Source organism: Labrys sp. (in: a-proteobacteria) (genome assembly GCF_047605565.1).
GTDB classification, from domain to species: Bacteria; Pseudomonadota; Alphaproteobacteria; order Rhizobiales; family Labraceae; genus Labrys; species Labrys neptuniae.
Genome location: NZ_JASGFM010000014.1, coordinates 1 through 55,196 on the forward strand (window position 1 = coordinate 1; position 55,196 = coordinate 55,196).

The window sequence follows — 55,196 nt, forward strand, 5'->3', positions numbered from 1 at the left end:
TATCTGCTGGCCAAGGCACGCAGCGGCTACCGCATGGGCCATGACCGCCTTCTCGACCACATGATGCTCGACGGCCTGGAGGACGCCTATGAAGGCGGCCGCCCGATGGGCGATTTCGGCGAGGCGACGGCTGAGGCCTATCAGTTCAGCCGCGACGACCAGGACGCCTATGCCGTGGAGACCCTGACCCGCGCCCGCAAGGCGATCGAAACCGGTGCTTTCGCCGCCGAGATCGCACCGGTGGAGGTGCCGGGCAAAGGCGGATCCAGGTTGATTGCCGACGACGAGAACCCGCTCAAGGTTTCACCCGACAAGATCCCGCAGCTCAGGCCGGCCTTCCGCAAGGACGGCACCATCACCGCCGCCAGTTCCTCGGCCAATGCCGATGGCGCGGCCGCACTCGTCCTCACCCGCCGCTCCATTGCCGAGCGCGACGGCCTGCCCGTGCTCGCCGAGATCAAGGGCCATGCCACCCACAGCCAGGATCCGGCCTGGTTCACCACGGCGCCGATCCCGGCCATGCGAAAACTGCTCGAACGTACCGGCTGGCGCGTCGGCGATGTCGACCTGTTCGAAATCAACGAGGCCTTCGCCGCAGTCGCGATGGCGGCCCGCCACGACCTCGACATCCCGGCCGACCGTCTCAACATCCATGGCGGGGCCTGCGCTCTCGGCCATCCCATCGGTGCCACCGGGGCGCGCCTCATCGTTACCCTGCTGCACGCTTTGGCCCGCAACGACCTCAAGCGCGGCGTCGCCTCGCTGTGCATCGGCGGCGGCGAGGCAACCGCCATCGCGATCGAGAGAGTCGGATAAGCGGAGGCGGCTTGATGTTACTGCAGTGTCGACCTCCTGGTCGACATCGCCAAAAACCCCATTCAGGATGAAGAGTATGGCGACCGGGAGGTCGCCACTCCGCACTTTCCCCAGCTCTCAGAACAGTCGCGAGCCGTTCGGGGCACCGCGTTCGGGTGTCGCCAGCACGACAGCACCATCGGCGCCGGGAAAGCCCAGCGTCAGCACCTGCGACATGAACTTGCCGATCTGGCGCGGCGGGAAATTGACCACAGCCATCACCTGGCGCCCGACCAGCTCATTGGCCCTGTAGAGCACGGTGAGTTGAGCGGACGACGCCTTGATGCCGATCTCGTCGCCGAAGTCGATGCGCATGCGATAGGCCGGCTTGCGGGCCCCTTCCAGGGGCACCGCCTCCAGCACCGTGCCGATGCGAATATCGACCTTGAGGAAATCGTCGAAGCCGATCTCCGCCGCCGGCTGCCCGTTGCTGTTACTCACACCGCCTCCGCATCGTCTCGATCATCCCTGCCTCGCCGGCGCGACTCGGCGAAATCGTGAAAACGCTCGCGCAGCCTTTCGCGCATGCGGGCACGGCGCTCATGAGAACGTTCGGCGATGCGGCGGAACGGCGCGAAGATCTGGCAAAGATCGTCGGCCCGCTCCATCCAGCGTTCGCCCGAGCGAAGCTGCCGGTCGACTTCCTTCATCGTCGTGGCCAGGCCTTCGTCCTCGTCCTTCAGCCAGACCTTGACGATGCGAGCCCAAGCCAGCGCCAGTCCCTGCGCCCGCACGGCTCCCATCGGGCCATCGGCGTCGATATCGGCGGCCGTCAGCATCCATTGCATCGAATTGGTGACGACACGGTTCCAGGCCGCCATGGCGAGCGGATCGAGCGCGAAGGCCCTGGAAATATTGGCGATGGCAGTCTTGTGCGGCGAGAGCACGTCGATACGGCGCATCAGAATGTCGAACAGCCTCTCACGGGCCGGCTCTTCGGCCATGCCCGCATCGATGCCATCGAGCACCTTCTGGTCGACCTGGCGCGAATAGGCAGCGAGGATGGCCCCCTTGGAGGGGTAGAGGCCGCGCAATTGCGACAGAGACAGTCCCGCCTTGTCGGCAATGTCGGCCAGGCCGATCTCGCCCCAGGGATTGTCGGCGCATAGCGACAGCAAGGCCTCTACAGCGGCCTGACGCGGATCGACGGCATTATCGGCTTTCGGCTTGGCAACCATGGCTCGAACCTCGTTTTTCGGTGTGCCCCGTCCGATAAAGATAGGCCGATTGCGAACCGGATCAATGCGGCGCGTTGGCCGCAGGAGTTCGGTGTTGCCGTCTGGGGGACATGTCTTCAGACCTGGCTCTCGACATAAGAGGCCTTCGTGATCTGGAGACCAGCCCTCAGGACGCGAGTTCGCCCGCGCGCCGGCGAGCGGCCTCCACTGCCCGCTTCATCAATGCCGTCAGGCCGTTTTCAGCCATCAGCACTTCGAGCGCCGCCGCAGTGGTGCCGCCCGGGCTGGTGACGTTCTGCCGCAGCGTGGCGGCCTGCAGGTCGGACTGGTGCAGCAATTCGCCGGAACCCGCCACGGTGGCGCGCGCCAGCCGCATGGCGAGATCGGCCGGAAGGCCCGCCGCCGCTCCGGCCTCCGCCATGGCTTCGACGAGATGGAAGACATAGGCCGGCCCCGAGCCGGAAACCGCCGTCACCGCATCGATGTGGCTTTCATCCGCCACCCACTCCACGGCGCCGGTCGCCCGCAGCAAGGCGTCGGCCGCCCGTTCCTGATCGGCGGTCACGAAGGCATTCGGCACGGCAGCGGTGATACCGCGGCCGACGGCAGCCGGCGTGTTCGGCATGGCGCGCACGATGGCCGTGCCTGCCGGCAGCAATGCCGCGATGCTGGCAATGGTCTTGCCTGCCATGATGGAGACGGCCAGCGTATCCGATCCGAACAGGGGCGCGACCGAACCCATGGCGACGTCCATCATTTGCGGCTTGATCGCCAGGAGCACCACCGCCGGCGTGCCGAAGGACGCCAGCATCGGGTTGACCGCGACACCTTTTACGGTGAGGTCTCCGGCAATCTCCGGCGGCAAATGCGGATCGATCACCCCCACCTGGGCCGGATCTAGGCCGAGCTTCAGCCATCCTTCCAGCATGGCCCCGCCCATCTTGCCGGCGCCCAGCAGCAGCAGCTTGCCGCCAATGTCCAATGCTTCAGCCATGCGAAGAACTCCTGCAAATAAGAAGCCGGCTTCGGCAGCCGCCTATTTCGCAGCTGCAATGGGTCACCGGAAAAGGTTCGTCCTTGCGAGCGCAGCGAATCAATCCAGGAATGTCCGTGTAGACCCTATGAGGGCCGGATTGCTTCGCTGCGCTCGCAAGGACGCGGAAAGCCCCCGAATACTAGAGCAAAGCGCGTTTACACGTAACCGCTGCTTTTCTCTAACTCATTGTTTCGACGCGTCTTTGCGATTCTTGGTGATTCCAGGAAATCACAAAACGCTCTAGGCTTCGCCCACGGTTTCGAAAAGCACCGCTTCGAGCGCCTCCTTGGGGGTCTTGCCGGCCCAGATCACGAATTGGAAGGCCTGGAAATAACGTTCGCAGGTTTCCACCGCGATCTCGATCAGGGCTTCGCATTGGCGCGGCGTGGCCTCGGCGCCGCCGGCCAGGAACAGGGCATGGCGATACATGATGACCTGGTCGGCATTCCAGACGTCGAAATGGCCGACCCACAGCTGTTCGTTGACGAGCGCAATCGTCTGCAGGAGATCGGCGTGGCGGCGCTTGGGAATTTTGGCGTCGAAGGAGCAGGCCAGATGCAGCGACTCGATATCGTCCATCCAGGTGAAGGAGACGGCATAGTCGCAGCCATGCCCCTTCACGACGATGGAGATCTCGTCTTCGCCGAGTCTGTCGAAGGCCCAGTCATGAAGACTCGCCAGATGTTCGACGAGATCAACCGGATGACCGGCCCGCTCGCTCTGGAGCTCGATTACCGACATTGCAACTCCCGGCGCCTCCGAGGAGGCGCATTGGCGCTGCGAATACCGATCGATACGCAGCCTGTGTGGGGAGAGTTCAGGCATTCGGGCTGAATCGGCAAGGATTCGTTCCCGCCGTCCACAAGGAGGCCTCTCATTCTTCGCCGGTCTTATTGTCGCACGGCGAGACAATCTTGCGCTTAACGCGCGGCAAGCTTGGCTTCGAGTTCGGCGATACGGGCCGCCAGGCGTTCGTTTTCGTCGCGAGCCTTGATCGCCATCTCGCGCACGGCATCGAACTCATCGCGTCGAACATAGTCGAGATCGCGCATGATGCGTTCGGCCTGGCTGCGCACGACACTGTCGACTTCCCGGCGCACGCCCTGCGCGACGCCGGCGGCGTCGGTCATCAATTTGGCGAACTCGTCATAGATACGGCCGGATTGCTGTGGCATCACGAAACTCCTTTGCGGCGTCGATAGCACGGGCCAGACCTCGATAAAAGTGCGGCCCCGCTAGGGCGTGTCGTCAGTTATGGTTTCGAGCGAGATGAGGTCAAAATCGCTCCCGTCTAGCCCGAAACCATAACTGACGACACGCCCTAGAAGCTTCTGCCTTGACGCTGTCACCTCTAGTCACCAAAAGGCACCCATGCCTGAGCAATATTTCATCGTCCCCGCTTTCGATCCGGTGCTGATCCATATCGGCCCGCTCGCCATACGCTGGTATGCGCTGGCCTATATTTTCGGCCTGCTCGGCGGCTGGTGGTATGGACGCCGCCTGATCGGCAACGCCAGGCTCTGGCTCGTACAGCCCGGCACCAAACTGCAATTCGACGACCTCCTGATCTGGGTCACGCTCGGCGTGGTGATCGGCGGACGGCTCGGCATGCTGCTCTACGAACCCGATTACTATCTCGCCAATCCGATCGAGATCCTCAAGGTCTGGGAAGGCGGCATGGCCTTCCATGGCGGTTTCCTGGGGGCGGCACTTGCAGTGATCCTGTTTGCCTGGCTCAACAAGATCCCGGTCCTGTCCTATCTCGACATCGCCTCCTGCGTGGCGCCGATCGGCCTGTTTCTCGGCCGCATCGCCAATTTCATCAATGACGAACTATGGGGGCGCCCGGCCTGGGGGTCGTCCTGGGGCATGATCTCACCATCGAGCCCGTTCTCGATATTTCCGCAGGGTCCGACGCCGCGCTATCCGAGCCAGTTGATCGAGGCTGCCCTGGAGGGCCTCGCGCTGTTCGTGCTGTTTGCCATCATGACGCGCTTCGGTGCCTTGAAACGGCCGGGCCTGATCGCCGGCCTGTTCGGCATCGGCTACGCCGCTGCCCGCTCCTTCAGCGAACTCTACCGCGAGCCGGACGGCTGGTGGATCCAGGACGTGCTGACGGTCGGACAAGCCTATTCGCTGCCGATGGTCCTGGTCGGCCTTGGCCTGGTGGTGTATGCCCTGATGCACCGTCCCGAGGCGCCCAAGGCCTCCGACGCACCGAAATCGGCATGAGCGAAACCCCGCTCGCCCGCGAGATCAAGGACCTGATCCGCCAGGAAGGGCCGATCGACGTGGCGCGCTACATGACGCTCGCGCTCGGCCATCCCCGTCACGGCTACTACATCACGCGCGATCCGCTCGGTGCCGCCGGGGATTTCACCACCGCTCCCGAGATCAGCCAGATGTTCGGCGAGATCATCGGCCTGTGGGCGGCCCATCGCTGGATGATCCTCGGCTCGCCCGCCCGGATCAACCTGCTCGAACTCGGGCCCGGACGCGGCACGCTGATGGCGGACGCCTTGCGGGCGATCGGCAAGGTCGTGCCCACCTTCGCCGAGGCCATCGCACTCCATCTGGTCGAGACGAGTCCCGTCCTGCGCGAAGCCCAGGCCAAGACCTTGGAGAACAGCCTCGGGGGACGCCGCCCGACCTGGCACGACGACATCGCCAGCCTGCCGGAGGGGCCATCGATCATCATCGCCAACGAATTCTTCGATGCCCTGCCCGTGCACCAGTTGGTGCATCAGGGCGGGCGCTGGCATGAAAGATTGGTCGGCCTGGTCGATGACGAACTCGCCTTCGGGCTCGCCCCGGAGCCCGTACCGGCCAATCAGGCACCTCCCCTTTCCGATGGCGCGCTCGACGGCACCATCGTCGAATATCCGGAAGCCGGTTCACAGGTGATGGCGGCCCTCTCTGCGCGCCTTGGCCGCTTCGGCGGCGCCGCCCTGATCATCGATTACGGGCATCTCGAATTCGGCGTCGGCGACACGCTGCAGGCCATGGCCGGCCATGCCTTCGTCGATCCGCTGACCCGTCCCGGCGAGGCCGACCTCACCACCCATGTCTGCTTCGAGACGCTGGCCCGCATCGCCGCCGACCGGCATCTGGCGATCGACATCCTCACCACGCAGGCCCATTTTCTCAACGAACTCGGTATCCGCCCGATGGCTGCCAATCTCAGCCGCCATGCCACGCCGGAACAGGCAGAAGCGATCGCCAAGGCGCTCGAACGCCTGACCGACGACGCCCCGCGCGCCATGGGTTCGCTGTTCAAGGTGCTGGCCGTCTCGGCGCCGGGAACCGAGCGCAGCTGAGAAAGGCATGGTTCTTGCCATCACCGAGGCAGGCCCGGGTGATGGCAAGCTAGCGAGAGCTTCGCAATTTTCGCTCAGCTCCTCGAGGCCTCACACCTTGCAGCGGCAGCTCTTGCGATGCTTCTTCGCCTTGTAGTGATGGCGATGGGCCTTGTGGCGGGGACGGTAGGCCCGCTCGGTCTGGATGATCACCGGCGCTGCGACCGGGCGGATATGCAAGCTGCCGATGCCGGCCGACGCGTTGAGGCCGGTCTGCCCCTGCACCGAGATCGGCTGCAGCGTCACGCCGCCATTGCCGCCACCGAGCAGGACATTGGCCCCGACGCCGACCGCCGCGCTGGCCTCGGCCGACACGCCGGCATAGTTGCCGCCCAGGGGCGCGTGACGGTTGGACGGCTCGAAGACCGCCCAGACCATACGCCCGCCGAAGGTGAAGCCGACATCCACGCCGACCTTGGTGATGGTGCCGTCATAGAGTTCGCTGTAGCCGTTGAAGCCGGAGAACCGGCAGGACACCGGCTTGCGCGATCCCAGCACCACGCCGATGCCACCGCCGATGTCGCAGGTAAGCGTTCCCGTCCTGACGGCCGCCTCGGCCGAACCGGCCGCCGCAGGCGCCAGCAGGGCCGCCAAAGCAAATGCGGACAAGGTTTTCGTGATCTTCATGGGGCACCTATTCAACAAATCTTCTCCGGCCGCGGCCGGATGCCAGGGCACTTTGAACCAACGGCTTGAAAACGCAACGGTTCCCGCCGCGAAATCGCCGGTATCAGAATCCTGACTGGCCCGGCTTCCCGCCGGGCGCCGGTTTGACATCCCTCCACTTCCTCCCGATCCTGCCGCCATGACCGATTCGCCCGCCATCGCGCTCCAGCACGCCGCCCTCGACCTGCCCGGCATCCGCCACGGCTTCTTCACGCGCCAGGGAGGCGTGTCGGACGGCATCTATGCCTCGCTCAACGGTGGATCAGGCTCGGACGACGTTCCCGATCACGTCCGCGAGAACCGGGGCCGCATGGCCGACAGCCTCGGCGTGCCGCGCGATCGCTTCATCACCTGCTACCAGGTGCATTCCCCCAACGTCGTCACCGTCACCGCGCCCTGGACCCGCGAGCACGCGCCCAAGGTCGACGCCATGGTGACGCGCGAGCGCAACCTCGCCTTGGCTGTCGCCACCGCCGATTGCGGCCCCGTCCTGTTCGCAGACGCCAAGGCCGGCGTGATCGGCGCGGCTCATGCCGGCTGGAAGGGCGCCTTCACCGGTGTGCTCGAAACCACGCTCGACGCCATGGTCGGCCTCGGCGCCACACGCGGCAACATCGTCGCGGTGCTCGGTCCCATGATCTCGCGGGCGGCCTACGAGGTCGGGCCGGAGTTCAAGGCCCGATTCCTGGAGGCTGCTGCCGACAATGCCCGCTTCTTCGGCCCGAGCCCCAATGCGGGGCATGCCATGTTCGATCTGCCGGCCTATATCACCATGCGTCTCACCGCGGCCGGCATCGGCCACTTCGAGGACATGGCGCTGTGCACCTATCAGGACGAAGAGCGCTTCTTCTCCTACCGGCGGGTGACCCATCGCAAGGAGCCAGACTATGGCCGCCTGCTGCATGCGATCGCGCTGGCAGATCACTAGAGCAAAGCGCGTTCAGGCGTGAACGTTTGTTTGCTCTAACTCTTTGGTTTGACGCGTCTTTGCGATTCCTGGTGAATCGACCAAATCGCAAAACGCATCGGGAACGAGGTTCGAGGCAGGACCTGCCATGTTACATTTTTCGACCGATGAGTTCGCCACGCGCCTGAAGCGCCTGCAGGCGGAGATGGCCACGCAAAAACTCGATGCCATGCTGCTCTTTGCCCAGGAGAGCATGTACTGGCTGACCGGCTACGATACCTTCGGCTTCTGCTTCTTCCAGTCCCTGCTGGTGCGCGCCGACGGCACGATGGCGCTGCTCACACGCACGGCGGATCTGCGCCAGGCCCAGCACACCTCCAACCTCACCGACATCCGCATCTGGACCGATCGCAGGGATGCGACACCGGCCCAGCAACTCCTCGCCATGGTCCGCGATCTCGGCGTGACGGGCGGCCGCATCGGCGTGGAATTCGATTCCTACGGCCTCACCCATGCCAATGGCCGCAAGCTCGAGGCGGCTTTTGCCGGCGATTTCGAGCTGGTCGACGCTTCCGATGTCGTCGCCCATCTCAGGGCGGTCAAGTCGGCGGCAGAAATCGCCTATGTGCGCGAGGCCGCGCGCCTCTCGGACGCGGCCGATGCAGCCGGCATCGCCGCCGTGTTTCCCGGCGCCGACGAGGGCGACATCCTCGCGGCCCAGCACAATGCCATCTTCTCGGCCGGCGGCGACTATCCCGCCAACGAATTCATCATCGGCTCGGGGCGCGACGCCCTGCTCTGCCGTTACAAGAGCGGCCGCCGCAAGCTCGCCGAACGCGACCAGATCACGCTGGAATTCGCCGGCGTCTATCGCCACTACCACGCGGCGCTGATGCGCACGATCACGATTGGGGACGTCTCCCCCCGTCACAGCGAACTCTATACCGCCGCCCATGAGGCCCTTCTCGCCTGCGAGGCCGAGATCCGGCCAGGACGCACGGCCGGCGATGTCTTCGCCGCCCATGCCCGGGTGATGGATTCGCACGGGCTGGAGGAGCACCGGCTCGCCGCCTGCGGCTATTCGCTCGGCGCCAAGTTCACGCCGTCCTGGATGGACCGGCCGATGTTCTACGAGGGCAATGACTGGGTGTTGGAAGCGGGCATGGTGATGTTCGCCCACATGATCCTGATGGACTCCGACAGCGGCACCGCCATGTGCCTGGGGCGGACCAGCCTGACCACTGAGAACGGCAGCGAAGTGCTGAACGGGGCCGACGCCGGATTGCAGATGCGTTGACCCGGCTGGGCATCGGAACAGCGGCAAATCATCCCAATCTGCACGCATTCCAGCCATGCAAGTGTGAACTCCTTGTGACGCCCCCATTGTATGCGGGCCGGTCAGTTGCTAAGAGCCGGGTGCATTTTTCTCAAAGCGGGAGCCGGCTTCATGGCGGCAGGTGACAGGGGCCACGGTTCGGGCGAGATCAAGCTCGTCGCCGGCAATTCGAATCGTGCACTGGCCGAATCGATTGCGACCTATCTGAAGACCCCCCTGACGAAGTGCTCGGTGCGGCGGTTCGCGGACATGGAGATCTTCGTCGAGATCCAGGAAAATGTCCGCGGCGCGGATGTCTTCGTGATCCAGTCGACCTCCTTTCCCACCAACGACCATCTGATGGAGCTGTTGATCATCACCGATGCCCTGCGCCGCTCCTCGGCCCGGCGCATCACGGCGGTGATCCCCTATTTCGGCTATGCAAGGCAGGATCGCCGCGCTTCCGGCCGCACGCCGATCTCGGCCAAGCTGGTCGCCAACCTGATCACCCATGCCGGTGCCGACCGTGTGCTGACCCTCGACCTGCATGCCGGGCAGATCCAGGGCTTCTTCGACATTCCCACCGACAACCTGTTTGCCGCTCCGGTGATGGAGCGCGACATCAAGGCCCGCATGGAGCTCGACAAGCTCATGGTGGTCTCGCCCGACGTCGGCGGCGTGGTGCGCGCCCGTGCCCTCGCCAAGCGCATCGATGCGCCCCTGGCCATCGTCGACAAGCGCCGCGAGCGCGCCGGCGAGAGCGAGGTCATGAACGTGATCGGCGACGTCAAGGGCCGTACCTGCATCCTGATCGACGACATCATCGATTCCGGCGGCACGCTGGTGAATGCTGCCGAAGCCCTCTTGGAGCGCGGCGCCAAGGACGTGCTGGCCTATATCACCCACGGCGTGCTCTCAGGCGGCGCAGTGGCCCGTATCGCCTCCTCCAAGCTGCGCGAACTGGTAATCACGGACTCGATCATGCCGACCGAGGCGGTACGCGTGGCCCAGAACATCCGCGTCATCTCGATCGCGCCGCTGATCGGCGAGGCCATCGGCCGCACTGCCTCCGAAGAGAGTGTCTCCAGCCTGTTCAACTGAGCCAGCCCGTTCTCATCAGTTCGAATTGCCATCACGAAACCGCCGCGCGAATATGCCCATTCGCACGGCGGTTTCGTTTTGCCTGGCCCGACATGGCGTCACATCCTGCCCTGTCACACGCGGCCAGGTTGTGCACGGCTTATCCCCATAATTCAATCAGACCTTCATCCCATCAGTCTTCGCAATGCACAGGACATAAAGCGCGGTCGGTTATGGCGAATATTGCGTCGCATCCCGGCCACCCGCAATTTTCAGACGATCACTATACCCTTCGACATACTATCCCCCTGCACGCGGACCGAGCAGCTCTACCCTTCCTTTCCCCGTCGAAAATCGCGGGTTGCCGTAGCGAATGCGAAGGCCTTTACTGCCGGCCTTCAACCAATAGCCGGAACAACTGGCTTCAGAGGGGACATCAGGATGACAGCAGCCTTGAAAACGCGCTTGTTCGGCGCCCTGCTCGCCGTAGGCTTGCTCAGCGGCACGGCCTTGTCGGCTTCCGCCGAAACCGTGTTGAACAAAGGCCTGGGCGGCGAACCTCAATCGCTCGATCCCATCCACACCACCACCAATATCGAGCAGTTCATCATCGACGACCTCTACGAAGGTCTCACTGCCTATGACGGCGCCGGCAAGGTGGGTCCCGCCGTCGCCGAAAGCTGGACGGTTTCGCCGGACGGGCTGGTCTACACCTTCAAATTGAGGCCCAGCGCCAAGTGGTCCAACGGCGACCCGGTCACGGCCGAGGATTTCGTCTACAGCTTCCGGCGCAATCTCGATCCCAAGGAAGCCGCCGAATATGCCAGCCTGTCCTATCCGATCAAGAACGCACAGGCGATAAACACCGGCAAGGCAGCGATCGATACGCTCGGCGTCAAGGCCATCGATGCCGGTACGCTGGAAATCACCCTCGAAAGCCCCGTCCCCTTCTTCCCCGAACTCCTTGCTCATCAAAGCGTGGTGCCGGTGAACAAGGCCAATGTCGAGAAATATGGCCGCGATTTCGCCAAGGCGGGCAAGCTTGTGTCGAACGGCGCCTATACGGTCACCGAGCAGATACCCGGCGATCACCTCACCTTCGTCAAGAACCCCAATTACTGGGGCGCGGCAAATGTGAAGATCGATCGCGTCGTCGCCTATCCAAGCGAGGACCAGGCCGCCATCCAGCGCCGCTTCCTGGCCGGGGAACTCGACCTCGCCTATCAGTTCCAGGCCGATCAGCGCAAATTCCTGCAGGAGAAGGTCGGCGACGAGGTTCACGTCTCGCCATCGACGTCGAGCGAATATTACGCCTTCGACACTCGCAAGCCGCCCTTCGACGACATCCGGGTCCGACGGGCCTTCGCCATGGCGATCGACCGCGACTTCCTGGCCAATGACGTGCTGAACGGCGTCTATCAGCCGCTCTATAGCTGGATCCCGGAGGGTATCGCCAACTACACGCCTGCCAAGGCCGACTTCGCCGACACGCCTCAGCTCGACCGCGAGGACAAGGCCAAGGAACTCTTGAAGGAAGCGGGCTACGGCCCGGGTGGCAAGCCGCTCAAGGTCGAGATCCGCTACAACACCAACGAGAACTGGAAGAAGGTCGCCACCGCGATCGCCGATATGTGGAAGGGCCTCGGCGCCGAGGTCACCATGCTCAATTCCGATCTCAAGTCGCACTATTCCTATCTGCAGCAAGGCAATAGTTTCGACGTCACGCGGGCAGGCTGGGTCGCCGACTATGCCGATCCCGAGAATTTCCTGACCCTGGGTGTCTCCACCAACAAGGTCTTCAACTACGGCCACTACAACAATCCCGAATTCGATGCCTTGATGGCCAAATCCTTCACCGAGCGGGACGTCGCCAAGCGCATGCAGATCCTGCATGACGCCGAAGCCATGCTGCTGCGTGATGCCTCGGTAACGCCCCTGCTGGTCTATAACGACCCCTGGCTGGTTTCCAAGAAGGTCAAGGGCTGGCACGACAACCTCGCCAACCACCACGGCACGCGTTTCCTCACCAAGGAATGAGCTGCTGCGTGTGTGATGGCAGGAGGCCATCCTCCTGTCTCTCATCCGCGGCTGGAGAAGCGTGCCTGCCTCGCAGATGACGGGCCTGAACGCTTCGCAGACAGCCAATCCGAGGCGATGTCATGCTTTCATTCGTGCTGAAGCGTCTGGCGAGCGCGATTCCGACCCTGTTCGTGATCGTCACGCTTTCTTTTTTCCTGATGCGCCAGGTACCGGGCGGGCCCTTCAATCTCGCCCGGCCGCTGCCGCCGCAGATCATGGACAACTTGAACCGCGTCTATCATCTCGATGACCCTGTATGGAAACAGTATCTAAATTATATCTGGAACGTATTGCGCGGCGATTTTGGCCCCAGTTACGTCTATCGCGACTATACGGTCTCTGAAATCATCCTCCAGAAACTGCCCTACTCCCTGCAGCTGGGCAGCATGGCCCTGCTCCTTGCTGTCGTCGGCGGCATTCTGATCGGAACGACCGCTGCGCTGCGCCAGAATTCGATCGTGGATGTCGCCGTGACCGCGATCGGCAATATCGGCATCACCATCCCCAATTTCGTCATCGGGCCGGTCCTCGCGCTCCTGTTCGGACAAACCCTGCATTGGCTGCCGACCGGCAGCTGGGGCGACGGTTCGTTTCGCTATCTGCTCCTGCCGATGATCACCCTGGCCCTGCCGGAACTGGCGACCTTTGCCCGCCTGATGCGTGGCTCCATGCTGGAGGCCCTGCATGCCGACCACATCCGCACGGCGAAGGCCTATGGCCTGCCCGCCAAGCTGACCATCGTCGCCCATGCCATGCGCGCCGGCATCCTGCCGATCGTCACCTATCTTGCTCCCGCCGCCGCCTCGCTGCTGACGGGCTCGGTCGTGGTCGAGAAGGTGTTCGGCATTCCCGGCGTCGGCAAGGATTTCGTCGAGGGTGCCCTCAACCGCGACTACACGCTGGTGATGGCGACCGTGGTGCTGGTTTCGGTCTTCATCATCATCTTCAACCTGATCGTCGACCTGCTCTATGCCTGGCTCGATCCGAGGGTGCGTCATGACTGAAACAAGCCTGGCACCCGCCACACTCCCGCGCAGCCGCAGCCTGCTCGAACTCGCCTGGCTGCGCCTGCGCCGCAACAAGGCCGCCATGGTCAGCCTGTTCGTGTTCGCGGCCATCGTGATCTTTTCCGTGCTGGGACCGTTCTTTTCCCCCCACGGCTACGACCAGGTCTATGGGTCCTACGTCAAGGTTCCCCCCAGCCTCTCGCCCTATCCCAAGCACGCGACGCTCGAGGAGGCCATGAAGCGCGCGGCTTCACAGGCCCGTCTGCAGGTCCAATCCTTCGAGACCTCGGGCACCCAGTTCACGGCCACATTGACGTCGAGCCGGGCGATCGATCCGCGCGCCACCCGCTATGTCGACCGCATCGACGAATTCCGCAACACCAAGGTCACCGATATCAGGGACGACGGCCGCACGGTCGTCATGCAGGGTGACATCAATGGCCAGTATTTCCTGCTCGGCACCGATGGCAATGGCCGCGATCTCATGACCCGTATCATGATTGGCGGCCAGGTCTCGCTGCTCGTCGGCCTGCTCGCCAGCCTGGTCAGCTTGGTCATCGGCGTCACCTACGGCGCCGTGTCGGGCTATATTGGCGGGCGTGCCGACAATCTGATGATGCGCTTCGTGGAGATCCTCTATTCGCTCCCGTTCATGTTCTTCGTCATCCTGCTGGTGGCTTCGTTCGGGCGCGATTTCTGGCTGATCTTCGTCGCCATCGGCGCCATCGAATGGCTCGACATGGCCCGCATCGTGCGGGGCCAGACCCTGTCCCTGAAACGGCGCGACTTCATCTCGGCAGCCCATGCCCTGGGGCTCAGCGAGGGGGCGGTGATCCGCCGCCACATCATTCCCAACACGCTGAGCCCGGTGCTGGTGTTCCTGACGGTGCGCATTCCCCGCATCATCCTGCTCGAAAGCTTCCTTTCCTTCCTCGGGCTCGGTGTACAGGCACCGCTCACCAGTTGGGGAGCGCTGATCAAGGAAGGCGCCGATTCCATGGAGGCGGCCCCCTACCTGCTGATCTGTCCGGCCATCTTCCTGGTCACCACCCTGTTCTGCCTCAATTTCATCGGCGACGGCCTGCGCGACGCCTTCGACCCCAAAGATCGCTAGAGCGTTTTTCTTTCAGACGGAGGCGCTTTGAACCGCAAAATACTACCGATATCAATACGTTAAAACGCGGGGACGGTTCGGCTTAGCCGCATTTTGCTTAAGGGAAGACCGATGCAACAGACACCTGTGGATCAGGCTACGAAAGACATCCTCCTCGACGTCAGCGGCCTGGAGGTCGACTTCAGCACCCCCGACGGTACGGTCAAGGCGGTCAAGGGCATCGACCTCAAGGTCAGCAGAGGCGAGACCGTCGCCATTGTGGGCGAATCCGGCTCGGGCAAGAGCCAGACCATGATGGCATTGATGGGCCTGCTGGCCGGCAACGGCCAGGTCCGGGGATCGGCCAAATATCGCGGCAGGGAATTGCTCGGCCTGCCGGCGAAGGAGCTCAACAAGGTACGCGGCGACAAGATCACCATGATCTTCCAGGAACCGATGACCTCGCTCGACCCGCTTTACAAGGTCGGGCGCCAGGTAGCCGAGCCGATCGTCCATCATCGCGGCGGCAGCTATAAGCAAGCCCGCAAGAAGGCAGTGGAGCTGTTCAAGCTCGTGGGCATTCCCCATCCCGAGCGGCGGGTGGATGCCTATCCCCATGAGATGTCGGGAGGCCAGCGCCAGCGTGTGATGATCGCCATGGCGCTCGCCAACGATCCCGATCTGTTGATCGCCGACGAGCCGACCACCGCCCTCGACGTCACGGTGCAGGCGCAGATCCTGTCCCTGCTCGCCGATCTCCGGCAGCGCCTGGGCATGTCCATCGTCTTCATCAGCCACGATCTCAACATCGTCCGGCGTTTTGCCGATCGCGTCTATGTCATGCGCCGTGGCGAAGTGGTGGAGACCGGCACCACGCAGGAGGTCTTCGACAATCCCCGGCATGACTACACCAAGATGCTGCTGGCGGCCGAACCGTCGGGCCACAAGGATCCGCCGCGTCCCGATGCTCCCGTGCTGCTCGAGGGCCGCAACATCCGCGTCACCTATCATCTCAGCGGCAGCCTGTTCGGCGGCCACAAGGCGATGGATCTGAAGGCGGTGGACGATGTTTCCGTGCGCCTGCAGCAGGGGCAGACCATCGGAATCGTGGGTGAATCGGGGTCGGGCAAGTCGACCCTGGGCCGCGCCCTGCTGCGGCTGAATACCGGCGAAGGCAACATCCGCTTCGACGGTCGGGACATCTCGCGGGCAAGCGTGCTCGAGATGCGTCCGCTGCGACGCGCCCTGCAATTGGTGTTCCAGGATCCCTACGGTTCGCTTTCCCCCCGCATGTCCGTGGGATCCATCATCACCGAGGGCCTGAGGGTGCATGAGCCGAATCTGTCGGCTGCCGATCGCGACATCAGAGCCATCCAGGCCTTGACCGAGGTTGGCCTCGATCCCACCGCCCGCAACCGCTATCCGCACGAATTCTCGGGCGGCCAGCGCCAGCGCATCGCCATTGCGCGCGCCATGATCCTAAAGCCCAAGGTGGTGGTGCTCGACGAGCCGACCTCGGCGCTCGACCGCTCGGTGCAAAAACAGATCGTCGAGCTGCTGCGCGAGCTGCAGGCCTCCCACAGCTTGTCCTATCTGTTCATCAGCCATGATCTGTCGGTGGTACGCGCGCTGTCCGACTATGTCGTCGTGATGAAGGAAGGGCGCATCGTCGAGGAGGGCCCCACCGCCCAGATCTTCGATGCACCGCGCGAAGCCTATACTCGCACGCTTATGGCGGCTGCACTCGGCAAGGAACGTGTGGAGGCAACAGGTACGGCCTGAGGACCTGTCGCCTGCGCGTCGCTTTGGCGGCCCCTTGTCATCCCCCCGTCATCGCTTGGTCTTATCCGCGAATCCCATCGCACAACCCGGATTCGGCGAAGGAGCGGATGGGCATGACGGATGTGAACAGCATCGGGACACAGGCGCCAGCCAAGAGCCAGGGCCATGTGAAGCAGGCCGTGGAACATCACCGGCTATTGTCGCTGCGCGGCATGCAGGACCGGCTCTTCACCTTGGCTTTCAGTGGCCTCGTCTATGCCCAGATCTGGGAAGATCCCGAGATCGACATGGAGGCGCTGGCTCTCAAATCCGACGACCGACTGGTTGCCATCGCCTCCGGCGGCTGCAATGTGATGAGCTATCTCAAGGCTGGCCCGGCTGCGATCACCGCGGTCGACCTCAACCGCCACCATATCGCCCTCAACCGCCTGAAGATCGCGGCCGCCCGGCACCTGCCCGATCATGCCGCCTTCTACGACTTCTTCGCACGTGCCCACCAGCGCCGCAATGTTTCGATCTACGAGACAGCCCTGCGCTCCCATCTCGACGCCGAGACACGGGCCTATTGGGACGGGCGCGACCTGCTTGGCCGCCGCCGCATCGGCTATTTCGGCAAGAATCTCTATCGTTACGGCCTGCTCGGCCGTTTCATCGGCTTGGGACACCTGATCGGGCGGCTGCATCGCATCGATCCGGCCGACCTCCTGGCCGCCCGTGATCTCGCCGAGCAGCGCCGGGTCTTCGACGAGCGCATCGCGCCCCTGTTCGATCGCCCCCATATCAAATGGCTCACCCGCCGGCGGGCCTCGCTCTATGGCCTGGGCATTCCGCCCGAGCAATATGACGCCCTGGCCGGGGCGGCCGCAGACGGGGAAGGCATTGCCGACGTGCTGCGCGAGCGGCTGGAACGCCTCGCCTGCGATTTCGACCTCAAGGACAATTATTTCGCCTGGCAGGCCTTCGGTCGCGGCTACAAACCCGATGGCGACGGGCCGGTGCCACCCTATCTCGAGCAGACGGCCTACGAGGCCGTGCGCGATCGGGCCGATCGCATCGATGTCCGCCACGTCAATTTGATCGACCACCTCAAGGCCCAGCCGGCAGCCAGCCTCGACGCCTATGTGCTGCTCGATGCCCAGGACTGGATGACCGATGTCATCCTCACCAAGCTGTGGAGCGAGATCACCCGGACGGCTCGCCCCGGCGCCCGCGTGATCTTCCGCACCGCCGCCGAGGAAAGCCTGCTGCCAGGCCGAATTCCCGCCGACCTTTTGGCGCGCTGGTCCTACGACCGCGAGCGCTGCCGGGCCTGGACCGCGCGCGACCGCTCCGCCATCTATGGCGGCTTCCATCTCTACGAGCTGCGAGCCCTCCATTGAGCATCCAGATGCAGGCAGGCGACGCCGCGGCGGCGATGAACCGGATCTATCGCCACCAGCGCTACATCTATGATCTCACGCGCAAATATTACCTGCTCGGGCGGGACCACCTGATCGCCTCGCTCAAGCCGGCAGCGGGTGAAACCATTCTCGAAATCGGATGCGGCACCGGCCGCAACCTCATCGCCGTGGCCCGGCGCTATCCCGCCACGGCGCTCAACGGTTTCGACATCTCGACGGCGATGCTCGAAACGGCTCGACACTCGCTGGACCGCAATGGCCTGGCCCGTGTCAGCGTGGCTCAGGCCGATGCCACCCGTTTCTCGCCCGAACAGTTCGGGCGCAAGGGGTTCGAGCGCATCTATATCTCCTACACGCTGTCGATGATCCCGGATTGGCGCGCCGTGCTGGAACGGGCCGTTGCAGCCCTGGAACCGGGCGGTCGCCTCCTCATCGTGGATTTCGGCCAGCAGGGCGGCCTGCCGAGCTGGTTCAAGCGGGTGCTCTTTGCCTGGCTGGCGCGCTTCCACGTCCATCCGATCGCCGCACTGCCCGCAGCACTGGCGGATCTTGCAAGCCGCGAGGGCTTGCAGCTCCGGACCAGGGACCTCTACCGCGGCTACGCGTTCTATGCGGAATTGGCACGGAGACCGGGCAAGCCGATCTCCTGATCGCGCCATGTCTTGGCGCTGGTGCTGGGAGGACGGGAGAAACCCCTCTGCTCCTTTCAGAGCCCCAGCTGATCGCCTCGCCAAGTCTTGCCTCCCGGCCTGGCTAAGGCACGTCTACTTAGCCCGATCGATAGGGCTCGAGCAACTATGCGACCAGGTTGATGGCTCCAGGTCCTTCAGTGCGGATTGACGACCCGTACACCGAGGCGCCTCATCCACGCCTTTCCCAGAAGACAGTGCCCTCGAAGCGGAACGCCTGCTCGCCATGCTGGTTGAGCGCCGAGCTCTGCATGGAGACGATGCCCCATTCGGGGCGGGAAGCGCTCTCCTTCTTGCCCGTGATCTCCACGCTATAGCGCAGCGTATCGCCGGCGCGCACCGGCTTGGCCCAGACCATGTTGCGAAAGCCCGGCGACGGGCCGAGCTTCACCACCGGCTTACCGAGCTGGCGCGCCCGCGCGATCTCGACTTCCTGATGCGCCACCAGGAGCTTCATCCAGACCGCCGCAACCTGCCAGCCCGACGCCACCAGGCCACCAAAATGGCTGGCCTCCGCCGCAGCCTCGTCGACATGAAAGGGCTGGGGATCGTAGAGGGTCGCAAAGCGCTTGATATTCTCGGCCGAAAAGGTGAAAGCGCCGATCTCGTCGGTATCCCCGATGGCAAGATCCTCGAAATATTTCATGCCGCCTGCCTCCGGCCGAACATGATGGAACCGGTCTGGGTGGTCACCACCGTCTTGCCGTCCGCCACAAGTTCGAACAGAAACTTCACCAGGCCCATTTCGGGGCGGCTTCTGGAAGCCCGCGCCTCCAACGTCGTACGGCGAACGCTCAGCGTGACATCCGGGCGTAGCGGCGCCAGCCACTTAACCTCGTCGATGCCGGGGGCGCCCATCGAGGTGGAGTTGAGCATGAAGCCATCGCAATTGAGCCGCATCAAGATGCAGCAGGCATGCCAGCCGGAAGCCGCAAGCCCGCCCAGCATGGTGCTTTTTGCCGCCTCATCATCGAGATGAAACGGCTGGGGGTCATATTCCCTGGCGAAGGCGAGGATGGCCTCACGCGTCAGCCTGTACGAGCCATAAGTGGCGATCTCGCCGACCGGGAAATCTTCGAAATGGAGGGTATCAGCCATGCCCTCAGGATGGACCGATTAGGCCCTCAACGGCAAGAGCCTGATATTTGTCGAGGAAAGCCTCGACCGGGAGCTTGCGGAAGTCCGGCAGGGCGGCCCGCAGCGCTTCATGCGACCAGTCCCACCAGGCCAGGGCCTGCAGGCGATCGGCAATCGCGTCGTCGAAGCGCCGACGAATCGGCCGCGCCGGATTGCCGGCGACGATGGTATAGGCCTCGACGTCGCGGGTGACCACGGCGCCAGCACCCACCACGGCGCCGATGCCGATACGACGTCCTGGCAGCACGATCGCACCATGCCCGATCCAGACATCATGGCCGATATGGACATCATGTTCCCTACGCCAAGCGAAGAAGTCGCTCTCGTCGCTCTCGCCTTCGAAATAGGCCGAGGCGCGATAGCTGAAATGGCTTTGGCTTGCCCGGTCCATCGGGTGATTGCCCGGATTGATGCGCGTATGGGCCGCGATCGAGACGAAACGGCCGACATGGCTGTAGGCGATGTCCGCATCGTTGACGACATAGGAATAATCGCCGAGTTCGACTTCAATCAGGCTGGTCCGCGGTCCCACCTCGGTGTAGCGCCCGAGCCGGCTCGCTGAAACCGAAGCCGTCGGGTCGATGAGAGGCGTGGGGCTGAGCTTAGGCAAGGCAATTCACCGGTCGGAAAGGCTCGTACTTCCCATTCTCCTGCGACAACGCCATGACAAGAACCGGCCGGAGCGCCCGGCCTGTCGCAATTGCCGGCGACATCGGCGGTGGATCGTCACCGAAACATCATTGAACTGCCATCCCTCTGTAATGGCCCGGCGTTACCGACTCCGGAAACCTGCACGAGAAGGGATCTGTTCATGCTGGCGATCAAAGGAGTTTCCAGGCGCTTTGGCGGCAAGACGGCTGTCGCCGATGTGAATCTGGAAATTGCGCCCGGCGCCTTCATCGGTGTGATCGGGCGCTCAGGGGCCGGCAAGTCGACATTGCTGCGCATGCTGAACCGCCTTGTCGACCCGAGCGAGGGTACGATCTCCTTCGATGGCGTCGATGTCACGGCCCTGCGCGGACAGGCCCTGCGGGACTGGCGCGCGCGCTGCGCCATGATCTTCCAGCAGTTCAACCTCATCGGCCGCCTCGACGTGCTCACCAATGTGCTGATGGGCCGCCTTAACAAGGTCTCGACCGCCAGCGCCGTGCTGCAGCTGTGGGGCCTCGAGGACAAGGCCATGGCGCTCGCCGCGCTGGAGCAGTTCGACATCGCCAATCTTGCCGGCCAGCGTGCCGACAGCCTGTCCGGCGGTCAGCAGCAGCGCGTGGCGATCGCCCGCGCCCTGGTGCAGGAACCTTCGATCATCCTGGCGGACGAGCCGATCGCCTCGCTCGACCCGCGCAATACCAAGGTGGTGATGGATGCGCTCTTACGCATCAACAAGCATTTCGGCATCACCGTCATCTGCAATCTCCATTCGCTCGATCTCGCCCGCGGCTATTGCGACCGCCTGATCGGCATGTCCGCCGGTCGGGTGGTGTTCGACGGCGCCCCCGCGGCGCTGACGACAGATGCGGCCCGCGACCTCTACGGCCTGGAGGCCGGCGAAGTGATGGACGCCGATGCCGACACCAAATGGGCAGGCGGTACAAATTCGGCAGGCTTGGCTCGCCCTGCCAGCGTCGCGGCCTGACAGGCCGGCTGCGCATCTTCAAGAGCCACAAGAACACGATATTTCCGACAGGAGAGACCTATGCTTTCGCGCCGCACGCTGCTCGGCCTTGCCGCAGCAGCCATGAGCTTTGCCGCCGGTACTGCCCAGGCCGAGGACTGGAAGGCCCAGTATCCCGAATTGACGCTCGCCGTCATTCCGGCCGAGAACGCCTCCACCACCAATGACCGCTACCAGCCGCTGGCCGACTACATCGCCAAGCAGGTCGGCGTGCCGGTCAAGCTCAACATCGCCAACGACTACGCCGCCGTGATCGAAGCCCAGCGCGCCGGCTTTGCCCAGATCGCCTGGTACGGCCCGGCCTCCTATGCCCGCGCCATCATCACCGGCGTCGCCACCGAGCCGGTCGCCGTGCCGCGCCATAACAATGGCCTCACCGGCTACTACTCGGTGATCTATGTGAAGGCCGACAGCCCCTACAAGACCATCGAGGACCTCAAGGGCAAGAAGCTCGCCCTCGTCGACCCGAACTCGACCTCCGGCAACAATGCGCCGCGCTTCGGCCTGCACAGCCAGGGCATCGACGTGGACAAGTTCTTCTCCTCCGTCGTCTTCGCCGGTAGCCACGACAACGCCGTGCTGGCCCTCGCCCAGGGTACCGCCGACGCTGCTGCGAACAGCTGGAACTCGGAAGACGATTCCAACCTGACCCGCATGCTCAGCCGCGGCATCCTCAAGAAGGATGACGGCACCGCGATGACCAAGGCCGATTTCCGTGTCATCTACAAGACGCCCTTCCTGCCTGAAGGCCCCTATACGGTGCTCGCCTCGCTGCCCGACGATCTGAAGAAGAAGATCGGCGCCGCGCTGATCGACTACGCCAAGAACGACAAGGCCAATTTCGACAAGCTTTCCGATGGCAAGGATCTCGAACTCACGGCGATCAGCGCCAAGGAATATCAGCCGATCGTCGACATGGTGAAGTTCAACGACGCGCTCCGCAAGACCCAGTAAAGCCAGGCACGACCGAAAGAAAGGGCGCGTACCGCAAGGTGCGCGCCCTTTGCGCAGACGGATTTCGCCTTGGACCGCGCTCGCTCGACTTGGCAGGAGGATATAATATTGCCGGCTATCAATAGCCTGCCGGAAGCGCAGGCCCGGGCCTTGCTGAAGGCCTATCAGGCAACCATTGCCGCCAAGAAGCGGCGGATCTGGCTCGCCGTCGCTGTCGGCATCGCCCTCTACGCCCTGTCGGCGCATGTGGCCTCGGTCCGGCCGGGTTTCCTGTGGACGCATATCGGCAACTTCACCTCCTTCTTCAGCCGCATTGCCCCTCCCCTCAGTCTCGGCAACTTCCTCGGCGATGTCAGGGAGTGGTATTGGGGTTTCGGCAAATGGCTGGTGCTGCTCGGCGACACGCTGCTCGTCGCCTATCTCGGCACGCTGCTCGGCGTGCTCGGCGCCTTCGTCCTGTGTTTCATGGCGGCTGCAAACCTGACGCGTAGCCGGCTTCTGCGCGCCGTGGTGCGCCGTTGGCTCGAATTCTGCCGTACGGTTCCCACCATCGTCTTTGCCATGATCTTCCTGATCGCCTTCAAGTCCGGGCCGATGGCCGGCGCCCTGGCACTTGCCATCCACACCATGGGTGCGCTCGGCAAGCTGTTTGCCGAAGTGGTCGAGAATGTCGACATGAAGCCTGTCGAGGGCACAGTCGCCACCGGCGGTTCCTGGCTGGAAAGCATACGCTTTGCGGTGCTGCCCCAGACCCTGCCCAACTTCGCCTCCTATTCCCTGCTCCGCTTCGAAATCAATGTCAGAGAGGCCGGCGTCATGGGCTTCATCGGCGTCGGCGGCATCGGCCAGGAGCTCCTGGTGGCGATCCGCACCTTCGCCTATGCCGATGTCAGCGCCATTCTTTTGATGATCATCGTCACCGTCTTCATCATCGATTTCGCCACCGAGAAGCTGCGCCACCGCCTGATCGGCCAAGAGGCACTCCATTGAACAAGGCGATGCCATGAACAATCGCATCAACGGCCCGGCACCGCGTCCGGCGGGTCCGTTCGCCCCGCTCGGCCCTGAAAAACTCGCCTCCGTGGCGGCCCGCCATCGCGTCCATTTCGAAACCTCCTGGCGGACGCGTTTCCTGGCGGGCGGCGTGATCGCCGTCCTGCTCGCCCTTGCCGTCGTCGCCATGATCCGGCTCGAAGTCACGCCGGATCGGTTCTTCAGCGGCCTTTCGCGGCTCGGCACCTTCGTGGTGCAGATGTTCCCGCCCAATGACGAAGGCAAATTCTGGTTCTTCGTCGAAGCCCTCGCCGAAACGCTCGCCATCGCCTTCGCCGGCACGCTCACCGCGGCCGTGCTGGCCGCGCCTGTGGCCTTCCTGGCGGCCCGCAACGTCATTCCCAATGTCTTCGTCCGGTTCGCTGTGCGCCGCGGTCTCGATGTGATCCGTTCCGTCGACGCGCTGATCTGGGCGCTGGTCTGGGTCGGCGTCGTCGGCCTCGGTCCCTTCGCCGGCGTGCTCGCCATCATCTGCGTGGACTTCGGTGCCTTCGGCAAGCTGTTCTCCGAGGCAATCGAGACCACCGACAACAAGGCAAGCGAGGGCGTTCTCTCCACGGGCGGCAACCGGATCCACCGCATCCGCTTCGCCCTGATCCCGCAGGTCCTGCCGGTGATGGCGAGCCAGGTGCTCTATTTCTTCGAATCCAATGTGCGTTCGGCGACCATCATCGGCATCGTCGGGGCCGGCGGCGTCGGCCAGTATCTGGCCGAATTGCTGCGGGTACTCGACCTGCCACCGCTCGGCGTGCTGATCTTCATGATCCTGGTCACCGTCGCCGTCATCGACGTGATTTCGTCGCGCCTGCGGCTCGCGATCATCGGCCAGCCGCAGCGCCCCTGAGGCCTATTCCGCCAGGCCGAAGGTCGCGTCGAACGCCTTCGCGCCGGCGGGCGTGAAGGCGATCACGCGCCCCTGTTTGCGCCGGGCCCAGTCGCGCTCGATCACCCAGTCGAGCAGCCTCGCGCCCAGGGCTCCGCCGAGATGGCTGCGGCGTTCGCTCCAGTCGAGGCAGCGTCGGCAGACGGGTCTCCGGCTCCTGGCCATGGCCGGAACGTCGAGCCCCAACCCGACGAAGAAATCCCTGCCCGTGGCCGTCACCACGGGATTATCGTCACCGCTGATGAAGCCCTGGCAGACGAAGCCGTCCAGCAGGGCAACACCGCGTGCCCCGGCCAGGTGGTCGTAGCAGATCCTTGCCGCCCGCATGGCTTCGTCGCGCGGGCCGGTCCGCACTCTTATCGCACCGGTGCGCTGGGCCAGCCCCATCAGGGCTTCCAGGACCTGCGCGACATCGTGGCCCGACAGGCGAAAATAGCGGTGCCGTCCTTGTTTTTCCGCCGAAAGCAGGCCGGCGGCATCGAGCTTGGCGAGATGGCCGCTGGCTGTCTGCAGACTGATGCCTCCGGCCTCGGCCAGTTCACTCACGGTGAGGGCCCGCCCGTCCATCAGCGCCGTGAGCATGTTGGCACGGGCGGGGTCGCCGATCAGGGCGGCGACAGAGGCGATCATCGGTCCGTCTTTCATACTACGATCATAGCCGAAGCATCGAGGTCGCTCAATCGCCTAGCCTGTCCCGGTCGTTTTCAACCACGGGACATCCACGATGATCGCCTGCCATGACATCGCCCCCTGCAAGCCCGCGCCGCATGAGGGATCGGCGACGACGGCCCATTGGGCCGACAACACCGAGGACCTTGCCGATCTGGCGGTCGAACCATGACCATGGCGCAGATTGGCTACATTGAGCAGGCTTGTTTGCAGGAGAGCGCTGCGGAAAGGAACAAGTCACGGTCGACAAACCTGCGGACGGTGCCGAAGAAGAGGTTGCGCGGTCTCTCCGATCGTTTGTTGCGCGATATCGGCGTGATCGACGGTCATGAGAAGAATGATCCGCCCCAGCCCGCCGCCTGCGCCCGAGACTTGATCGATCGCTATCGCTAGAGCATCGCGCCGAAAAACGGATGCCGATTTCAGCAAAAAAGATGCGACAACAATGACCGGCGGCCTCGAATCCGCTTCCGAAATCGGGTTCGAGGCTGCAGAGCAAAACGCCTTTTAGCGGAAACGCGTGTTTGCTCCCGGGTTGGCATATCCAGCCATTGCCTGCTAAAGGGCTGCCTCGCCGTGGCGATCCAGCCGGCATCATGGCAAGAGCATCGAAATGAACAAGCATTCCAGCCTTCGGAGCGCTTCCGATCTGGAAGCCAGCGGGCTCATTTCTTCGGCCGAGCGTCTCGACATCGAAGAGGTGGCGCGGCGTTTTTCGGTGGCAATCACTCCAGCGATGACGGATCTCATCGCTGGCTCCCCCCAGGACGATCCCATTGCCGCCCAATTCGTGCCGACCGGCCACGAACTGATATCGAGCCCGGACGAACTCTCGGACCCGATCGGGGATGACGCCTTCTCGCCGGTGAAAGGCATCGTCCATCGCTACCCCGACCGCGTCCTGCTCAAGCCACTGCATGTCTGCCCGGTCTATTGCCGTTTCTGCTTCCGCCGGGAGATGGTAGGGCCGGAGGGCGAGATGCTCGCCGGCGGCGAACTCGATGCTGCCCTGGCCTATATCGCCGGCAACCCCGCCATCTTCGAGGTCATCATCACCGGCGGCGATCCCTTCGCGTTATCGCCGCGGCGCATCGGCCGGATCGTGAAGGCGCTGTCGGCCATCGATCATGTCGGCGTGATCCGCTTTCACACCCGCGTGCCGGTGGTGGCGCCCGAACGGATCACGGACGAACTCATCGAAAGTCTCGACAGCCCGAAGGGCGTGTTCGTCGCCCTGCACGCCAACCATGTGCGCGAACTCACGCCCGCCGCGCGGGAAGCCTGTACGCGGCTGGTCAAGGCGGGGATCGCCATGGTCAGCCAGACCGTCCTGCTCAAGGGCGTCAACGCCACGGCCGAGGCGCTGTCGGCCCTCTTCCGGGCGCTGCTCGGCCTGCGCATCAAGCCCTATTACCTGCATCATGGCGACCTCGCCAAGGGCACGAGCCATTTCCGCACCACCATCGCCGAGGGCCAGGCGGTGATGCGGCAATTGCGCGGAAGTCTCACCGGCCTCGGCCAGCCCACCTATGTGCTCGACATCCCCGGCGGACACGGCAAGGTGCCGATCGGACCTTGTTATCTCGATGATGGCGAGAACGGCCCTGTCGTGACGGATCCGCGTGGAAACAGGCACGATTATCGCGGCTAGGCACGCCGGGAAGCGAACGAAGGGTAGCCCCGTCATGCTTGGCCCCGCTACCACCAATGCCGACCTTTGATCGAAATACCCGTTTGAACGGCGGCGTTCACGAGGTCTCGGTGCACCAGCCATGGCAAGCACCGGGCCCATCGCTGGATTCGCATGGACACCGCCTTACTTTTGGATAATAGGCCTTATCCTCCTGGGCTTGAGCCGGCGTCTCGCCGTAACTCGCTGATTCGAGGTATAAATCATGTTTCTTCTCGACCATGTCTCGATCGGCGTTCCCGATCTTCAGCAGGCACGGGCGTTTTATGATGCAATCATGAGCGCCCTCGGGGCGCCCAAAGTCTATGACCGGAGCGAGGCCATCGGCTATGGCGAGCGCTGTCGATCAAACGACACGCAATCGACATTCCTGGCTATCTACCTCGACGCATCGAACATCGAAGAGAACAAGCGGCATTGGTGCTTCAAAGCCGCATCTCGCGCCCAAGTCGATGCGTTCTATGCCGCCGGCCTTGCGTCCGGGGGCCGCGCGAACGGTGCTCCGGGATTACGAACGCACTATCACGACCATTATTATGCAGCTTTTCTGATCGACCCTGCCGGAAATCGGGTCGAAGCGGTGTGCCACGAGGCGATTTGATCGATCATTCGCATTCTGGAAAAGCCTATCGGGTCATCAGCTCTGCACCACGATCTCGGTACGGTCCGCGGCGAACAGGCTGGAGATCGCTTGGATCGGCACGCCGTCGGCGTCGATATTGACGCCTTCCACCGTCAGGACGGGGCGGCCGGCCGCAATATCGAGCCTGGCTGCTTCGTCGGGTGAGGCAAAGCGCGCTCCGACACGGGTCGATATCCGCTTGTAATCATCGACGCCGCAGGCCGCCAAGGCCGGCGTCACGGCCCCGAAGCGCCGATAGGCATCGGCAAAACCGGCAAAGCGCGGCAGCGGCAGGAAGGAGTTGCCGAAGGCGATCGGTACGCCGTCGGCCGAACGCATGGTCAGCAGTTTCAGCACCGGACTGCCCGGCGTTATGGCCAGCAGCCCGGCAAGACGCGGATCGGCCTCGATTTCGACGGCCTCCAGCACGATGCCCCCGGGCTCGCGCCCTTCCTGCGCCATGTTCTGGCTGAAACGCGTTCGTTCACCGATCGGATAGGCGAGCCGGGAAAGCTCGACGAAGGTCCCCCTGCCCTGCGCAGTACGCACCAGGCCCTTGCCGGCCAGTTCGCCAAGCGCCCGCCGTACCGTATGCCGGTTGACGCCGAAGCGGGCGGCCAACGCAGCCTCCGTCGGCAATTGCGTCCCGGGAGCCAGCATGCCGCCAATGATCTCGGCCTCGACGAGATCCGCGATCTTGCGCCAGGCGGCGATACCATCGCCGCGAAAGACGGCACCATCCACAGCGTTGCCATCCCCGCGGGAAAGGCTGCCTTCCGCAGCGGCGAAATCGCCTGTTGCGGCCTGCGGCGAAAAATTTTGGGTCGGGACTGGTTTTGTCATGGAAGCGTTGCAGGGTTCCTCATATAGTTGTCTATATCACTAGACAACATGCTGCGCCAGCCTGTTGTGATCCAAGGCAGAGCAATGGTTCCGACATGAATGAGTCCTCCCCAGATCGTCATCGCCAGATGGCGGCCGAGCCCGCTGCCGGACTGAAGGCACGCCAGGCCGTCATGCGTCTTTGTGCCCACGCGACCGGTGCCGAACTCGACCAGGCCCTCTCGACCCTGGCCCCGTTGCCGGCCCATGCGGCACTGCGGCCCGCCTTAACCGGCCTCGTCATGCTGCAGGGCCGGGTCGGCGGCGACGGCGCCGCCTTCAACCTGGGCGAGGCGAGCACATCGCGCGCCACCGTCCGGCTCGAAAACGGGCCTGTCGGCTTTGCCTATCATCTCGGCCGTAACAGCGCCAAGGCCAGCGCCGCCGCCCTGCTCGACGCGCTCTGGCAGGACGAGGCCCGTCGTGAGGCGGTCGAACGGGCACTGCGGCCGGTGGCCACCCGGCTGAATGCGGAAGCCGGCGTTTCAGCCCGGCAGACCGCAGCGACCCGGGTCAATTTCTTCACCATGGTACGGGGAGAGGACTGATGATCGGCCTTGCACAGGACCAATTTGCACAGGATCTGGCGCCCGGCTTTGCCGATGCGGCAATCGAATCCCAGGCCGTCTTCCGAGCCTGCATGGACGCGCTGGCCCGGCCGGCCCGTCTCCGGCCCCTTGAAACGGGTCTCGTGCCGCCAGCGCCGCTGACGCCGGAGCTGGCGGCCCTTGCCCTCGCTCTGGCCGATCACGAGGCCCCGCTCTGGCTCGATGCCAGGCTGCGGACACCGCAGGTGCGGGCCTATCTCACCTTCCATACCGGCGCCCGCCTGACGGACGCCCCCCAAGAGGCGGCCTTTGCCCTCATCGCAGACGCAGCCGCCTGTCCCGATCTCGCCAGTTTCGCCCAGGGCAATGATGAATATCCCGACCGCTCGACCACGCTGCTGATCGCTCTCGAGCGGCTCGAACCCGGCCATGATCTCGTCTTCACCGGGCCTGGCATCAAGACCGATGCGGGTCTGGCACTCGCGCCGCTTCCCGACGACTTCCGCCGGCAGCTTGGCGCCAACCATGCCGCCTTTCCGCGCGGCGTCGATATCGTCTTCACGGCGCCGGGCAGGATCGCAGCCCTGCCGCGCTCGTCCCAAATTCTTGGAGTCGCCTGATGTATGTCGCCGTCAAGGGTGGCGAGGAAGCCATCGACAACGCCCATCGCCTGCTCGCCCATGTGAGGCGCGGCGACAAAGCGGTCCCCGATCTCTCGATTGAGCAGATCCGCGAACAGCTCACCCTCGGCGTCGACCGCGTGATGGCAGAGGGCTCGCTTTACGACCGCGATCTGGCCGCCCTCGCCATCAAACAGGCCCGGGGCGACCTGATCGAAGCGATCTTCCTGGTACGTGCCTATCGCACCACCTTGCCGCGTTTCGGCACCAGCACGCCTGTCGATACCGACGACATGGCCATTCGTCGTCGCATCTCGGCGACCTTCAAGGACCTGCCGGGCGGCCAGGTGCTCGGCCCGACCTTCGACTACACCCATCGCCTGCTCGACTTCATGCTGGCCGCCGGCGCCGAGGTCGAGCCCCCCAAGGAAAAGCCCGCCACCGGGGAGAAGACGCCGCGCGTCAGCGACCTGCTCGGCGGCGAGGACCTGATTGAGCGCAACGCTGCGCCGGACCCCGAACGCCCGGTGGGCGATCTCACCCGCGAACCCCTGGCCTTCCCGGCCGACCGCGACCTCAGGCTGCAGGCGCTCGCCCGCGGCGATGAAGGCTTCCTCCTGGCGCTTGCCTATTCCAGCCAGCGCGGCTTCGGCCGCACCCACCCCTTCGTCGGCGAGATCCGGCTCGGGGAAGTGGAGGTGGAATTCGTGCCGGAGGAGCTCGGCTTTGCCGTGCCGATGGGTTCGATCACCGTCACCGAATGCCAGATGGTTAACCAGTTCGCAGGCTCTGCCGAAGCCGCGCCGCAATTCACCCGCGGCTACGGCCTGGTCTTCGGGCAGGCCGAGCGCAAGGCGATGTCCATGGCGATGGTCGATCGCTCACTCCGGACGCGCGAATTCGGCGAGGAACGGACCGCCCCTGCCCAGGACGAGGAATTCGTGATGTCCCATTGCGACAACGTGCAGGCAACCGGCTTCGTCGAGCATCTGAAACTGCCCCATTACGTCGACTTCCAGGCCGAGCTCGACCTCGTCAGACGCCTGAGGGCCGAGCATGCCGAACGCCGCGAGGCGGCACAGGCCGAGGTCCGGCAGGAGGACGCAGCATGAGCCAGACTGAGATCCAATCCCGGACGCCGCTCGCCGGCAGCGACCGCATTCCAGCGGAGGCCGGCTACAATTTCGCCTATCTGGACGAACAGACCAAGCGCATGATCCGCCGGGCGATCCTCAAGGCCATCGCCATTCCCGGCTATCAGGTGCCTTTCGCCTCGCGCGAGATGCCGATGCCCTATGGCTGGGGCACCGGCGGCGTGCAGGTGACCGCAGCCGTCATCGGGCCGGACGACGTGTTGAAGGTGATCGACCAGGGCGCCGACGACACCACTAACGCCGTCTCGATCCGGCGCTTCTTCGCCAAGACGGCCGGCGTCGCCACCACCACCGCCACGCAGGATGCCACCATCATCCAGACACGCCATCGCGTGCCGGAAGCGCCCCTCAAGCCCGACCAGATCCTGGTCTATCAGGTGCCGATCCCCGAGCCGCTGCGCTTCCTGGAGCCGCGCGAGACCGAGACGCGCAAGCTGCATGCCCTTGCCGATTACGGCCTGATGCATGTGAAGCTCTACGAGGATATCGCCCGCCATGGCCATATCGCCACCACCTATGCCTATCCGGTGGAGGTGGCTGGACGCTATGTCATGGATCCCTCGCCCACGCCGAAATTCGACAATCCCAAGATCGACGGTTGCGAGGCGTTGCAGCTCTTCGGAGCCGGGCGCGAGAAGCGCATCTATGCCGTGCCGCCGCATACGCGGGTGAAGAGCCTCGACTTCGAGGATCATCCCTTCAGCGTGCAGCGTTTCAGTCAGCCCTGCGCTCTCTGCGCCGCGCAGGGCGTCTATCTCGACGAGGTCGTCCTCGACGATCGCGGCGGCCGAATGTTCGTCTGCTCGGACACCGACCATTGCGAGACCAGGCGGGCCGCGGGGCACAAGGGCGAGATGCTGGGCTCATCGCCCCTGGAAGCGCAAACGTCCTCATCCACCCTTGGAAACGGTACGTCCGGTGAGGAGGAAAGGGCGGATGAGGACATCCGCGCGCCCGAGGAGACCAGGCCATGAGCATCGCACCTGCCCTGTCCGTGCGCATCGGCGGCAAGGCGGACCTGCCGGCCGTGCTCGCCCTCTACGGACAGCCCGATTTCAACGGCGACAATGTCCTGACGCTCGCCGAAGCCGAGGACAAGCTCGAACATCTCGGCCTTTATCCCGATTACGGGCTCTATGTCGCCGAACAGAGAGGCACGGTCGTCGGCAGCTTCTGCCTGATGGCGGTCGACAACCTCGCCCGGCGCGGCACTCCCTTCGCCGTGATCGAGAACGTCGTGATCGCTTCCGATCGACAGGGCGAAGGCATCGGCCGGCTCATGCTGCAGGCCGCCTTCCGCCTGGCGCAGGAGAAGGGCTGCTACAAGGCCATTCTCGCCTCCAGCCTGCACAACAGCCGCGCCCATGCCTTCTACGATTCGCTCGGCTTCGAGCGCCATGGCGTGTCCTTCCGCCTGTCCTTGCCAGAGAAAGCCGCATGACCTTCAACGATTCCCCCCTGCTCCAGGCACGCGGGCTCACCAAGCATTACGGCACGCGCCTGGGCTGCGCCGACGTTTCCTTCGATCTCTATGAAGGCGAGGTCCTTGCCGTGGTCGGCGAATCAGGATCGGGCAAGTCGACCCTGCTCGGGCTCCTCTCCAGCGAAGTCGAGCCCACCGCCGGATCCGTGCGCTATCGCATGCGTGATGGGGCTGTCCGGGACCTTTTCGCGCTGAGCGAGGCCGAACGCCGCTTCCTTCTGCGCACCGACTGGGGCTTCGTGCGCCAGGATGCACGCGACGGGCTGCGCATGGGCGTCTCGGCCGGCGCCAATGTCGGCGAGCGCCTGATGGCGGTCGGCGCGCGGCACTATGGACGCATTCGAGAATCGGCGCTGGACTGGCTCGGCCGGGTGGAGATCGAGGCCGACCGCATCGACGATACTCCCGCCAGCTTCTCCGGCGGCATGCGCCAGCGCCTGCAGATCGCCCGCAACCTGGTGACCCGCCCCCGCCTCGTCTTCATGGACGAGCCGACCTCCGGCCTCGATGTCTCGGTACAGGCCCGCCTGCTCGACCTCCTGCGCGGCCTCGTCGCCGATCTCGGCATCGCGGTCGTCATCGTCACGCACGACCTCGCTGTCGCACGGCTGTTATCGCACCGCATCATGGTGATGCGGCAGGGCCGGGTGATCGAAACCGGGCTGACCGACCAGGTGCTCGACGATCCGCACGAGGCTTACACCCAACTTCTGGTTTCTTCGGTACTGGCAGCATGACCTCCCCCATCCTCACCCTCGAAGGCGTTTCCAAGAGCTTCACCCTGCACCTCCAGGGTGGCCAGAGCATCGGCGTGATGCAGGATGTTCGCTTCACCGTCACCCCGGGGGAATGCGTCGTGCTGGGCGGCCCGTCCGGGGCCGGCAAATCCTCGATCCTCAAGATGATCTACGGCAATTATCGCTGCGATGGCGGCGCGATCCTGCTGCGCGAAGGCGATGAGACCGTGGATATCGCGACGGCCGAGCCAAGGCGTATCCTGGCGCTGCGCCGCCGCACCATGGCCTATGTCAGCCAGTTCCTGCGTGTGATCCCGCGCGTCTGCGCCCTCGCCATCGTGGCGGAAGCGGCCCGCGAGACCGGCCTGGCCGAGGATGCGGCCGAAAGGCGAGCCCAGGACCTGCTTCACCGGCTCAACGTGCCGGAGAGGCTCTGGCGTCTGCCGCCCGCGACCTTTTCCGGTGGCGAGCAGCAGCGCGTCAACATCGCACGCGGCCTGGCCGCCGACCGTCCTCTCCTGCTCCTCGACGAACCGACCGCTTCGCTCGATGCCGCCAACCGGGCCGTCGTCGTCGAGCTCGTCACCGCCAAGAAACAAAATGGCGTCGCAATTGTCGGCATCTTTCATGATGAGGATGTGCGCGAGCGAGTCGCCGACCGCGTGGTCGACGTCACCCAGTTTTCCGTCCCCTCTCTTGCCGCCTGAACGGACATTTCAACCATGCCTGATCTTGAGCAATTTGTTCTTTGCAATGCCCGCCTCGTCCTGGCCGATCATGTGATCGACAAGGGCTGGATCGCCGTCGACAAGGGTCGCATTGCCGACATGGGCGAGGGCGAGGCGCCGGAAAAGGGACTCGACATGGCTGGGGACCATATCCTGCCCGGCCTGGTGGAACTCCATACCGACCATCTGGAAGCCCATTACTCGCCGCGCCCCTCGGTGCGCTGGCATGCCCTCAGTGCGGTGATGGCCTATGACGCCCAGATCGCGGCAGCCGGCATCACCACCGTCTTCGACTCCATCCGCCTCGGATCCGAGACGGAGGAAGGCACGATCTCCAAGGAAGGCACGGCCCTGGCCGGAGCCCTGGAAGAGGCGCGCCAGCACGGCCATCTGCGCGTGGAGCACCGCACCCATATTCGCTGCGAACTCGCCACGCCGGACGTCCTCACAGCCTTCCAGGCCTTCCGGGAGCTCTACCCCGTCCATCTGGCCTCGCTGATGGATCATACGCCCGGCCAGCGCCAGTTCCGCGATCTCAACACCTGGATGAATTTCTATTTCCCACGCCGGGTGCGCGGCGAGACCGATGTCGAGACCTACATCAAGGATAAGCTCGACAGGCATGCCCGCTTCGCCATGCACAGCCGTACGAACCTGGTGGCGCTGGCGCGCGAACACGGCATCGTGCTCGCCAGCCATGACGATGCCACCGCCGGGCATGTTGAAGAAGCTGTGGCGGACGGGGTCGCCATCGCCGAATTCCCCACCACGCTCGAAGCAGCACTCGCTTCGCACGCTGCCGGCATCAGCGTGATGATGGGCGCACCGAACGTCGTGCGCGGCGGCTCCCATTCCGGCAATATCGCGGCGTCGGACCTCGCCGGCGAAGGGGTGCTCGACATCCTCTCCTCCGACTATGTGCCTGCCAGCCTGCTGCTCGCCGCCTTCCAGCTGCCCGAGCGCGTGCCCTCGATCGACCTGGCGGCGGCGGTGCGCATGGTCAGCGATACGCCGGCCCGTGCCACCGGCCTTGATGATCGTGGCCGGTTGGAACAGGGACGCCGCGCGGATCTGGTGCGGGTGACCCAGGTCGCCTCGGGCGCCGGCACCACGCCGATCATCCGCCGTGTCTGGAGCGAGGGCAAGATCGCGGCATGACCGACGAACCCGCCTTGATCCAGCCCAAGCCGCGGCTCGGCAAGCTGATCGCCATCGTCGGGCCGAGCGGTGCCGGCAAGGACACGCTGATCGATGCCGCCCGCCTGCGTTTCGCGGATCATCCCGGCCTGATCTTCCCGCGTCGCATCATCACGCGTGAAAGCAATGCTTCGGAAGATCACGACACGCTGTCCGAGGAGCGCTTTGCCGAGCTGGAAGCGCAAGGAGGCTTCTCGCTGTCCTGGCGCGCGCATGGCCTGAGCTATGCCCTGCCTCTCGAGGTGCGGCTTGCGACCGAGGAAGGGCGCCATGCCGTCTGCAACCTCTCGCGCTCCAGCCTGCCGGAGGCACGCCAGCGCTTTGCCGGCCTCAGCGTCGTGCTGGTCACCGCGCCTGCCGAGATCATCGCCCAACGCTTGGCGGCCCGCGGTCGCGAAAGCGAAGAGATGATCCGAGCGCGCCTGGCCCGCAAGATCGACCGCGAGGATAGTCTCGCCCCCGACCTCATCATCAGCAATGACGGCCCGGTGGAAGCGGCAACCGACAGGCTGATCGCCCATCTGCAGGCCGAACTCTCCGGGCAGGCACAGGCGATGGAATAGGTCGGCACGGCGGATCGTTCGATCAGGCGGGCGGACCGGCGACCGATCCCCGCAAATCGAGCTCGCAGGCCACCTCGACGGTCCGGGGCGACTCGCCGGGTTCGGCCAGGCGTTGCATGAGCTGGGCCCAAGCGACTTCGGCAATCGCCTGCACCGGCTGTATCACCGCGGCAATCGGCGGGTGCGTCACCTGCATCCATTCGATGTCGTCGAACCCGACGACCGACAGATCCCGAGGCATGACGAGGCCGCGTCTTTCCACCTCACGCAACGCCGCAAGCGTGGCGGGGCTGTACAGCGTGAAGATGGCCGTCGGCAGCCTTCCCTCGTCGAAGCGCGAAGCCATCGCATGCATGGCCGACGCGACATCGGGGCCGCACAGCAGGACCTCGATATCCTCGACGATATCAGCCTGCCGCGCCGCAGCCATCGCGCCATCGACGCGATCGCGCATATTGGTGAGGTCGAGCGAGGACGGGCCGAGCAGGATACGCCGATGTCCCCGAGCCACGAGTTCACGGATGACGGCGGCGCTGGCCTCGACATTGTTGACACTGACGCGATCGAAGCCGGTCTCGTCGGGAACGCGGTCGAGCAGGACCGTGGCGACCTTCTGATCGAGGAGGGAGGCTTCGGCGGCTGGCCGCCCATCCGTCGGCACCACGATCATGCCGGCCACGCGCCAGTCGAGCAGTGCCTCGGTCTGGGCAGCCTCCCGCTCGGTCTTCTCGGCGCTGGAAACGGTCACCAGGCGATAGCCGCTCCCCTCCGCCAGACGCTCGAAATGGGCGACCATCGACCCGAAGAAAGGATTGCGGAAGTCAGGAACGATGAGCCCGACGATAGAGCGGCGCGAGCGGCGCAGATTGGCTGCCAGCGGGTCGACCCGGAAACCGAGCTCCCGCACGGCGGCATGGATACGCGCCACGCTTTCGGCCTTCACGGCGCCGAGGCCGCGAAGCACTTTGGAAACGGTGGCGGGCGAAACATTGGCAAGCCGGGCGACGTCATGGATGGTCGCCCGCTCGCCCGGCGTCTTGCGTGGCGGCTCGTTGGATTGCATGGCCCCCGCCCCTGTCACGAACGAACACTCACGCCATCATAGCACAGATAAATCGATTTTCTTCCACCAATCGGCAGCATTCCATCAAGAGCTGCCAATTGGCCTATCACAATGCTAAATTACGCCGGTTCAGCGGACAAACAAAGACCTTTCAAGATCTTCAGATCGAGTGCGATTTATTTGCACTCAAGTCGCAAAGCGGAAATGCAGAACATCGCCGTCTGCGACCACATAATCCTTGCCTTCCAGGCGGAACTTGCCGGCTTCCTTGGCGCCCGCCTCGCCGTTGAGGGCGACATAGTCGCCATAGGCGATGGTCTCGGAGCGGATGAAGCCCTTCTCGAAATCGGAATGGATCACGCCTGCAGCCTGCGGGGCGCGCATGCCCTTGGTGATGGTCCAGGCCCGAGCCTCCTTGGGGCCCACCGTGAAATAGGTGACGAGATCGAGCAGTTCATAGCCGGTGCGGATGACGCGGTTGAGGCCGGGCTCGTTCAGGCCGATGGCGTCGAGATAGTCCTTCTGCTCCTCGGGCGGCAGGATGGCGATCTCGCTCTCGATCTTGGCGGAGACCACCACCGCCTTGGCGCCTTCCTCGGCGGCGCGGGCCTTCACCCTGTCGGACAGGCCATTGCCCTTGTCGGCCGAGGCTTCCTCGACATTGCAGACATAGAGCACCGGCTTGGCGGTGAGGAGCTGCAGCATGTCGAAGGCACGACGCTCCTCAGGCTTGACCTCGACCAGACGGGCGGGCTTGCCTTCGCGCAGCAGCACCAGGGCCCGATTGATCAAATCGAGGCTTTCCTTGGCCTCCTTGTCGCCCCCCCGCGCCTTCTTCTCCAGCGCCACCACGCGGCGCTCCAGGCTGTCGAGATCGGCGATCATCAGTTCGGTCTCGATGGTCTCGATGTCGGCCACCGGGTCGATCTTGCCCTCGACATGGGTGACGTCGCCATCCTCGAAGCAGCGCACCACATGGGCGATCGCGTCACATTCGCGGATGTTGCCGAGGAACTGATTGCCGAGGCCTTCGCCCTTGGAGGCCCCCCGCACCAGACCGGCAATGTCGACGAAGGTCAGGCGGGTGGGAATGATGGTTCCAGACTTGGCAATGGAGGCGAGCTTCTCCAGGCGCTCGTCGGGCACCGCGACGTCGCCGACATTGGGCTCGATGGTGCAGAAGGGATAGTTGGCCGCCTGCGCCGCCGCGGTCTGCGTCAGCGCATTGAACAGGGTCGACTTGCCGACATTGGGCAGGCCGACGATTCCGCATTTGAAACCCATGGTGATCGCTCGTCCATCTTGTAGCCGGCGCGCTCCTGCCGCCGACGAAATCCGTTAAGGCGCTGGGTAGATAGGAAGCAGCGCAACGTCAATGGGAAGGCAAGCTCGGCGTGCCGTCTCCTAGGCTCCCGCCAGCTTGGCAGCGCCGTGCCCCCTCGCCTCCATGAACAAATGCACCTTGTTCTGGAAGCTCGCATCCTCTCCATCAGCCAGCAGTGGCGCCGCATCGGCACAGGCGGTGCACAGATCCTCGACCCAGGGCCATTCGGCCTTGGCAAAATCGCTGAGCACGAAATGATGCACCAGCGCCTTGTCGCCGGGATGACCGATACCGAGCCGGGCGCGGCGATAGTCGTTGCCGCAATGGGCGGTAATCGATCGCAGTCCGTTATGGCCGGCATTGCCGCCGCCGACCTTCACGCGCAGCTTGGCGGGCGCCAGGTCGAGTTCGTCGTGGAAGACCGTGAGATCAGGCAGGCCGATCTTGTAGAAGCGCATGGCCTCGCCGACCGACTGCCCGCTTTCGTTCATATAGGTCTGCGGCTTGAGCAGCATGACGCGCTCACCGCCGACGCTGCCCTCGCTGACCTGCCCCTGGAAGCGCGAGCGCCAGGGCGCGAAGCGATGGCGCCGCGCGATCTCGTCGATGGCGAGGAAACCGATATTGTGCCGGTTGGCGGCATATTTGGCACCCGGATTACCGAGACCGACGAACAGACGCATGATGGCCCCTGAAGCAAAGCGCGTCTAAGCGAAAACGCTGTTTTGCTTCAGCTCCTCTTTCGAACGCGTCTTTGCGATTCTTGGTGCTTCCACCAACTCGCCAAACGCTGTGAAAGCACGAATGGCCGGGACGAGCCCGGCCATCGCAGCAATGGATATGCAGCCGGATTACTTCTTGGCAGCTTCAGCGGGCTCGGCAGCCACTTCAGCGGCGGGAGCAGCTTCTTCACCGACCGGCGGCACGATCGAGACCAGGGTCGCGTCGTCCTGCCCGGCGTAGGAAACGCCTTCCGGCAGCTTGATCTGCGAGACGTGGACCGAATCGTTGATATCGAGAGCGGCGACGTCGACATCGATCGAATCGGGAATCTTGTCGGCGGGAGCCAGAACCGAGAGGGAGTGCGTCACGATGTTGACGGCACCGCCGCGCTTCACGCCCACGGAAGTCGCGGCGTTGACGGCATGCACGGGAACATCGACGCGCAGACGCGAGCCGGCATCGACGCGCAGGAAATCGACATGCTCGACGGTGTCCTTGACCGGGTCGAGAGCATAGTCGCGCGGAATGGCGCGGGTCTTGCTGCCATCAACTTCGATCTCGAACACGGTGGTGAGGAAGTGGCCAGCGTAAACCAGCTTGTTGGCTTCCTTGGCGTCGAGTGCGATAGAAAGGGGGGGCTTGCCGGCACCGTAGATCACGGCCGGTACCTTGCCTTCACGACGAACGGCACGCGCGGCCCCCTTGCCCACTTGCGTGCGAGCCGTGGCGGAAATCTGCTTCACGGACATTGTATGTTCCTAGGGTTGTTCAAAGAAAAAGGCCGCTGGCGCGGCCGGTTCGGTCGTTCCGCATTGCCTCCAGGGGTGTCTGGTCGCGGAACGGCGTTCTCATAGACGCATCCCGGGCGAAAAGCAAGAAGCCAGGTGTGCCGGTCTTCAGACCGGTATGAATGCGCCATGGCCGGTCTGAAGACCGACCCACCATGCCTCCCCTCCCGTTCAATGGCCTTCGAAGGACACCAGCGTATGCACGGGCACGCCCAGCGCCCGGATCTTGTCGGCCCCTTTCAGCTCGGGCAGATCGATGATGAAGACCGCGGCCAGCACATCGGCACCGATCTCGCGCAGCAGCTTGACCGCGGCCTCCGCCGTACCCCCGGTGGCGATGAGGTCGTCGACCAGGATGACCCGCTCGCCCGGTTTCACCGCATCCTTGTGGACTTCCATTTCGTCGAGGCCATATTCCAGCGAATAGGCGATGCGCACGGTCTCGTGCGGCAGCTTGCCCTTCTTGCGCACCGGCACGAAACCGGAAGAGAGCTGGTGGGCGAGTGCGCCCCCCAGGATGAAGCCGCGCGCCTCGATCCCAGCCACCTTGTCGATCTTGGCACCCGCCCAGGGCTGCACCAATTCGTCGATAGCCCGTCGGAAGGCCCAGGCATCGCCCAACAAGGTGGTGATGTCGCGGAACGCCACTCCGGGCTTGGGATAGTCTGGAATAGTGCGGATCGCGTCCTTGAGGAAGCGAGCTGTGGAGCCCGAGATTTCTGTCTTGGCGGTCATGATCTGCCTTCCGGGGATTCGTTGCCGAAAAAGACCACGCTCGCACGCAAGAGTCGAGGCCGGACCAGCCAGCCGGCTTCCCACCGGTCGAGCCAATAAATCGATCGAGAGGAAACTGCAGGGCCTGAAACAGCAAAGCCGGGGATCGGCAATCCCCGGCTTTGCTCAAACAAGCGTTGGTCGAAGCCCTCAATGGGCGTCGGCCCAGATCTTCTTCTTGGTGTAATAGAGCAGCCCGGACAGCACGATCAGGAAGATGATGACCACGAAGCCGGTCTGCTTGCGCTTCTCCAGCGAGGGATCGGCAGCCCATGCCAGGAAGGCAGCGACGTCACGTGTGTACTGGTCAACCGTCTGCGGCGCACCGTCAGTATATTCCACCTGCCCATCGGCCAGCGGCTTGGCCATGCCGATCGAAGCGCCGAAGATCTTGTTGTAGTGGCCGTTCGGCGGAACGGTGACGCCCTCCGGCGGCTTCTCGTCATCCTTCAGATAGCCATCGGTGATCAGGGCATGGATGTAGTCCGGCCCCTGCTCCTGGTACTGGGTGAAGATGTCGAAGACAAAGCCGGGGAAGCCGGACTTCACGCCGCGCGCCTTGGCGAGCAGGGACATGTCCGGCGGAATGGCACCATTGTTGGCGACGGCGGCAGCCTGATCGTTGGGATAGACCAGCGGGAAATAATCCGCGGGGCGACCCTTGCGCTCCAGCACCTCGCCCTTGTCGTTGGGCACGTCCATCACGGTGTATTCGGCCGCGAGGGCCTTGACCTGGCCTTCGGTGAAACCGGGACCGCCTGGGTCGGCCAAGGTCCGGAACGCGACGCGATGCAGGCTGTGGCAGGCCGAGCAGACCTCGCGATAGACCTTGAAGCCGCGCTGCAGCTGGCCCTGATCATAGCGCCCGAACGGGCCCGCAAAACTCCATTGCTGGCGGGTCGGTTGCTCGCCCCCCTCCGCCCAGGCGGGCTGGGAAAGGCCGGCAACGCCGAACAGGGTGGCAAGGGCGACAGCCAGACCGGCTACGCGTGAGGGTTTGAACATCTCAATCATCTCGTTCGCCCCTCAGCCCTTGCTTTGCGATTCGGCGGTGTTTGCGGCCGGCAGGGGGATGCCGCTCGACTTCGCCAGAATGGCATCGGCGATCGAAGCGGGCACCGGCTTGGTCTGCTCAAACAACCCCAGCAGCGGCAGGGCGATGAGGAAGTAGGCGAAGTACAGCGCAGTCAGGATCTGGCCGATCAGCACCTTCGAGCCTTCCGGCGGCTGCGAGCCGATCCAGCCGAGGCCGATGCAGATCGCCACGAAGATGAAGAACACCCAGCGGAACACCGGACGATAGACCGCCGAACGCACCTTCGAGGTGTCGAGCCAGGGCAGCAGCGCCAGCATGACGATGGCGGCGAACATCATGATGACGCCCAGCAGCTTGTCCGGGATCGAGCGCAGGATCGCGTAGAACGGCAGGAAGTACCATTCGGGCACGATATGGGCAGGCGTCTTGCCGGGATCGAAGGTGATGTAGTTCTCCGGATCGCCCAGATAATCCGGCATGTAGAACACGAAATACATGAAGAAGACGAGGAAGCAGGCGATGCCGAAAGCATCCTTCAGCGTCGCATACGGCGTGAAGGGCACCGAATCCTTGTCCGACTTGATGTCGACGCCGGTCGGATTGTTCTGGCCGACCACGTGCAGCGCCCAGATATGCAGCACCACGACGCCGGCGATCATGAAGGGCAGCAGATAATGCAGCGAGAAGAAGCGGTTCAGGGTCGGGTTGCCCACCGCATAGCCGCCCCACAGCCAGGTCACGATCGACTTGCCGAATACGGGAATGGCGGAGAACAGGTTGGTGATGACGGTTGCGCCCCAGCCCGACATCTGCCCCCAGGGCAGCACATAGCCCATGAAGCCGGTTGCCATCATCAAGAGGAAGATGACGACGCCAAGCAGCCACAGCACTTCGCGGGGGCCCTTATAGGAGCCGTAATACATGCCGCGGGCGATGTGGAGATAGACCGCGATGAAGAACATCGAGGCGCCGTTGGCGTGCAGCTTCTGAATCAGCCAGCCCCAGTTCACGTCGCGGCGGATCAGATCCACCGAGGTGAAGGCCAGGCTCGAATCGGAGACGTAATGCATCGCCAGCACCACGCCCGTGAGGATCTGCGCCCCCAGCATGAAGGAGAGGATGGCGCCGAAGGTCCACATATAATTGAGGTTGCGCGGCGTGGGATAGGCGATGAACGAGGAGTGGACGAGCCCACCGATCGGCAGGCGGCTCTCGAACCACCGTCCAAGGCTGGATTTCGGGGTCCAGGTCGAGGTTCCGCTCATGAATTGTGACCTTAAGCTTGTGCGTTCGATTCGGCGCCGATCATGATCTTGGTCGGGCTCTCGAAATTATAGGGCGGAACTTCCAGGTTGAGCGGAGCCGGACCCTGACGGATGCGTCCCGAGGTATCGTAGACCGAACCATGGCAGGGGCAGAACCAGCCGTGATAGGAGCCTTCGTTGACCAGCGGGATGCAGCCCAGATGCGTGCAGATGCCGACCACGACCAGCCATTGTGCCTGATCTTTCTTGACCCGGTCCGCATCGGCCTGGGGGTCCTTCAGGTCGGTCAGCTTGACATCCTCGGCCGCTGCGATTTCGGCCTTGGTGCGGTGACGAATGAAGATCGGCTTGCCGCGCCAGAAGATCTTCACCGACTGTCCCTCGGGAATCGGCGTCAGGTCGACCTCGACCGGCACGCCCGCCGCGATGGTCGCCTTGTCCGGATTCATCTGGCTGATGAAAGGCCAAGCTGCGCCAGCGACACCCACAGCACCGACCGCGCCGGTGGCAATGTAAATGAAATCGCGACGAGTGGGCTCTGCGGCGTGTTCGTTCGTGACTGCCACGGATCGATCCTTCTCATACGTCGCATCCCGGCCGTCGCCGGGATGATGGAGGAACCGGACCCTATCAGCCCCGTACCGTCCATACTCTGCCAAATCTCGGCCACCCCAGCCGCGCCAAACCGGATCGCGGCGAAACTGGGGCAAACCTTATCAAGGGGCTCATGCCACTCTGTTGCGAAGTTGTCTAGATCGTGCAGCCCGCAAATGGCGCTATGTCGCATGACATCAACGCCATAAATGCAAATTCTCTATCCCCGATGCCGGAAGCGTCCCCTATGAAGAACGTCTCCGCCCTCGCCCTGCCGATGCCCCAATGCCGCTCACTCTCGCCCTGTTTCAACCCGACATCCCTCAGAACGCCGGCACGATGCTGCGCCTGTGCGCCTGCCTCGGCGTAAAGGCGGCCATCGTCGAGCCCGCGGCCTTTCCCGTGTCGGACCGGGCATTCCGCCGCGCCGGGATGGACTATCTCGACCGCCTTGCCATCGACCGCCATGTTTCCTTCCCGGCCTTCGAGGCCTGGCGGGCCGCGAGCGGACAGAGGCTGGTGCTGCTGACCACCAAGGGCGCGGTGCCCCATACCGGCCATGTATTCCGGCCGGACGACATCCTCATGGTCGGCAGGGAATCAGCCGGCGTGCCCGATGCGGTCCATGCCGCGGCCGACGCGCGGGTGTTCGTACCGATGCGCCCGGGACTGCGCTCGCTCAACGTGGCCGTCGCCGCCGCCATGGTGCTGGGCGAGGCCCTGCGCCAGACCGACGGCTTCCCTTCCCCGGCGGAATCGTCCTGATCGAGCACGTCCGCCTTTCGGCCGTCATTGATCCTGCGCAATTGCCTGCTAGCGGAAACGGACTATAGAGGCAGCATGACAAAGCCCGGTTCCGCCCCTCTTTCCTCCGAGATCGCCCCCCGCCAGGCCGAGGCCCGTGCCTGGTTCGAGGCTCTGCGCGATCAGATCTGCGCCGCCTTCGAGACCCTCGAGGACGCGCTGCCCCAGGCCCGAGCCCCGGCCGGTACGGCCGCAGGACGCTTCAGGCGCACGCCCTGGCAGCGCACCGACCACACCGGCCACCCGGGCGGTGGCGGCGTGATGGCGATGATGCATGGCAGGGTTTTCGAAAAGGTGGGCGTGCATTGTTCGACCGTCCACGGGGAATTTTCACCCGAATTTCGCACCGACATTCCCGGCGCCGCCGAGGATCCACGCTTCTGGGCCTCCGGCATCTCCCTGATCGCCCATCCCTGGAACCCTCATGTGCCCACCGTGCACATGAACACCCGATTCGTGGTGACAACCAAGGCCTGGTTCGGCGGCGGCGCGGACCTGACGCCGATGCTCGACGGACGCCGCACGCAGGAAGACCCGGACAGCCTCGATTTTCACGCCGCCATGCGCCGGGCCTGCGAGGCTCACGCCGTGGCCGACTATGCCCGCTACAAGAAATGGTGCGACGACTATTTCTTCCTCAAGCATCGCAACGAGTCGCGCGGCATCGGCGGCATTTTCTATGACGGGCTCACCAGCGGCGACTGGCAGGCCGATTTCGCCTTCACCCGGACGGTCGGTACGGCCTTCGCTGCCATCTATCCCGAGCTCGTGACGCGCAATTTCGAAAAACCCTGGACGGAGGCCGAGCGCGACGAGCAGCTGGTGCGCCGCGGACGTTACGTCGAGTTCAACCTGCTCTATGACCGTGGCACGCTGTTCGGCCTCAAGACCGGCGGCAATGTGTCTTCGATCCTGTCGTCGATGCCGCCCACGGTGAAATGGCCCTGACCCGCCGATTCCTGCCTTCCGCCCGCCGTCAGGCTGCAGGCGGATAGGTCCGCGGCCCGCTTTCGGGTCGAAGCGTTTTGCGATTTGACGGAATCACTCAAATCGCACTTTGTCCCCAGGGGCAGCGCGGCCTGTTGCTGCCATCGACAAGATCGGGCCACAATGTCTCTGACAGATGCGCGTCGACTCCGGAGACCCTGCTGCATGCACCGTCCGACGACCGCCCTGGTGGCTCTTGTCACCGCCGTCTTCTCGACGATGCCGGCCGGTGGAGGCAGCGCCCTGGCCCAGCCATCGGAGGCCGCCGTCGCAAGCGCCTGCACGCTGCTGGCCGACGTGGCGACCGGCAAGCTGCTCAAGCAGGAAGGGAGCTGCGACAAACCGATCACGCCGGCCTCGACCTTCAAGATCGCCATCAGCCTGATGGGCTATGATTCGGGCCTGCTGAAGAACGAGCATGTGCCCGCCTTGCCCTTTCGCGAAGGCTATGCCGACTGGGTGCCGGAATGGCGCACCAGCACCGACCCCGCCAGCTGGATGAAGAATTCGGTGGTCTGGTACTCGCAACAGATCACGCGCAGTCTCGGCAAGCAGCGCTTCAAGCGCTATGTCGCCGAATTCGACTACGGCAATCAGGACGTCTCCGGGGATCCAGGCAAGCAGAACGGCCTCACCCAGGCCTGGCTGAGCTCATCCCTCAAGATCACACCGCTCCAGCAGCTCGACTTCCTGGAGCGGATGGTGCGTCACCAATTGCCGGTCTCGAACCGGGCCTACGACATGACAGCCCGTATCCTGGTGCTTGCTCCCCTGCCCAATGGCTGGGAAATTCACGGCAAGACCGGCTCCGGCGCGCCCCGGCGCTCCGACGGCAGGCTCGATTTCGATCATGCCTATGGCTGGTTCGTCGGCTGGGCCAACAGGGACGGCCGCAATGTGGCCTTCGTGCGCCAGGTGCAGATGGGCTCCAAGGGCAATCTCAGGGCCGGGCTGCAGGCGCGCGACGCCTTCCTGGCGGAGTTGCCCGACTTGCTGGACCGGCTGTAATCCGGTCCGTGCCGGTCGGGCTGGCGCTCGTCACAGCAATTCCTCCCCATCGAGATAGTTGCGCAGGAAGGTGGGCACTCGGACCTGCCCCTGCGGCGTCTGGTGATTCTCGATCAAGGGCACCAGGATGCGCGGCGTCGCGATCGCGGTGTTGTTCAGCGTGTGGCAGAACCGGACCTGCCCCCGCCGATCGCGCCAGCGGATATTGGCTCGCCGGGCTTGCCAATCATGCAAGGTGGAACAGCTATGGGTTTCCCGATAGCATCCGAGGCTCGGCACCCAGGTCTCGATGTCGTTCATTCTCACCTTGCCCGGCCCCATGTCGCCGGTGGAGCATTCGACGACCTGATAGGGCAGCTCCAGGGCCCGCAGGATGGTCTCGGCATTGGCGAGCAGCCGGGCATGCCAATGGGCGGATTCTTCGGGATCATCGCGACAGATCACATATTGCTCCACCTTGTAGAACTGGTGAACCCTGAGCAGGCCACGCACGTCGCGTCCCCCGCTGCCGGCCTCGCGGCGGAAGCAGGGAGAGAAGCCGGTATAGAGCAGCGGCAGGTCGCGCTCATCGATGATCTCGCCGCCATGCAGGCCGGTCAGCGCGATCTCGGCGGTGCCGGCAAGATATGCGCCGTCCCGCGGGAGTTCGAAGGTGTCCTCCCTGGCGAAGGGAAAATGGCCGGTATTGACGAAGGCATTCCCACGAACCAGGGCGGGAACGGCGATGGGCTGGAACCCCTCGCGGGCGAGCCGACGGGACGTGTCGAACAAGAGCGCCTGTTCCAGCAAGGCCAGGCGCCCCTTCAGCACATAGCTGCGAGCCCCGGCAACCTTGGCAATCCGGGATTGGTCGATCCAGCCATGCCTGTCGGCAATGGCGAGGTGATCGAGCGGCGGAAAGGCGAAGTCGGGCCGATCGCCGACGGCGCGCACCACCTGATTGCTCTTTTCATCCGGCCCAACTGGCGCCCCTGGCCAGGGCAGGTTGGGAACCGTCAGCAAGAGGTCGCGCAAGGTCTGTTCCGTTTCTCCGGCATTTCCCTGGAGGGCGGTAAGCGCGCTTGCGATCGCCCTGGAACGTTCGGCGCCGGCCACGCGCAGCGGCGCAGAGGCCTCGGCGAACTGTGCCGTGATGCGATTTCGTTCCGCCCTCAAGGTTTCGATCCGTGTCTTGCCCCGACGCAAGGCAGTATCGAGGGCCAGGATCCGATCAAGATCGACGGTCATGCCCTTGGCCCGGGCCGCCTCGGCGACCGCGGCGGTGTTGTTACGAATGAAAGCGATGTCCAGCAATGTTGCCTCCTGATGCTGGCGACGCACAGCGGCAGGAGCAAACGAAAAGGCCCTGCCGGATGGCGGGGCCCTGGTTGAAACGCGATGGCGGAGAGAGTTCAGCGCATGCGACTGCAACCCGGCCCCGAGGGGTCGGACGAGATCAGCCGCGAGTTCGATCGATTGAACCTGAACATAGGACCACCCTGCCAGCGACGTCGGCGGAGGTCAACTGGCCCTGGCCGCGAAAACCGCCCTTCTCAGTCGGCCGTCGGCAAATGGCGCATGGTGACGAAGATCTGCCCGTCCGGCAGTTCTTCCCAGTATTCGATCTCGGTCATATAGGCCGCCTTGGGGTAGCGGGTAAACAGATCGCGCGCCTTGGCACGTGCTTCCTCACGCGGCAAAGTAAAACTCTCGCGCCGGAAGCCCAGCGTCGTCTGGGATCGTCGGTCTGCATGGCGCTTGGCCAACGTTCCTGGCCGGATCTCGTCGCTACGCATTCTCGTATCCTTGGCCCATTCCGTTGAGGCAGGCACGGTTGGAAACCTGCATCTCCAATTTAGGGCCTCCCGGCTCAAGAGTCGAATCGTCAGGCCAGGCATGGCGGAACGGAGGCATCGACGCCATCCTGCCTGTCAGCCGCCATCCGTGGGAGCGCAGGGAGGATATAGCTGCAATTTTCATCCGAGAGGCATCCGGCGTATCAGCCGGGAGGCCGACACTCCGCATATCCCGCGCTCTGCCATGCAAAAGCGTGTGTTGGGCTACCGGCCTTCCCGGGCCCAGAGCAGGGTGACGCCGCCCAGCAGCAAGGCAAGGCCGAGCAGGCCCGCGAAGAGCGGGATAGTGTCGATGCCCTGTACCACCGACGCCTCGCTGCGCTTGAGGCCGATCCAGCCGCTGCCGCCATAGGCGGAGCCGGCGCCGACCGCGCGAACCGCCGGTATCGACAGGCCGGACGCGGTGGCGAGGCGCTCCACGCTGCCGCCGGTCTCGCCGGCTATGCCCTTCAGCCTGTCGGGCGTGGAGAGCAGGTCCTGGAATTCGCGTGGATTGGCGGGACCGACATTGGTGATCGCCTGCAAGGCGCCGTCCTGGGCCCGCCACAACCCCATCACGTCGGTGGAATAGACTGCGCTCCACAGGCCCGGTTTCTCCGGTTTGAGGGCAAGCCTGACCTTCTCGCCATTCGGGCCGGTCAGTTCGACCGGTGCCGCCGTCTCCGCCATGGTCTGGCGCTCGACCGTGATGTCGCGGCCGACAGCCCGTGCACGCAGAGCCTCCTCGTCGAGATCCGGCTCCTTCAAAAGCCAGTGCGACAGGCGCCGCAGCAGATCGACATGGGGCCCGCCCCCCTCATAGCCACGTGCCCACAGCCAGGCATGGTCGGATAGCAGCAGGGCCACCCGGCCCTTGCCCTGGTGGGCGAGCACGAGCAGCGGATCGCCTCGGGCGCCGGTCATCACGGCGCTGCCCTCGCGCAGCTTGGTCTCTACCGTGGTGAACCATTGGCCCCAGGCCGGCGGATTGGCATTGCCGCCCGGCAGGTCCCGCGTCACCGGATGGCGTTTGCCGAGCGCGCTGATCTCCGGCCGGTAGGGCTGATAGAGCACGTTGCCAGATGGCGAGGCCGGCAGGATCTCGGCCAGGCCGGTACCCCACAGACTGTTCTCGGAGGCGTAATCGGCGCCCGATGCCAGCAGGATCGCCCCGCCATTGCGCACGAACTCCGTCATATTGTCGAAATAGGCGGCCGGCAGCAGGCCTTCCTGCGCGTAGCGGTCGAAGATGATCAGGTCGAAGCGGTTGATCTCCTCGTCGAACAGGCGGTGCGTCGGGAACTGGATCAGGGAGAGTTCGTTGATCGGGGTGCCGTCCCCCTTCTGCGGCGGCCTGAGAATGGTGAAATGCACGAGCTCGACATTGGCGTCGGCCTTGAGCAGGTTGCGCCAGGTGCGCTCGCCGGCATTGGGTTCGCCCGAGACCAGCAGGACGCGCATCTTCTCGCGGATGCCCTCGATCTGCAGCACGGCCCGGTTGTTCACCGGCGAGAGTTCGCCCGGCACGGTTTCGGCTTCGAGCTCGACCACATTCACGCCGGCATGCTCGATCGGCACCTGCAGCGACGACAATTCGCCGACCGGCACGGTGGTGCGCGCAATCTCTTCGCCATCGCGGCGCAGGATCACCGCGGCGGTCGACGGCATGTTCGGACCGCGATCGACGACGCGGAAGCGAATGGTGGTGGCCTGCTTCACCAGTCCGAAGCGCGGCGCCTCGACCAGGTTGATCTGGCGGTCGCGTTCATCCTCCCGGCCGGTGATCAGGGCATGGAGCGGCGCCTTGAAACCGAGGGCGGCCGCTCGAGCCGGCACGTCGTGGACCACGCCGTCCGTCAGCAGGATGGCGCCGCCGACGCGGTCCGGCGGCACGTCGGACAGGGCAGTCGCCAAGGGAGTGAAGAGCTGGGTGCCGTCAGCACCGGATTTGACCCCACCTCCCGCCTCGACCACCCGCAGCTCGGTATTGCCCAGCGCCTTGATCTGCCGGCTGAGCTCGTCGCGGGCCGCGTCCGTCTGCCGCGTCCTTTCGTCCAGCGACTGGGAGGCGGAACGGTCGACCACCAGGGCCACGACATTGGGCAGCACCGCGCGCTGCTCGCGCGTCAGGATGGGCCCGGTGAGAGCGAGGACGAACAGGCCCAGCACCAGCGCGCGCAGCCAGGCCCCGCGCAGCCGCGCCAGCAGGCACAGCGCCGCGACCGCAGCCGCCAGCACGGCCAGGCCGATGACGACAGGCCAGGACAGCAAGGGCAGGAATTGCAGGGAGAAATCGCTCATCAGCGGCCGAGCCTCTCCAGGAGATCCTGTACATGCACCTGATCCGCCTTGTAGTTGCCGGTCAGCGCATACATCACCATGTTGACGCCGGCGCGATAGGCCAGCTCACGCTGGCGCTCCAGCCCGGTGGAAACGGGAAAGAGCGGATTCATCTGGGCATCGACGGCCCAGGCTGCGGCCAGATCGTTGGAGGTGATGATCAAGGGCGAAACACCGTCTCCCCCCAGCACGGGCTTGTCGCTGTCCTCGGATGTCGGGGCGGTGGCCTGCACCCAGGTTTCGCCATTGTCGTAACGCCCGACGAATTTGTCGAGCAGGTAGAAGGTCTTGGTCAGCACGTGCTTGGCCGGTATGGGCTCGAGCTCGGGAATGTCGAGCCCCGAGAGCAGGCGCTTGAGCGTTTCGCCGGCCGGCGTGGCCGCTCCCCCCGCATCCTGCTGCACCGCATCGCGCGTATCGAAAATGATGGTGCCACCCGATTTCATGAACGCGTCGATGCGCGCCATCACTGCCGGCGGCGGCGGTTCCTTGCCCGGCACGATCGGCCAGTAGATCAGCGGATAGAAGGCCAGTTCGTCCTTGGCCGGATCGATGCCATCGGGCGGCCCCGGCTCCAGCGCCGTGCGTTCGGCGATATAGGCGGTCAGGCCCTTGAGACCGGCGAGGCTGGTATCGTCCGTCTCCTTGTCGCCGGTGACGACATAGGCAAGGCGGGTCTTCAGCGCAGCGTCGAAGGGGCGGCTCTGCGCCTGGGCATCCGGCGATGCCAACAGGGTGAGGGACAGCGCCAGCACGACGAGGGCCGCCGACCCCACACCGGGACGGGCAAGACGCGTCCAGCCGCCCGCCATGAAGAAGACAATCAGAGCATCGGCCAGCAGCAGGGCCAGCGCGACCAGCAGCAGAACGGGCCCGAGGGCGATCGGCTTGGCAACCGTATAGTCGGCCAGGGACGCATTCACGGTGGTATAGTCCAGGGGTTTCAACACGGCATTGGCAGCCAGCGCATTGACGGCCACCAGGCCATCGGGCGGCCCGTAGAAGCCGGGCGGATGATCGGGACGGCCGATGCCGGGCTGATCCGCCCGCACGAGCTGGGCGGTGGCCGGCGGCACCTGGAAAGCACCCTGCCCATCGAGCGTCCGGCTCGGCGCCGCATAGACCGGCGCTGCGGCGCTCGCCTGCGCTGCGGCAGCCCCCGCAACCGGCGCGGATTTGGCCAGCCCCACCACCTTGCGCAGCATCTCCACAAAGGTTCCCGACAGGACGAGGTTGGACCAGGTGGTGTCGGCCGTCACGTGAAAGAGCACGATGACGCCATTGCCCCGTTTCTCGGCCGTGACCAGCGGCGTGCCGTCGGCCAGGGCAGCCCAGGTCCGGCCGGGCAGATCGATATCGGGCTCGGCCAGCAATTGGCGCTTGACGCTGACGTCATCCGGCAAGGCGAGGCCTGCGAAGGGGCTATTGGCATCGAAGCTGCCGAGCTTTTGCGGCTTCTCCCAGGAGAGCGTCCCGCCCAGTGTGCGCCCGCCCTGGCGCAGCTTCACCGGCAGCAGCGTATTCTCGGCGGCAGCGAGACGCGAGCCGGCAAAGCGCACCAGAACGCCGCCATTCTCGATCCAGGTCGAGAGCTTGGCTTCGGCATCGCCGAGATTGCCGACATCGGCCAGCATCAAGACCGGCAGTTTGTCATCGAGAAAGCGGCCGATCGCCTCGGCCGGCGAGGTTCCCTCGGCAGTCCTCACATCGGCATAGGGTTCGAGCGCTCGCGTGAGGTAATAGTTCGCCGACAGCAGGGGCTGGCTGACATCCTTGTCCTGCCCCGAGACGATGCCGACCATGCGGCGGCGCCAGGTGCGGTCGAGCAACTGCACCGCTCCGGCCGACGCGTCGCCGACGATTTCCAGCCGCGCCACATCATTGCGAATGTCGACGGGCAGGTCGAGCTGCGCCGTGGTCTCGCCGGCGCCTGCCGGGAAACTGAAATCGGCCTGGCCAACCGGCAGGTTCTTGAGGTCGAGCGCCCTCACCGTGCCTGACAAGACGCGATCGAGCTTGCCCGTGCGCAAAACGCGCACCGAGATGCCGCTCGGCGCATTGGCCGCGCCCGCAAGGGCCAGCGAACTGCGGCCATCGTCACGATAGACCGTCACCCGCCCCTGCTTGCCGGCTTCCGACAAAGCGGCGAGAAAGCCATTGTCGCCATCCCCTGCCAGGCCGTCCGAGAACCAGAGGATCTCGGCCTCCGGCGCCGCACGCAGGAAGGAGGCGATGGCGGGCGCATAGGCGCCACGATTGGCCTGCCAGGGCTGCGGAGCAAGCGCTGTGAGGCGCGGACCGAGGCTCGCAGCAGGACTGAGCGAAAGATCGGTGAGCGGCTCGGCCAGGGCCGCCATTGCCACCGGGCGGCGATCCTGCTCGGCCGCGGCGAGTGCGGCCTGGATCACTTCCTGGCGCTTCGCCCAGGTCGCGGCGGAACCCCAGCCATTGTCGACGAGGAACAACAGCGGCGCCGTACGCGTCGGTCCGGCCTGACTGAAAGGCCGCAGCGTCGGCACGGCCAGCATGGCGATCACCAAGGCAGCCAGGATGAGGCGCAAGGCCGTCAGCCACCAGGGCGAGCGCGCTGCCACCCGCCCGCGCGGCAACAGGCCGTAGAGCAGGCGCAAGGGTGGAAAGTCGACGCGTTGCGGCCGTGGCGGCACCAGGCGCAGCAGCAGCCAGATGGCCGGCAGCAGGGCCAGAGCCGCCAGCATCCAGGGCGAGGCGAGAGCCAGCGAACCTAGCATCGACCAAGCCTCCGTCCGCCAGGCTTGCGTTCGGCAACAGGTGTTCCGTCATCCCCGGCTGCGCCACTCGCGAGCGAAGCGAGAGAGGGCGAAGGGAAGGGGATCCAGGGACCAAAGGCATCGGTTGCAGCCCTGGATCCCCTTCCCTCGGCCTCCGGCCTCGCCGGGGATGACAGAGCACTTATCCCCAAACGTCTCCCCAACCTCCGTGGGCCAGGCCTTTCGATCACCGCCATCAGGCCCCCTCCCCCTGCTGCAGCAACGGATGCAGGGCCAGCACGGCCTGGGAGGCCGGCTTGTCGGTGCGATGCAGCGTCATGCTCCAGCCATAGCGGTGCGTGATCGCCCGCAAGGCGTCACGATGGGCGGCAAGCCTAGCCTCATAGGCCTGGCGGATGTCCTGGGCCCGCGGAGCCTGGAACTTCGCTCCCGTTTCAGGATCGATCAGTTCGGTACGGCCGGCAAACGGAAAGGTCTCTTCGATCGGATCGGCGACGACCAGGAGATGACCGCGCGCGCCGCGAGCCGCCAGGGCCGCAATGGTGCCCCCCGTTACTTCCGGCTCGTCGAGAAAATCACCGATCAGAATGGCTTCGCTGCGAGGGCCGAGCGCAATCCGCTCGGGCAGTCCGCTGCGCTCCGCCGTGGCGGGCGGAGCCACCGCCATCAAGGCGAGAGCGAATTTTTCGATAATCGCCCTCTGCGAGGTCGGCCGGGCCAGGCCGATCAGGCCGACGCGTTCACCGCCCTGCACCAGGAGGTCGGCAAAAGCCAGGCACAGCACCAGTGCCCGTTCGAGCTTGGAGGTCTGCGCCAGGCTCGACGCCAGATTCATCGAGATCGAACGATCGACCCATAGCCACAGGGTCTGGGCCGCGTCCCATTCGTGCTCGCGCACATAAAGTTCGTCGCCACGCGCCGACCGGCGCCAGTCGACATTGGCAGCCGCCTCTCCGGGGGCAAAATGGCGGAACTGCCAGAAATTCTCGCCCTGTCCGGCCCGGCGGCGGCCATGCAGGCCATGCAATGCCGTCGCCGCCACGCGGCGCGCCTCCAGGGCAAGCCTGGGCATGGCTTCGGCCAGATCGAGCGCCGCCTGCTGCAGGCCTGATGACCTGACCGCCTTATGCTCGTCGATCAGCCGCGTGGAAACCGCCATTCGGCTCAGCCCAATTTGCGCGCAAGGCGTCCGATCACGCCCTCGATGCTCTCGCCATCGGCCCGGGCGGCAAAGCTGAGGGCCATGCGGTGCTTGAGCACGGGTTCGGCGAGGGCGATGACATCGTCGATCGAAGGAGAGAACCGGCCCTGCACCAGGGCACGTGCCCGCACAGCGAGCATCAGGGCCTGGCTGGCGCGCGGGCCCGGGCCCCAGGCGATTTTGCCGGCAAGGTCGGGCGTCTCGCCGGGGCGGGCCGAGCGCACCAGCGTGAGGATGGCCTCGACCACCGATTCGCCGACCGGCAACCGCCGGACCAGGCGTTGTGCGCTCAGGAGATCCTCCACGCTCATGGCGGGCCGCGCGGGAGCCTCCTCGGCGCCTGTGGTGAAGAGCAAAATGCGCTTCTCGTCCTCGCGATCGGGATAGGGCACGTCGATCTGCATCAGGAAACGGTCGAGCTGGGCTTCCGGCAAGGGGTAGGTGCCCTCCTGCTCGAGGGGGTTCTGCGTCGCCAGGACATGGAAGGGCTTGGGCAGGTCATGGCGCTCGCCCGCCACGGTGATGTGATATTCCTGCATCGCTTGCAGCAGGGCCGACTGGGTGCGCGGCGAGGCGCGGTTGATCTCGTCGGCCATCAGCAATTGGGCAAAAACCGGACCGCGCACGAAACGGAAGCTGCGCTTGCCGGTCTCGCTGGCGTCGAGCACTTCGGTGCCGAGGATGTCCGAGGGCATCAGGTCCGGCGTGAACTGCACGCGCTTGGCATCGAGCCCCAATACCACGCCGAGCGTTTCGACCAGCTTGGTCTTGGCAAGGCCCGGCACGCCGACGAGCAGGCCGTGCCCGCCGGAAAGCAGGGTGATCAGGGCGCCATCGACCACGGCCTCCTGGCCGAAGATCACGCCATGCACCGCTTCGCGGGCCCGCTTGATCAGATCTGCCGTGTTTTCAGCCGAGCGGATGATGGCTTCATCGAGATTGGTGGCGGTATCGGCCGTCATCATGCCTCGCAGGAAACGCGCCGGACAGGCGCTGGATAATGGGAAAGCTTGCGCGATTCCCTTGTATCGCAGGATACTAGAGAGCAACTAAGGCAGGAGCGAGAGCTTGTCTGTCGTTTTCACGTCCGTTTTATCACCGAGTGTTTTCGACTATGGCCCAGACCGATCTGGCCGGATTGACCAAGGCCGTCAAGGAAACCGGCAAACATGCCGGCGCCCGTCCGGTGCATCTGTGGAATCCCCCGTTCTGCGGCGATATCGACATGCGCATCGCGGCCGATGGCAGCTGGCATTACATGAAGAGCCCGATCGGGCGGATCGAACTCGTCAAGCTGTTTGCCTCGATCCTGCGCCGTGACGAGGATCGCTATGTGCTGGTGACGCCGGTGGAGCGCGTCGGCATCGCAGTGGATGACGTGCCCTTCGTCGCCGTGGAAATGCGCGTGGAAACAGGCGCAGGCGGGCAGATCCTGTCCTTCCGCACCAATGTCGACGACTGGACCGAGGCCGGCCCGGACCATCCCATGCGGTTCGAGATCGGGGCTTCCGAGGGGCTGAAGCCCTATGTGCATGTGCGCGCCGGCCTTTGGGCTCGGGTCAATCGCGCTCTCTATTACGATCTTGCCGACCTCGGCGAGATCCGGGAAGTCGACGGGGTCGCCCTGTTCGGCGTCGCCTCTGGCGGCAGCTTCTTTGCCATGGCCCCTGCCGATGAAATCGGTGCC

The 55,196-nt window shown here is 64.6% G+C and carries 55 protein-coding genes and 1 pseudogene (1 of these 56 running past the window's edge); 32 read left to right on the plus strand and 24 right to left on the minus strand.

What is annotated here, in order from left to right; genetic code table 11:
- Positions 1-816: acetyl-CoA C-acyltransferase (locus tag QM672_RS14345; RefSeq protein WP_415083307.1), on the plus strand; the 816-nt coding region annotated here is incomplete at its 5' end.
- Between the two features lie 117 nt (positions 817-933).
- Here QM672_RS14345 and QM672_RS14350 read toward each other — a convergent pair.
- The 5 genes from QM672_RS14350 to QM672_RS14370 all read right to left on the minus strand — a co-directional run bounded on the left by QM672_RS14350 (position 934) and on the right by QM672_RS14370 (position 4,244).
- Positions 934-1,296 carry a tRNA-binding protein gene (locus QM672_RS14350; RefSeq protein WP_415083309.1) on the minus strand — a complete coding sequence of 121 codons (363 nt, stop codon included), beginning with the start codon at positions 1,294-1,296 and terminating at the stop codon, positions 934-936.
- A complete protein-coding gene (locus QM672_RS14355) occupies positions 1,293-2,033 on the minus strand; it encodes a TetR/AcrR family transcriptional regulator (RefSeq protein WP_311933524.1) in 741 nt (246 codons plus the stop codon). The genes QM672_RS14350 and QM672_RS14355 overlap by 4 nt, the downstream gene beginning before the upstream one ends.
- A 166-nt stretch (positions 2,034-2,199) precedes the next feature.
- The gene (gene proC / locus QM672_RS14360) at positions 2,200-3,027 is read right to left on the minus strand and encodes a pyrroline-5-carboxylate reductase (RefSeq protein ID WP_415083312.1); all 828 of its coding nucleotides are present in this window, start codon (positions 3,025-3,027) and stop codon (positions 2,200-2,202) included.
- Between the two features lie 282 nt (positions 3,028-3,309).
- Positions 3,310-3,810 carry a YbjN domain-containing protein gene (locus QM672_RS14365; RefSeq protein ID WP_105861637.1) on the minus strand — a complete coding sequence of 167 codons (501 nt, stop codon included), beginning with the start codon at positions 3,808-3,810 and terminating at the stop codon, positions 3,310-3,312.
- A gap of 179 nt (positions 3,811-3,989) precedes the next feature.
- Entirely contained in the window at positions 3,990-4,244 is a 255-nt protein-coding gene (locus tag QM672_RS14370; protein WP_068288466.1) for an accessory factor UbiK family protein, read from the minus strand.
- 196 nt (positions 4,245-4,440) lie between these two features.
- Between QM672_RS14370 and lgt the strand changes: the two genes are divergently transcribed.
- Together lgt and QM672_RS14380 are read left to right on the plus strand one after the other, a co-directional pair.
- On the plus strand, positions 4,441-5,301 hold the full coding sequence (gene lgt, locus QM672_RS14375; protein WP_415083314.1) for a prolipoprotein diacylglyceryl transferase: 861 nt from the start codon (positions 4,441-4,443) through the stop codon (positions 5,299-5,301).
- On the plus strand, positions 5,298-6,386 hold the full coding sequence (locus QM672_RS14380) for a class I SAM-dependent methyltransferase (protein ID WP_415083316.1): 1,089 nt from the start codon (positions 5,298-5,300) through the stop codon (positions 6,384-6,386). The genes lgt and QM672_RS14380 overlap by 4 nt, the downstream gene beginning before the upstream one ends.
- 90 nt (positions 6,387-6,476) lie before the next feature.
- Here QM672_RS14380 and QM672_RS14385 read toward each other — a convergent pair whose 3' ends face one another.
- Positions 6,477-7,052 carry a DUF992 domain-containing protein gene (locus QM672_RS14385; protein ID WP_367624140.1) on the minus strand — a complete coding sequence of 192 codons (576 nt, stop codon included), beginning with the start codon at positions 7,050-7,052 and terminating at the stop codon, positions 6,477-6,479.
- A 178-nt stretch (positions 7,053-7,230) separates the two neighbouring features.
- Between QM672_RS14385 and pgeF the strand changes: the two genes are divergently transcribed.
- From pgeF to QM672_RS14430, 9 genes are all read left to right on the plus strand, one after another.
- Positions 7,231-8,019 carry a peptidoglycan editing factor PgeF gene (gene pgeF, locus QM672_RS14390; protein ID WP_415083319.1) on the plus strand — a complete coding sequence of 263 codons (789 nt, stop codon included), beginning with the start codon at positions 7,231-7,233 and terminating at the stop codon, positions 8,017-8,019.
- Positions 8,020-8,146: 127 nt separating this feature from the next.
- The gene (locus QM672_RS14395; protein WP_415083321.1) at positions 8,147-9,295 is read left to right on the plus strand and encodes a M24 family metallopeptidase; all 1,149 of its coding nucleotides are present in this window, start codon (positions 8,147-8,149) and stop codon (positions 9,293-9,295) included.
- Positions 9,296-9,445: 150 nt separating this feature from the next.
- The gene (locus QM672_RS14400; protein ID WP_068288448.1) at positions 9,446-10,414 is read left to right on the plus strand and encodes a ribose-phosphate pyrophosphokinase; all 969 of its coding nucleotides are present in this window, start codon (positions 9,446-9,448) and stop codon (positions 10,412-10,414) included.
- 420 nt (positions 10,415-10,834) lie between these two features.
- Positions 10,835-12,430, plus strand: a complete 1,596-nt coding sequence (locus QM672_RS14405) for a peptide ABC transporter substrate-binding protein (protein ID WP_311933539.1) — start codon at positions 10,835-10,837, stop codon at positions 12,428-12,430.
- A 122-nt stretch (positions 12,431-12,552) separates the two neighbouring features.
- Entirely contained in the window at positions 12,553-13,476 is a 924-nt protein-coding gene (locus QM672_RS14410; protein WP_415083324.1) for an ABC transporter permease subunit, read from the plus strand.
- Complete coding sequence (locus tag QM672_RS14415) at positions 13,469-14,593, plus strand: ABC transporter permease (RefSeq protein ID WP_311933542.1); 1,125 nt, start codon at positions 13,469-13,471, stop codon at positions 14,591-14,593. The genes QM672_RS14410 and QM672_RS14415 overlap by 8 nt, the downstream gene beginning before the upstream one ends.
- A 111-nt stretch (positions 14,594-14,704) precedes the next feature.
- Positions 14,705-16,354 (plus strand): ABC transporter ATP-binding protein, encoded by a 1,650-nt coding sequence (locus QM672_RS14420; protein ID WP_367624144.1) that lies wholly within the window; start codon positions 14,705-14,707, stop codon positions 16,352-16,354.
- 107 nt (positions 16,355-16,461) lie between these two features.
- Entirely contained in the window at positions 16,462-17,733 is a 1,272-nt protein-coding gene (locus QM672_RS14425; protein WP_311933545.1) for a DUF3419 family protein, read from the plus strand.
- Positions 17,734-17,741: 8 nt separating this feature from the next.
- Positions 17,742-18,404, plus strand: coding sequence for a class I SAM-dependent methyltransferase (locus QM672_RS14430; protein ID WP_415083326.1), 663 nt, complete (start codon positions 17,742-17,744; stop codon positions 18,402-18,404).
- A gap of 211 nt (positions 18,405-18,615) precedes the next feature.
- On the opposite strand, the gene QM672_RS14435 is transcribed toward QM672_RS14430, so the two are convergent.
- The 3 genes from QM672_RS14435 to QM672_RS14445 are packed head-to-tail and all read right to left on the minus strand — an operon-like array spanning position 18,616 to position 20,196.
- The gene (locus tag QM672_RS14435; protein WP_415083328.1) at positions 18,616-19,089 is read right to left on the minus strand and encodes a MaoC family dehydratase; all 474 of its coding nucleotides are present in this window, start codon (positions 19,087-19,089) and stop codon (positions 18,616-18,618) included.
- Complete coding sequence (locus QM672_RS14440) at positions 19,086-19,541, minus strand: MaoC family dehydratase (protein ID WP_311933551.1); 456 nt, start codon at positions 19,539-19,541, stop codon at positions 19,086-19,088. The genes QM672_RS14435 and QM672_RS14440 overlap by 4 nt, the downstream gene beginning before the upstream one ends.
- A gap of 4 nt (positions 19,542-19,545) precedes the next feature.
- Entirely contained in the window at positions 19,546-20,196 is a 651-nt protein-coding gene (locus QM672_RS14445) for a chloramphenicol acetyltransferase (RefSeq protein WP_311933911.1), read from the minus strand.
- Positions 20,197-20,391: 195 nt separating this feature from the next.
- Between QM672_RS14445 and phnC the strand changes: the two genes are divergently transcribed.
- The 4 genes from phnC (at position 20,392) to phnE (QM672_RS14465) (ending at position 24,106) form a co-directional block, all read left to right on the plus strand.
- A complete protein-coding gene (phnC, locus tag QM672_RS14450) occupies positions 20,392-21,216 on the plus strand; it encodes a phosphonate ABC transporter ATP-binding protein (protein ID WP_311933552.1) in 825 nt (274 codons plus the stop codon).
- Positions 21,217-21,276: 60 nt separating this feature from the next.
- Entirely contained in the window at positions 21,277-22,209 is a 933-nt protein-coding gene (gene phnD, locus QM672_RS14455) for a phosphonate ABC transporter substrate-binding protein (protein WP_149254205.1), read from the plus strand.
- A gap of 105 nt (positions 22,210-22,314) precedes the next feature.
- Entirely contained in the window at positions 22,315-23,199 is an 885-nt protein-coding gene (gene phnE / locus QM672_RS14460; protein ID WP_311933912.1) for a phosphonate ABC transporter, permease protein PhnE, read from the plus strand.
- A 13-nt stretch (positions 23,200-23,212) separates the two neighbouring features.
- Entirely contained in the window at positions 23,213-24,106 is an 894-nt protein-coding gene (gene phnE, locus QM672_RS14465) for a phosphonate ABC transporter, permease protein PhnE (RefSeq protein WP_415083332.1), read from the plus strand.
- Positions 24,107-24,109: 3 nt separating this feature from the next.
- Here phnE (QM672_RS14465) and QM672_RS14470 read toward each other — a convergent pair whose 3' ends face one another.
- Complete coding sequence (locus QM672_RS14470; protein WP_415083334.1) at positions 24,110-24,790, minus strand: ArsR/SmtB family transcription factor; 681 nt, start codon at positions 24,788-24,790, stop codon at positions 24,110-24,112.
- A gap of 192 nt (positions 24,791-24,982) precedes the next feature.
- On the opposite strand from QM672_RS14470, the gene QM672_RS14475 reads away from it, so the two are divergent.
- The 3 genes from QM672_RS14475 (at position 24,983) to QM672_RS14485 (ending at position 27,105) form a co-directional block, all read left to right on the plus strand.
- Positions 24,983-25,207, plus strand: coding sequence for a hypothetical protein (locus tag QM672_RS14475; protein WP_415083336.1), 225 nt, complete (start codon positions 24,983-24,985; stop codon positions 25,205-25,207).
- A 220-nt stretch (positions 25,208-25,427) separates the two neighbouring features.
- On the plus strand, positions 25,428-26,465 hold the full coding sequence (locus tag QM672_RS14480) for a lysine-2,3-aminomutase-like protein (protein WP_415083338.1): 1,038 nt from the start codon (positions 25,428-25,430) through the stop codon (positions 26,463-26,465).
- Between the two features lie 244 nt (positions 26,466-26,709).
- Complete coding sequence (locus QM672_RS14485; protein WP_149254200.1) at positions 26,710-27,105, plus strand: VOC family protein; 396 nt, start codon at positions 26,710-26,712, stop codon at positions 27,103-27,105.
- 36 nt (positions 27,106-27,141) lie between these two features.
- Here QM672_RS14485 and phnF read toward each other — a convergent pair whose 3' ends face one another.
- Entirely contained in the window at positions 27,142-27,969 is an 828-nt protein-coding gene (gene phnF, locus QM672_RS14490; RefSeq protein WP_367624153.1) for a phosphonate metabolism transcriptional regulator PhnF, read from the minus strand.
- Positions 27,970-28,064: 95 nt separating this feature from the next.
- Between phnF and phnG the strand changes: the two genes are divergently transcribed.
- The 9 genes from phnG to phnN are packed head-to-tail and all read left to right on the plus strand — an operon-like array spanning position 28,065 to position 35,038.
- Positions 28,065-28,556, plus strand: coding sequence for a phosphonate C-P lyase system protein PhnG (gene phnG / locus QM672_RS14495; RefSeq protein ID WP_376717612.1), 492 nt, complete (start codon positions 28,065-28,067; stop codon positions 28,554-28,556).
- Entirely contained in the window at positions 28,556-29,176 is a 621-nt protein-coding gene (phnH, locus tag QM672_RS14500; RefSeq protein WP_394310319.1) for a phosphonate C-P lyase system protein PhnH, read from the plus strand. Before phnG ends, phnH begins: the two co-directional genes overlap by 1 nt.
- Positions 29,176-30,288, plus strand: a complete 1,113-nt coding sequence (locus tag QM672_RS14505; protein ID WP_415083341.1) for a carbon-phosphorus lyase complex subunit PhnI — start codon at positions 29,176-29,178, stop codon at positions 30,286-30,288. Before phnH ends, QM672_RS14505 begins: the two co-directional genes overlap by 1 nt.
- The gene (locus tag QM672_RS14510) at positions 30,285-31,304 is read left to right on the plus strand and encodes an alpha-D-ribose 1-methylphosphonate 5-phosphate C-P-lyase PhnJ (RefSeq protein ID WP_311933567.1); all 1,020 of its coding nucleotides are present in this window, start codon (positions 30,285-30,287) and stop codon (positions 31,302-31,304) included. Before QM672_RS14505 ends, QM672_RS14510 begins: the two co-directional genes overlap by 4 nt.
- Complete coding sequence (locus tag QM672_RS14515; RefSeq protein WP_311933569.1) at positions 31,301-31,771, plus strand: GNAT family N-acetyltransferase; 471 nt, start codon at positions 31,301-31,303, stop codon at positions 31,769-31,771. The genes QM672_RS14510 and QM672_RS14515 overlap by 4 nt, the downstream gene beginning before the upstream one ends.
- A complete protein-coding gene (gene phnK / locus QM672_RS14520; RefSeq protein ID WP_311933571.1) occupies positions 31,768-32,550 on the plus strand; it encodes a phosphonate C-P lyase system protein PhnK in 783 nt (260 codons plus the stop codon). The genes QM672_RS14515 and phnK overlap by 4 nt, the downstream gene beginning before the upstream one ends.
- A complete protein-coding gene (phnL, locus tag QM672_RS14525; RefSeq protein ID WP_415083344.1) occupies positions 32,547-33,257 on the plus strand; it encodes a phosphonate C-P lyase system protein PhnL in 711 nt (236 codons plus the stop codon). The genes phnK and phnL overlap by 4 nt, the downstream gene beginning before the upstream one ends.
- A 15-nt stretch (positions 33,258-33,272) precedes the next feature.
- The gene (locus QM672_RS14530) at positions 33,273-34,436 is read left to right on the plus strand and encodes an alpha-D-ribose 1-methylphosphonate 5-triphosphate diphosphatase (protein WP_415083346.1); all 1,164 of its coding nucleotides are present in this window, start codon (positions 33,273-33,275) and stop codon (positions 34,434-34,436) included.
- Entirely contained in the window at positions 34,433-35,038 is a 606-nt protein-coding gene (gene phnN, locus QM672_RS14535) for a phosphonate metabolism protein/1,5-bisphosphokinase (PRPP-forming) PhnN (RefSeq protein ID WP_311933578.1), read from the plus strand. The genes QM672_RS14530 and phnN overlap by 4 nt, the downstream gene beginning before the upstream one ends.
- Before the next feature lie 22 nt (positions 35,039-35,060).
- Here phnN and QM672_RS14540 read toward each other — a convergent pair whose 3' ends face one another.
- The 7 genes and pseudogenes from QM672_RS14540 to petA form a co-directional block, all read right to left on the minus strand.
- A complete protein-coding gene (locus QM672_RS14540; RefSeq protein ID WP_311933579.1) occupies positions 35,061-36,101 on the minus strand; it encodes a LacI family DNA-binding transcriptional regulator in 1,041 nt (346 codons plus the stop codon).
- Positions 36,102-36,287: 186 nt separating this feature from the next.
- A complete protein-coding gene (gene ychF, locus QM672_RS14545) occupies positions 36,288-37,385 on the minus strand; it encodes a redox-regulated ATPase YchF (RefSeq protein ID WP_311933581.1) in 1,098 nt (365 codons plus the stop codon).
- Between the two features lie 120 nt (positions 37,386-37,505).
- On the minus strand, positions 37,506-38,108 hold the full coding sequence (pth, locus tag QM672_RS14550) for an aminoacyl-tRNA hydrolase (RefSeq protein ID WP_311933583.1): 603 nt from the start codon (positions 38,106-38,108) through the stop codon (positions 37,506-37,508).
- 168 nt (positions 38,109-38,276) lie between these two features.
- Positions 38,277-38,897, minus strand: coding sequence for a 50S ribosomal protein L25/general stress protein Ctc (locus QM672_RS14555; RefSeq protein WP_415083350.1), 621 nt, complete (start codon positions 38,895-38,897; stop codon positions 38,277-38,279).
- Between the two features lie 210 nt (positions 38,898-39,107).
- On the minus strand, positions 39,108-39,671 hold the full coding sequence (locus tag QM672_RS14560; RefSeq protein WP_311933588.1) for an adenine phosphoribosyltransferase: 564 nt from the start codon (positions 39,669-39,671) through the stop codon (positions 39,108-39,110).
- A gap of 189 nt (positions 39,672-39,860) precedes the next feature.
- Positions 39,861-42,011: pseudogene (locus QM672_RS14565) on the minus strand (cytochrome c1).
- Between the two features lie 11 nt (positions 42,012-42,022).
- The gene (petA, locus tag QM672_RS14570; RefSeq protein ID WP_105861606.1) at positions 42,023-42,577 is read right to left on the minus strand and encodes a ubiquinol-cytochrome c reductase iron-sulfur subunit; all 555 of its coding nucleotides are present in this window, start codon (positions 42,575-42,577) and stop codon (positions 42,023-42,025) included.
- Between the two features lie 313 nt (positions 42,578-42,890).
- Between petA and QM672_RS14575 the strand changes: the two genes are divergently transcribed.
- From QM672_RS14575 to blaOXA, 3 genes are all read left to right on the plus strand, one after another.
- Positions 42,891-43,370, plus strand: a complete 480-nt coding sequence (locus QM672_RS14575) for a tRNA (cytidine(34)-2'-O)-methyltransferase (protein ID WP_311933594.1) — start codon at positions 42,891-42,893, stop codon at positions 43,368-43,370.
- Positions 43,371-43,445: 75 nt separating this feature from the next.
- Complete coding sequence (hemF, locus tag QM672_RS14580) at positions 43,446-44,357, plus strand: oxygen-dependent coproporphyrinogen oxidase (RefSeq protein ID WP_311933595.1); 912 nt, start codon at positions 43,446-43,448, stop codon at positions 44,355-44,357.
- 258 nt (positions 44,358-44,615) lie between these two features.
- Positions 44,616-45,404, plus strand: coding sequence for a class D beta-lactamase (gene blaOXA / locus QM672_RS14585; protein WP_376717619.1), 789 nt, complete (start codon positions 44,616-44,618; stop codon positions 45,402-45,404).
- 30 nt (positions 45,405-45,434) lie between these two features.
- On the opposite strand, the gene serS is transcribed toward blaOXA, so the two are convergent.
- From serS to QM672_RS14615, 6 genes are all read right to left on the minus strand, one after another.
- Positions 45,435-46,697 carry a serine--tRNA ligase gene (serS, locus tag QM672_RS14590; protein ID WP_415083353.1) on the minus strand — a complete coding sequence of 421 codons (1,263 nt, stop codon included), beginning with the start codon at positions 46,695-46,697 and terminating at the stop codon, positions 45,435-45,437.
- A gap of 239 nt (positions 46,698-46,936) precedes the next feature.
- Positions 46,937-47,179: a hypothetical protein gene (locus QM672_RS14595; protein ID WP_311933601.1), complete on the minus strand. Its 243-nt coding sequence runs from the start codon at positions 47,177-47,179 to the stop codon at positions 46,937-46,939.
- Positions 47,180-47,443: 264 nt separating this feature from the next.
- The gene (locus QM672_RS14600) at positions 47,444-49,519 is read right to left on the minus strand and encodes a hypothetical protein (RefSeq protein ID WP_415083355.1); all 2,076 of its coding nucleotides are present in this window, start codon (positions 49,517-49,519) and stop codon (positions 47,444-47,446) included.
- On the minus strand, positions 49,519-52,308 hold the full coding sequence (locus QM672_RS14605; RefSeq protein ID WP_415083357.1) for a DUF4159 domain-containing protein: 2,790 nt from the start codon (positions 52,306-52,308) through the stop codon (positions 49,519-49,521). Before QM672_RS14605 ends, QM672_RS14600 begins: the two co-directional genes overlap by 1 nt.
- A 235-nt stretch (positions 52,309-52,543) precedes the next feature.
- A complete protein-coding gene (locus QM672_RS14610) occupies positions 52,544-53,467 on the minus strand; it encodes a DUF58 domain-containing protein (protein WP_415083359.1) in 924 nt (307 codons plus the stop codon).
- A 5-nt stretch (positions 53,468-53,472) separates the two neighbouring features.
- Complete coding sequence (locus QM672_RS14615; protein ID WP_311933607.1) at positions 53,473-54,471, minus strand: MoxR family ATPase; 999 nt, start codon at positions 54,469-54,471, stop codon at positions 53,473-53,475.
- A 152-nt stretch (positions 54,472-54,623) separates the two neighbouring features.
- Between QM672_RS14615 and QM672_RS14620 the strand changes: the two genes are divergently transcribed.
- Positions 54,624-55,196, plus strand: the 5' portion of a protein-coding gene (locus QM672_RS14620; RefSeq protein WP_415083361.1) for a DUF1285 domain-containing protein. It continues 24 nt past the right edge of the window; 573 of the gene's 597 nt are visible here — the first part of the coding sequence; its start codon is at positions 54,624-54,626; the stop codon falls past the right edge of the window.

What these genes read in the sequence shown, in the direction of transcription:
- QM672_RS14355 (WP_311933524.1), bottom strand. Translation starts at nt 2,033, where the DNA reads ATGGTTGCCAAGCCGAAAGCCGATAATGCCGTCGATCCGCGTCAGGCC.
- proC (WP_415083312.1), bottom strand. Translation starts at nt 3,027, where the DNA reads ATGGCTGAAGCATTGGACATTGGCGGCAAGCTGCTGCTGCTGGGCGCC.
- QM672_RS14365 (WP_105861637.1), bottom strand. Translation starts at nt 3,810, where the DNA reads ATGTCGGTAATCGAGCTCCAGAGCGAGCGGGCCGGTCATCCGGTTGAT.
- QM672_RS14370 (WP_068288466.1), bottom strand. Translation starts at nt 4,244, where the DNA reads ATGCCACAGCAATCCGGCCGTATCTATGACGAGTTCGCCAAATTGATG.
- lgt (WP_415083314.1), top strand. Translation starts at nt 4,441, where the DNA reads ATGCCTGAGCAATATTTCATCGTCCCCGCTTTCGATCCGGTGCTGATC.
- QM672_RS14380 (WP_415083316.1), top strand. Translation starts at nt 5,298, where the DNA reads ATGAGCGAAACCCCGCTCGCCCGCGAGATCAAGGACCTGATCCGCCAG.
- QM672_RS14385 (WP_367624140.1), bottom strand. Translation starts at nt 7,052, where the DNA reads ATGAAGATCACGAAAACCTTGTCCGCATTTGCTTTGGCGGCCCTGCTG.
- pgeF (WP_415083319.1), top strand. Translation starts at nt 7,231, where the DNA reads ATGACCGATTCGCCCGCCATCGCGCTCCAGCACGCCGCCCTCGACCTG.
- QM672_RS14395 (WP_415083321.1), top strand. Translation starts at nt 8,147, where the DNA reads ATGTTACATTTTTCGACCGATGAGTTCGCCACGCGCCTGAAGCGCCTG.
- QM672_RS14400 (WP_068288448.1), top strand. Translation starts at nt 9,446, where the DNA reads ATGGCGGCAGGTGACAGGGGCCACGGTTCGGGCGAGATCAAGCTCGTC.
- QM672_RS14405 (WP_311933539.1), top strand. Translation starts at nt 10,835, where the DNA reads ATGACAGCAGCCTTGAAAACGCGCTTGTTCGGCGCCCTGCTCGCCGTA.
- QM672_RS14410 (WP_415083324.1), top strand. Translation starts at nt 12,553, where the DNA reads ATGCTTTCATTCGTGCTGAAGCGTCTGGCGAGCGCGATTCCGACCCTG.
- QM672_RS14415 (WP_311933542.1), top strand. Translation starts at nt 13,469, where the DNA reads ATGACTGAAACAAGCCTGGCACCCGCCACACTCCCGCGCAGCCGCAGC.
- QM672_RS14420 (WP_367624144.1), top strand. Translation starts at nt 14,705, where the DNA reads ATGCAACAGACACCTGTGGATCAGGCTACGAAAGACATCCTCCTCGAC.
- QM672_RS14425 (WP_311933545.1), top strand. Translation starts at nt 16,462, where the DNA reads ATGGGCATGACGGATGTGAACAGCATCGGGACACAGGCGCCAGCCAAG.
- QM672_RS14430 (WP_415083326.1), top strand. Translation starts at nt 17,742, where the DNA reads ATGCAGGCAGGCGACGCCGCGGCGGCGATGAACCGGATCTATCGCCAC.
- QM672_RS14435 (WP_415083328.1), bottom strand. Translation starts at nt 19,089, where the DNA reads ATGAAATATTTCGAGGATCTTGCCATCGGGGATACCGACGAGATCGGC.
- QM672_RS14440 (WP_311933551.1), bottom strand. Translation starts at nt 19,541, where the DNA reads ATGGCTGATACCCTCCATTTCGAAGATTTCCCGGTCGGCGAGATCGCC.
- phnC (WP_311933552.1), top strand. Translation starts at nt 20,392, where the DNA reads ATGCTGGCGATCAAAGGAGTTTCCAGGCGCTTTGGCGGCAAGACGGCT.
- phnD (WP_149254205.1), top strand. Translation starts at nt 21,277, where the DNA reads ATGCTTTCGCGCCGCACGCTGCTCGGCCTTGCCGCAGCAGCCATGAGC.
- phnE (WP_415083332.1), top strand. Translation starts at nt 23,213, where the DNA reads ATGAACAATCGCATCAACGGCCCGGCACCGCGTCCGGCGGGTCCGTTC.
- QM672_RS14470 (WP_415083334.1), bottom strand. Translation starts at nt 24,790, where the DNA reads ATGAAAGACGGACCGATGATCGCCTCTGTCGCCGCCCTGATCGGCGAC.
- QM672_RS14475 (WP_415083336.1), top strand. Translation starts at nt 24,983, where the DNA reads ATGACCATGGCGCAGATTGGCTACATTGAGCAGGCTTGTTTGCAGGAG.
- QM672_RS14480 (WP_415083338.1), top strand. Translation starts at nt 25,428, where the DNA reads ATGAACAAGCATTCCAGCCTTCGGAGCGCTTCCGATCTGGAAGCCAGC.
- QM672_RS14485 (WP_149254200.1), top strand. Translation starts at nt 26,710, where the DNA reads ATGTTTCTTCTCGACCATGTCTCGATCGGCGTTCCCGATCTTCAGCAG.
- phnF (WP_367624153.1), bottom strand. Translation starts at nt 27,969, where the DNA reads ATGACAAAACCAGTCCCGACCCAAAATTTTTCGCCGCAGGCCGCAACA.
- phnG (WP_376717612.1), top strand. Translation starts at nt 28,065, where the DNA reads ATGAATGAGTCCTCCCCAGATCGTCATCGCCAGATGGCGGCCGAGCCC.
- phnH (WP_394310319.1), top strand. Translation starts at nt 28,556, where the DNA reads ATGATCGGCCTTGCACAGGACCAATTTGCACAGGATCTGGCGCCCGGC.
- QM672_RS14505 (WP_415083341.1), top strand. Translation starts at nt 29,176, where the DNA reads ATGTATGTCGCCGTCAAGGGTGGCGAGGAAGCCATCGACAACGCCCAT.
- QM672_RS14510 (WP_311933567.1), top strand. Translation starts at nt 30,285, where the DNA reads ATGAGCCAGACTGAGATCCAATCCCGGACGCCGCTCGCCGGCAGCGAC.
- QM672_RS14515 (WP_311933569.1), top strand. Translation starts at nt 31,301, where the DNA reads ATGAGCATCGCACCTGCCCTGTCCGTGCGCATCGGCGGCAAGGCGGAC.
- phnK (WP_311933571.1), top strand. Translation starts at nt 31,768, where the DNA reads ATGACCTTCAACGATTCCCCCCTGCTCCAGGCACGCGGGCTCACCAAG.
- phnL (WP_415083344.1), top strand. Translation starts at nt 32,547, where the DNA reads ATGACCTCCCCCATCCTCACCCTCGAAGGCGTTTCCAAGAGCTTCACC.
- QM672_RS14530 (WP_415083346.1), top strand. Translation starts at nt 33,273, where the DNA reads ATGCCTGATCTTGAGCAATTTGTTCTTTGCAATGCCCGCCTCGTCCTG.
- phnN (WP_311933578.1), top strand. Translation starts at nt 34,433, where the DNA reads ATGACCGACGAACCCGCCTTGATCCAGCCCAAGCCGCGGCTCGGCAAG.
- QM672_RS14540 (WP_311933579.1), bottom strand. Translation starts at nt 36,101, where the DNA reads ATGCAATCCAACGAGCCGCCACGCAAGACGCCGGGCGAGCGGGCGACC.
- ychF (WP_311933581.1), bottom strand. Translation starts at nt 37,385, where the DNA reads ATGGGTTTCAAATGCGGAATCGTCGGCCTGCCCAATGTCGGCAAGTCG.
- pth (WP_311933583.1), bottom strand. Translation starts at nt 38,108, where the DNA reads ATGCGTCTGTTCGTCGGTCTCGGTAATCCGGGTGCCAAATATGCCGCC.
- QM672_RS14555 (WP_415083350.1), bottom strand. Translation starts at nt 38,897, where the DNA reads ATGTCCGTGAAGCAGATTTCCGCCACGGCTCGCACGCAAGTGGGCAAG.
- QM672_RS14560 (WP_311933588.1), bottom strand. Translation starts at nt 39,671, where the DNA reads ATGACCGCCAAGACAGAAATCTCGGGCTCCACAGCTCGCTTCCTCAAG.
- QM672_RS14575 (WP_311933594.1), top strand. Translation starts at nt 42,891, where the DNA reads ATGCCGCTCACTCTCGCCCTGTTTCAACCCGACATCCCTCAGAACGCC.
- hemF (WP_311933595.1), top strand. Translation starts at nt 43,446, where the DNA reads ATGACAAAGCCCGGTTCCGCCCCTCTTTCCTCCGAGATCGCCCCCCGC.
- blaOXA (WP_376717619.1), top strand. Translation starts at nt 44,616, where the DNA reads ATGCCGGCCGGTGGAGGCAGCGCCCTGGCCCAGCCATCGGAGGCCGCC.
- QM672_RS14595 (WP_311933601.1), bottom strand. Translation starts at nt 47,179, where the DNA reads ATGCGTAGCGACGAGATCCGGCCAGGAACGTTGGCCAAGCGCCATGCA.
- QM672_RS14600 (WP_415083355.1), bottom strand. Translation starts at nt 49,519, where the DNA reads ATGAGCGATTTCTCCCTGCAATTCCTGCCCTTGCTGTCCTGGCCTGTC.
- QM672_RS14605 (WP_415083357.1), bottom strand. Translation starts at nt 52,308, where the DNA reads ATGCTAGGTTCGCTGGCTCTCGCCTCGCCCTGGATGCTGGCGGCTCTG.
- QM672_RS14610 (WP_415083359.1), bottom strand. Translation starts at nt 53,467, where the DNA reads ATGGCGGTTTCCACGCGGCTGATCGACGAGCATAAGGCGGTCAGGTCA.
- QM672_RS14615 (WP_311933607.1), bottom strand. Translation starts at nt 54,471, where the DNA reads ATGACGGCCGATACCGCCACCAATCTCGATGAAGCCATCATCCGCTCG.